General features: G+C 58.5%; 53 protein-coding genes (1 of these 53 cut by a window edge). 16 read left to right on the top strand and 37 right to left on the bottom strand.

Translation table 11 applies throughout. The annotated features are described in order from the left end of the window. The 3 genes from GRI43_RS04055 to tpiA form a co-directional block, all read right to left on the bottom strand. A protein-coding gene (locus tag GRI43_RS04055; protein WP_160729789.1) for a CTP synthase crosses the window boundary here: on the bottom strand, positions 1–1476 show its 5' portion. It extends 159 nt beyond the left edge of the window; only the first 1476 of its 1635 coding nucleotides appear in the window; its start codon is at positions 1474–1476; its stop codon lies off the left edge, out of view. Positions 1477–1565: 89 nt separating this feature from the next. After that, a complete protein-coding gene (gene secG / locus GRI43_RS04050) occupies positions 1566–1907 on the bottom strand; it encodes a preprotein translocase subunit SecG (RefSeq protein WP_160730627.1) in 342 nt (113 codons plus the stop codon). A gap of 79 nt (positions 1908–1986) precedes the next feature. Continuing rightward, positions 1987–2751: a triose-phosphate isomerase gene (gene tpiA / locus GRI43_RS04045; protein WP_160729788.1), complete on the bottom strand. Its 765-nt coding sequence runs from the start codon at positions 2749–2751 to the stop codon at positions 1987–1989. 218 nt (positions 2752–2969) lie between these two features. On the opposite strand from tpiA, the gene GRI43_RS04040 reads away from it, so the two are divergent. From GRI43_RS04040 to lexA, 9 genes are all read left to right on the top strand, one after another. Further along, complete coding sequence (locus tag GRI43_RS04040) at positions 2970–4904, top strand: peptidylprolyl isomerase (RefSeq protein WP_160729787.1); 1935 nt, start codon at positions 2970–2972, stop codon at positions 4902–4904. Between the two features lie 18 nt (positions 4905–4922). Further along, on the top strand, positions 4923–6446 hold the full coding sequence (trpE, locus tag GRI43_RS04035; RefSeq protein ID WP_160729786.1) for an anthranilate synthase component I: 1524 nt from the start codon (positions 4923–4925) through the stop codon (positions 6444–6446). Continuing rightward, positions 6443–7264 (top strand): phosphodiester glycosidase family protein, encoded by an 822-nt coding sequence (locus tag GRI43_RS04030; RefSeq protein ID WP_160729785.1) that lies wholly within the window; start codon positions 6443–6445, stop codon positions 7262–7264. The genes trpE and GRI43_RS04030 overlap by 4 nt, the downstream gene beginning before the upstream one ends. A gap of 13 nt (positions 7265–7277) precedes the next feature. Continuing rightward, positions 7278–7877, top strand: coding sequence for an anthranilate synthase component II (locus GRI43_RS04025; protein WP_160729784.1), 600 nt, complete (start codon positions 7278–7280; stop codon positions 7875–7877). Continuing rightward, entirely contained in the window at positions 7874–8866 is a 993-nt protein-coding gene (gene trpD, locus GRI43_RS04020) for an anthranilate phosphoribosyltransferase (RefSeq protein WP_160729783.1), read from the top strand. Before GRI43_RS04025 ends, trpD begins: the two co-directional genes overlap by 4 nt. Next, positions 8863–9648: an indole-3-glycerol phosphate synthase TrpC gene (gene trpC / locus GRI43_RS04015; protein ID WP_160729782.1), complete on the top strand. Its 786-nt coding sequence runs from the start codon at positions 8863–8865 to the stop codon at positions 9646–9648. Before trpD ends, trpC begins: the two co-directional genes overlap by 4 nt. A 9-nt stretch (positions 9649–9657) precedes the next feature. After that, positions 9658–10131, top strand: coding sequence for a cyclic pyranopterin monophosphate synthase MoaC (moaC, locus tag GRI43_RS04010; protein ID WP_160729781.1), 474 nt, complete (start codon positions 9658–9660; stop codon positions 10129–10131). Next, positions 10128–11312 (top strand): molybdopterin molybdotransferase MoeA, encoded by a 1185-nt coding sequence (locus GRI43_RS04005; RefSeq protein ID WP_160729780.1) that lies wholly within the window; start codon positions 10128–10130, stop codon positions 11310–11312. Before moaC ends, GRI43_RS04005 begins: the two co-directional genes overlap by 4 nt. A gap of 85 nt (positions 11313–11397) precedes the next feature. After that, complete coding sequence (gene lexA / locus GRI43_RS04000) at positions 11398–12087, top strand: transcriptional repressor LexA (RefSeq protein ID WP_160729779.1); 690 nt, start codon at positions 11398–11400, stop codon at positions 12085–12087. A gap of 30 nt (positions 12088–12117) precedes the next feature. Here lexA and GRI43_RS03995 read toward each other — a convergent pair whose 3' ends face one another. After that, positions 12118–14307, bottom strand: a complete 2190-nt coding sequence (locus GRI43_RS03995) for a ComEC/Rec2 family competence protein (protein WP_160729778.1) — start codon at positions 14305–14307, stop codon at positions 12118–12120. Positions 14308–14336: 29 nt separating this feature from the next. On the opposite strand from GRI43_RS03995, the gene gltX reads away from it, so the two are divergent. Beyond that, a complete protein-coding gene (gltX, locus tag GRI43_RS03990) occupies positions 14337–15764 on the top strand; it encodes a glutamate--tRNA ligase (RefSeq protein WP_160729777.1) in 1428 nt (475 codons plus the stop codon). A gap of 36 nt (positions 15765–15800) precedes the next feature. Then, complete coding sequence (locus GRI43_RS03985; RefSeq protein WP_202391650.1) at positions 15801–17087, top strand: citrate synthase; 1287 nt, start codon at positions 15801–15803, stop codon at positions 17085–17087. Between the two features lie 19 nt (positions 17088–17106). Here the strand turns inward: GRI43_RS03985 and GRI43_RS03980 are convergent, their stop codons facing one another. The 4 genes from GRI43_RS03980 to GRI43_RS03965 all read right to left on the bottom strand — a co-directional run bounded on the left by GRI43_RS03980 (position 17107) and on the right by GRI43_RS03965 (position 21068). Continuing rightward, positions 17107–18486 (bottom strand): sensor histidine kinase, encoded by a 1380-nt coding sequence (locus tag GRI43_RS03980; RefSeq protein WP_160729775.1) that lies wholly within the window; start codon positions 18484–18486, stop codon positions 17107–17109. A 4-nt stretch (positions 18487–18490) separates the two neighbouring features. Continuing rightward, on the bottom strand, positions 18491–19453 hold the full coding sequence (locus tag GRI43_RS03975; RefSeq protein WP_160729774.1) for a hypothetical protein: 963 nt from the start codon (positions 19451–19453) through the stop codon (positions 18491–18493). Between the two features lie 23 nt (positions 19454–19476). Next, positions 19477–20694: a hypothetical protein gene (locus tag GRI43_RS03970; RefSeq protein ID WP_160729773.1), complete on the bottom strand. Its 1218-nt coding sequence runs from the start codon at positions 20692–20694 to the stop codon at positions 19477–19479. A 71-nt stretch (positions 20695–20765) separates the two neighbouring features. Continuing rightward, positions 20766–21068 carry an Hpt domain-containing protein gene (locus tag GRI43_RS03965; RefSeq protein ID WP_160729772.1) on the bottom strand — a complete coding sequence of 101 codons (303 nt, stop codon included), beginning with the start codon at positions 21066–21068 and terminating at the stop codon, positions 20766–20768. A gap of 71 nt (positions 21069–21139) precedes the next feature. Here GRI43_RS03965 and GRI43_RS03960 point away from each other — a divergent pair, with 71 nt between their 5' ends. Next, positions 21140–23758, top strand: coding sequence for a coiled-coil domain-containing protein (locus tag GRI43_RS03960; RefSeq protein ID WP_160729771.1), 2619 nt, complete (start codon positions 21140–21142; stop codon positions 23756–23758). A gap of 5 nt (positions 23759–23763) precedes the next feature. On the opposite strand, the gene GRI43_RS03955 is transcribed toward GRI43_RS03960, so the two are convergent. The 23 genes from GRI43_RS03955 to GRI43_RS03845 all read right to left on the bottom strand — a co-directional run bounded on the left by GRI43_RS03955 (position 23764) and on the right by GRI43_RS03845 (position 45237). Continuing rightward, entirely contained in the window at positions 23764–24045 is a 282-nt protein-coding gene (locus tag GRI43_RS03955; RefSeq protein ID WP_160729770.1) for a DUF1467 family protein, read from the bottom strand. 4 nt (positions 24046–24049) lie between these two features. Further along, positions 24050–25696: a ribonuclease J gene (locus tag GRI43_RS03950; RefSeq protein WP_338090002.1), complete on the bottom strand. Its 1647-nt coding sequence runs from the start codon at positions 25694–25696 to the stop codon at positions 24050–24052. Beyond that, positions 25693–26484, bottom strand: coding sequence for a type III pantothenate kinase (locus GRI43_RS03945; RefSeq protein ID WP_160729769.1), 792 nt, complete (start codon positions 26482–26484; stop codon positions 25693–25695). The genes GRI43_RS03950 and GRI43_RS03945 overlap by 4 nt, the downstream gene beginning before the upstream one ends. Before the next feature lie 10 nt (positions 26485–26494). Next, positions 26495–27277: a biotin--[acetyl-CoA-carboxylase] ligase gene (locus tag GRI43_RS03940; RefSeq protein WP_338090001.1), complete on the bottom strand. Its 783-nt coding sequence runs from the start codon at positions 27275–27277 to the stop codon at positions 26495–26497. Continuing rightward, entirely contained in the window at positions 27231–28694 is a 1464-nt protein-coding gene (nuoN, locus tag GRI43_RS03935; RefSeq protein WP_160729768.1) for an NADH-quinone oxidoreductase subunit NuoN, read from the bottom strand. The genes GRI43_RS03940 and nuoN overlap by 47 nt, the downstream gene beginning before the upstream one ends. Next, positions 28694–30244, bottom strand: coding sequence for an NADH-quinone oxidoreductase subunit M (locus tag GRI43_RS03930; RefSeq protein WP_160729767.1), 1551 nt, complete (start codon positions 30242–30244; stop codon positions 28694–28696). The genes nuoN and GRI43_RS03930 overlap by 1 nt, the downstream gene beginning before the upstream one ends. Next, positions 30244–32238 carry an NADH-quinone oxidoreductase subunit L gene (gene nuoL / locus GRI43_RS03925; protein ID WP_160729766.1) on the bottom strand — a complete coding sequence of 665 codons (1995 nt, stop codon included), beginning with the start codon at positions 32236–32238 and terminating at the stop codon, positions 30244–30246. The genes GRI43_RS03930 and nuoL overlap by 1 nt, the downstream gene beginning before the upstream one ends. Positions 32239–32244: 6 nt before the next feature. Next, positions 32245–32565 (bottom strand): NADH-quinone oxidoreductase subunit NuoK, encoded by a 321-nt coding sequence (gene nuoK / locus GRI43_RS03920; protein ID WP_160729765.1) that lies wholly within the window; start codon positions 32563–32565, stop codon positions 32245–32247. Continuing rightward, positions 32562–33185 (bottom strand): NADH-quinone oxidoreductase subunit J, encoded by a 624-nt coding sequence (locus GRI43_RS03915; protein ID WP_160729764.1) that lies wholly within the window; start codon positions 33183–33185, stop codon positions 32562–32564. Before GRI43_RS03915 ends, nuoK begins: the two co-directional genes overlap by 4 nt. A gap of 29 nt (positions 33186–33214) precedes the next feature. After that, a complete protein-coding gene (gene nuoI / locus GRI43_RS03910) occupies positions 33215–33703 on the bottom strand; it encodes an NADH-quinone oxidoreductase subunit NuoI (RefSeq protein WP_160729763.1) in 489 nt (162 codons plus the stop codon). After that, entirely contained in the window at positions 33700–34752 is a 1053-nt protein-coding gene (gene nuoH / locus GRI43_RS03905; RefSeq protein ID WP_160729762.1) for an NADH-quinone oxidoreductase subunit NuoH, read from the bottom strand. Before nuoH ends, nuoI begins: the two co-directional genes overlap by 4 nt. Further along, the gene (locus tag GRI43_RS03900; protein ID WP_160729761.1) at positions 34749–35018 is read right to left on the bottom strand and encodes a hypothetical protein; all 270 of its coding nucleotides are present in this window, start codon (positions 35016–35018) and stop codon (positions 34749–34751) included. The genes nuoH and GRI43_RS03900 overlap by 4 nt, the downstream gene beginning before the upstream one ends. After that, complete coding sequence (nuoG, locus tag GRI43_RS03895; RefSeq protein WP_160729760.1) at positions 35015–37024, bottom strand: NADH-quinone oxidoreductase subunit NuoG; 2010 nt, start codon at positions 37022–37024, stop codon at positions 35015–35017. The genes GRI43_RS03900 and nuoG overlap by 4 nt, the downstream gene beginning before the upstream one ends. Next, positions 37024–38316 carry an NADH-quinone oxidoreductase subunit NuoF gene (gene nuoF / locus GRI43_RS03890; RefSeq protein WP_160729759.1) on the bottom strand — a complete coding sequence of 431 codons (1293 nt, stop codon included), beginning with the start codon at positions 38314–38316 and terminating at the stop codon, positions 37024–37026. Before nuoF ends, nuoG begins: the two co-directional genes overlap by 1 nt. Beyond that, positions 38306–38485, bottom strand: a complete 180-nt coding sequence (locus tag GRI43_RS03885) for a hypothetical protein (RefSeq protein ID WP_160729758.1) — start codon at positions 38483–38485, stop codon at positions 38306–38308. The genes nuoF and GRI43_RS03885 overlap by 11 nt, the downstream gene beginning before the upstream one ends. 42 nt (positions 38486–38527) lie before the next feature. Then, complete coding sequence (locus GRI43_RS03880; protein ID WP_160729757.1) at positions 38528–38725, bottom strand: hypothetical protein; 198 nt, start codon at positions 38723–38725, stop codon at positions 38528–38530. After that, a complete protein-coding gene (gene nuoE, locus GRI43_RS03875; RefSeq protein ID WP_160729756.1) occupies positions 38725–39393 on the bottom strand; it encodes an NADH-quinone oxidoreductase subunit NuoE in 669 nt (222 codons plus the stop codon). The genes GRI43_RS03880 and nuoE overlap by 1 nt, the downstream gene beginning before the upstream one ends. Before the next feature lie 54 nt (positions 39394–39447). Next, positions 39448–40659: an NADH-quinone oxidoreductase subunit D gene (locus GRI43_RS03870; RefSeq protein WP_160729755.1), complete on the bottom strand. Its 1212-nt coding sequence runs from the start codon at positions 40657–40659 to the stop codon at positions 39448–39450. Next, positions 40659–41507 (bottom strand): NADH-quinone oxidoreductase subunit C, encoded by an 849-nt coding sequence (locus GRI43_RS03865; protein ID WP_160729754.1) that lies wholly within the window; start codon positions 41505–41507, stop codon positions 40659–40661. Before GRI43_RS03865 ends, GRI43_RS03870 begins: the two co-directional genes overlap by 1 nt. A 14-nt stretch (positions 41508–41521) precedes the next feature. Continuing rightward, a complete protein-coding gene (locus GRI43_RS03860; RefSeq protein ID WP_160730624.1) occupies positions 41522–42067 on the bottom strand; it encodes a NuoB/complex I 20 kDa subunit family protein in 546 nt (181 codons plus the stop codon). Between the two features lie 8 nt (positions 42068–42075). After that, complete coding sequence (gene ndhC, locus GRI43_RS03855; RefSeq protein WP_160729753.1) at positions 42076–42450, bottom strand: NADH-quinone oxidoreductase subunit A; 375 nt, start codon at positions 42448–42450, stop codon at positions 42076–42078. Between the two features lie 103 nt (positions 42451–42553). Continuing rightward, positions 42554–43807, bottom strand: coding sequence for an SMP-30/gluconolactonase/LRE family protein (locus tag GRI43_RS03850; protein ID WP_160729752.1), 1254 nt, complete (start codon positions 43805–43807; stop codon positions 42554–42556). Then, positions 43804–45237 (bottom strand): coniferyl aldehyde dehydrogenase, encoded by a 1434-nt coding sequence (locus GRI43_RS03845; RefSeq protein WP_160729751.1) that lies wholly within the window; start codon positions 45235–45237, stop codon positions 43804–43806. Before GRI43_RS03845 ends, GRI43_RS03850 begins: the two co-directional genes overlap by 4 nt. Positions 45238–45405: 168 nt before the next feature. Between GRI43_RS03845 and GRI43_RS03840 the strand changes: the two genes are divergently transcribed. Both GRI43_RS03840 and GRI43_RS03835 read left to right on the top strand, forming a co-directional pair. After that, positions 45406–46602, top strand: coding sequence for a thiolase family protein (locus tag GRI43_RS03840; protein WP_160729750.1), 1197 nt, complete (start codon positions 45406–45408; stop codon positions 46600–46602). 121 nt (positions 46603–46723) lie between these two features. Next, positions 46724–47107 (top strand): hypothetical protein, encoded by a 384-nt coding sequence (locus GRI43_RS03835; protein ID WP_160729749.1) that lies wholly within the window; start codon positions 46724–46726, stop codon positions 47105–47107. Positions 47108–47200: 93 nt separating this feature from the next. On the opposite strand, the gene GRI43_RS03830 is transcribed toward GRI43_RS03835, so the two are convergent. After that, positions 47201–47671 (bottom strand): SH3 domain-containing protein, encoded by a 471-nt coding sequence (locus GRI43_RS03830; protein WP_160729748.1) that lies wholly within the window; start codon positions 47669–47671, stop codon positions 47201–47203. 91 nt (positions 47672–47762) lie between these two features. On the opposite strand from GRI43_RS03830, the gene GRI43_RS03825 reads away from it, so the two are divergent. Beyond that, positions 47763–48794: a 2-hydroxyacid dehydrogenase gene (locus GRI43_RS03825; protein WP_160729747.1), complete on the top strand. Its 1032-nt coding sequence runs from the start codon at positions 47763–47765 to the stop codon at positions 48792–48794. Between the two features lie 113 nt (positions 48795–48907). Beyond that, positions 48908–50230, top strand: coding sequence for an ammonium transporter (locus GRI43_RS03820; RefSeq protein WP_160729746.1), 1323 nt, complete (start codon positions 48908–48910; stop codon positions 50228–50230). A 193-nt stretch (positions 50231–50423) separates the two neighbouring features. On the opposite strand, the gene GRI43_RS03815 is transcribed toward GRI43_RS03820, so the two are convergent. From GRI43_RS03815 to GRI43_RS03795, 5 genes are all read right to left on the bottom strand, one after another. Beyond that, positions 50424–51830, bottom strand: coding sequence for an NAD(P)H-dependent flavin oxidoreductase (locus GRI43_RS03815; RefSeq protein ID WP_160729745.1), 1407 nt, complete (start codon positions 51828–51830; stop codon positions 50424–50426). A 26-nt stretch (positions 51831–51856) separates the two neighbouring features. Next, the gene (locus GRI43_RS03810) at positions 51857–52600 is read right to left on the bottom strand and encodes a class I SAM-dependent methyltransferase (protein ID WP_160729744.1); all 744 of its coding nucleotides are present in this window, start codon (positions 52598–52600) and stop codon (positions 51857–51859) included. A gap of 71 nt (positions 52601–52671) precedes the next feature. Further along, on the bottom strand, positions 52672–53799 hold the full coding sequence (prfB, locus tag GRI43_RS03805) for a peptide chain release factor 2 (protein ID WP_160729743.1): 1128 nt from the start codon (positions 53797–53799) through the stop codon (positions 52672–52674). 105 nt (positions 53800–53904) lie between these two features. Beyond that, entirely contained in the window at positions 53905–56421 is a 2517-nt protein-coding gene (locus GRI43_RS03800) for a penicillin-binding protein 1A (protein ID WP_160729742.1), read from the bottom strand. Between the two features lie 68 nt (positions 56422–56489). After that, a complete protein-coding gene (locus GRI43_RS03795; protein ID WP_160729741.1) occupies positions 56490–57359 on the bottom strand; it encodes an N-acetylmuramoyl-L-alanine amidase family protein in 870 nt (289 codons plus the stop codon). Between the last annotated feature and the right edge of the window lie 312 nt (positions 57360–57671).

Below are 57671 nucleotides of genomic sequence, written 5' to 3'. Positions count from 1 at the left end.
CATTCCCGAGAATACCAGTCCACAACCCTCAAGTGATTCGCGGTAAGCTGCGTTGACTTCGTAGCGATGCCGATGCCGCTCGGAGATGTCCGTCTTCCCGCCGTAAATAGCACTGACATGGCTGTTGGGAGAAAGTTTCGCGTCATAGGCACCCAGGCGCATGGTACCGCCCAGATCGCCATCCTCGGCGCGTTTCTCCAGCCCTTCTTTGCCCATCCATTCAGTGATGATGCCGACCACCGGTTCCTCGGTCGGGCCGAACTCGGTTGAAGATGCCTTGTCGTGTCCGGCAAGACGGGCGCCTTCGATGCATGCCATTTGCATGCCAAGGCAGATGCCAAAAAATGGCACATTGCGTTCACGTGCAAAACGCACGCTCGCAATTTTGCCTTCGCTTCCGCGTTCACCGAACCCGCCGGGCACAAGGATTCCGTGCAGCGGCTCGAGCTTTGAAGCGATCGCAGCATCATCTTCTTCGAAGACTTCTGCATCAATCCAGCGGATGTTGACCTTGACCCGGTTTGCAAGGCCGCCGTGGATCAGCGCTTCATTCAGCGATTTATACGCATCCTGCAGGCCGACATATTTGCCTACAACGCCGATTGTAACCTCGCCCTCAGGATTGAAGAACCGATCGGTCACATCATCCCAGCGCGAAAGGTCCGGGTCGGGTGCGTCGGTAATCCCGAAACCGCGGAGAACCTCTGTATCCAGGCCTTCCTGATGGTATTGCAGCGGGACGGAATAGATCGACGGCGCATCGAGGGCCGGGATCACTGCTTCCTGCCGCACGTTACAGAATTGCGCGATCTTGCGCCGCTCGCTCTCGGGTATTTCGTGTTCGCTGCGGCAAAGCAGGACGTCCGGCTTGATCCCAAGCGATGCCAGTTCACGCACAGAGTGCTGTGTCGGCTTGGTCTTCAGCTCGCCCGCTGCGGCGATATAGGGCACCAGCGTCACGTGGACGCTCAGCGTCTGGAACGGTTCAAGTTCGTTCCGCAGCTGACGGATTGCCTCCATAAACGGCAGCGATTCGATGTCCCCGACCGTTCCGCCAATTTCGCACAGGACGAAATCGAGCCCCTCTGTCTCCGAGACAGCGAATTCCTTGATCGCGTCGGTTACGTGCGGGATCACCTGTACGGTCGCGCCGAGGTAATCGCCGCGGCGCTCCTTCGCGATAATGTCCTGATAAATCCGCCCGCTGGTCACATTGTCGCTCTGCCGGGCAGACACGCCCGTGAAGCGTTCATAGTGACCAAGATCCAGGTCGGTCTCCGCACCGTCGTCGGTAACGTAGACTTCGCCGTGTTGATACGGGCTCATGGTTCCGGGATCGACGTTCAGATAGGGATCAAATTTCCTGATCCGTACACTGTAGCCGCGCGCCTGCAGCAATGCTGCAAGACTTGCTGCCATGAGACCTTTGCCGAGCGAGGAGACCACGCCGCCGGTGATAAATATGTACCGCGCCATGGGAGTTGGGCCTTAAGACTGGAATCGGAGTCGGCGCAAGCACATTGCTGCGCAGGCGCGCATCCATCCACAAGTGTTATTGAAAAAGATTAGTTATCGAGGTCCGCGAGCGGGTCGTCTGACGGGGCTTCGACCGGAGCGGCAGCCGGTGCAGCTTCGCCAGCGGCAACCGAGCGATCAACGGTGGATGTGATTTCACCCGTGCCGCTGGATTCCACCGCAATCGCTGCAAGGGCGATCGACAACACCACGAACGCAATCGCCAGCCATTTTGTCGAACGGCTGAGGAAATCGGCAGCGCCGCGCGCACTCATCATCCCGTTCGGGCTCCCGCCGACACCCAGACCGCCGCCTTCCGAGCGTTGCATCAGGATGACTATGACCATTGCAAAGGCAATCAGTGCCTGAACGACGGTGAGAAACAGAAACAGGGACATATTTGATTACTCTTGGTTGATTGCCGCAGCATGTAAGCGCCAGACAGCCCGAGGGCAAGGCGCTGCTCTATCGTTACTGGTCCTGCGCCTCGGCGGCAGCAAGGACGATGCCGAGGAAACTTTCAGCCGCCAGGCTGGCGCCGCCCACCAGAGCCCCGCCCACACCATCGACTGCAAGCAATTCCTTTGCATTGTCCGGCTTCACCGAACCGCCATACAGAATGCGAACCTGCGCTGCGTGATCTTCGCCATACAAGTCGACAAGTGTCGAGTGGATCGAACTATGCATCGCTGCAATATCATCCAGTGTGGGGGTCCTGCCCGTGCCGATCGCCCAGATCGGTTCATAGGCAACGGTAAGCTGGTCAGTAGGATTGTCGAGCACATCGGGGAGCGATTCCCGGATCTGCTTTGTGACAAACGCCTCGGCATCGCCAGCATCTCTTGTGGCTTCGCTCTCGCCGCAGCAGAGAATTACGCGCATCCCGGCCTCGACGGCAGCGGTGATTTTCGCGCGAATCAGTTCGCTGCTTTCGTTATGGTTTTCGCGGCGTTCGCTGTGACCGAGGATCACGAATTTCGCGCCTGCGTCTGCAACCATCGATGCGGAGATGTCGCCGGTATTGGCACCATCGACGCCTGGGTGGCAGTCCTGCGCCCCCACACCGATCTGTTCAACTTCGCGATGGACAGCGTGAATCAGTGTGTACGGAGGGGCCAATGCGACCTCCACTTTCATCAGTCGCTGCGACGAACGGTCGATCGCGCGCACTTCGGAAAGCATCGCACGGGTCCCGTTCATTTTCCAATTGCCAACAATATAGGGCCGCTCGGCCATGCTAAGTTCCTGAAATACTTGAATATGGGGGTAAAGGTGAATCGGTCTCGCCACTATATGGGGCTAAGCGCAAGGTTCGCTAGACGGAGTTTTCCTTTAGGTCAAAAGACTTGGCAACCTGTTGCCGCGAGGTCGCAGGGCCGATAAAGGCTTTGGCCAAACTGTTCCCAGAGCCGCATGCGAGATCGGCGGCTCTCAATCTGGATGTAGACCCAAGCATGATTTCCCTCATTCGCAAAATGTTCCAGTCCAAGCTGGGCATCTTCCTGACCCTAGCGTTTCTGGCGGTTATCGCCTTCGCCTTTGCCAGCGCGGATGTATCGACGCTTGGCGGCGGCGGGGTCGCTTCGGGCGAACAAGTGGCCGTAGTTGGCGACGATAAGATCAGCGCTTCGGATTTGTCCCGTGCGGCTTCAGCCGCTGTGGATAACGCCCGGCAGCAGAACCCGACACTGTCGATGCAATCCTTTGTCGAGCAGGACGGGTTGGAAACTGTGCTGGATCAACTGACCGAGCGGTTTGCCATCTCGGCATTTGCAGAACGGTTTGGTCTGAGGGCAGGCACCAATCTGGTGAACAGTGAAATCATCAACATCCCGGCATTTCGCGGTTCAGACGGCAATTTCGACGAAGAAACCTACCGTGCTGCGCTGGGCCAGCGCGGCATGAGCGAAGCATTCTTCCGCGATGATCTTCGCGCTGGCCTGCTTGCTCGTCAGTTGCTCGTTCCCGCCTCTTTCGGCGCAAAAACCCCGGATAAGTTTGCCGTGCGTTATGCATCGCTGCTTCGCGAGAGCCGTGAAGGTGCGATCAGCATTATCCCAGCGGCAGCATTCGCGCCGACCAATGATCCGACCGATGCGCAGCTGAAGGCTTTCTACGAAGAGACCCGCGGTGACTATATCCGTCCGGAACGCCGTGTGATCCGCTACGCAACGTTCAGCAGCGACGCCCTGGGCGACCGCGCAGAACCAACGGCACAAGAAATCGCTGCTTATTACGAAGAAAACCGCTCGGTCTATGCGCCAAGCGAGACACGTACCATGACTCAATTGATCGTCCCGACCCAGCAGGCTGCAGCCGCGATTCAGCAACGCGTAAGTGCAGGCGGTTCGCTGGAAGCCGCCGCACGTGAAGCAGGCCTTCAGACAGCCAAGATCGGACCGGTAACCCGGGCTGACCTTTCCGCGCAGGCATCGGCAGCAGTCGCCCAGGCAGTATTCACCGCGGATCGGGGCGCCATCGCTGCTCCGGCACGCAGCGGGCTCGGCTTCCATGTTGCGCGGGTCGACCAGATCGACCGCAAGGCTGGCCGTAACCTTGAACAGGCACGCCCTGAAATTCTCACGGCACTGCGGCAGGACAAACGCCGCCGTGCACTGGCCGATCTGGCCGCCGAGATCGAAGAACGCATCGATGATGGCGCTGCGCTCAGCGAAGTCGCTGACGATATGAGCTTGGAGCTGGTTTCAACGAAACCGGTGACCGGCGCGGGGATCGTCTATGGCAGCACTGCACAAGAACGTATCCCTGACGTGCTGGCCCCTGCCCTGCAGACGGCGTTTCAAATGGATGAGAGCGAACCACAATTGGCCGAGATCGTACCCGGCCAGACATATCTGGTTTTTGAAGTTTCCGACATCACGGATTCGGCTGCGGCCCCTCTCGCTGAAATCAAGCAAGGCGTGATAGGCGCATGGAAACTGTCCGAAGGCACGAAAAAAGCGAAAGCTGCCGCTGACCGCATTCTCAAGCGGGTTGAAGGCGGCGATACTCTTGCCGCTGCGGCGCAGGCAGAAGAGACAACCCTGCCCCGGCCCGATGCGGTAAAACTGACCCGCGCTCAGCTGGCCCAGATGGGCGGCCAGGTGCCTGCACCTCTCGCGCTGTTCTTCAGCATGGCGGAAGGCACCACGAAACGCCTTGAAGCCCCGCGGGACGGCGGCTGGTTCGTCATTCGCCTTAACGACATCGAAGCTGGCACGATCGCAACCGACGATCCGCTGTTCGAGCAGACGAAGCGCGAATTGAGCATCCAGAGCGGGCGCGAATACGGCGCTCAGCTGCGTACGGCGATCAGCAAGGAAATGGGCATCGACAAGAACGAAGCGGCGATCGAGGCTCTGCGCAAGCAGCTCAGCGGCGATCTCTGATCTGTTCATGACCTTTCGATGAGCAGCGCCGGCAAAGCAGATCTTGAGAACAGCGATTCCGCGCGAGCTCAGCTCAGCGCGGGGAAGCCGGCGCTCGTTTGGCGCAAGATCATCGCCGATACCGAAACGCCGGTCGGCGCTGCGGTCAAGCTGATCGAACCGGGGCGCGGGGATTTCCTGCTGGAATCCGTAGAAGGCGGCGAAATTCGCGGGCGTTACAGCCTGCTGGGACTCGACCCTGATCTGATTTTCAAGGCGTCGGGCGCGTCGGCATCGATCAACCGCATCTGGAAGCATGACCGCGATGCTTTTGCAGATGCACGCGATGATAGCGTCGCAGCCTTGCGCGCTCTGGTCGAAGAATGCCGCATCGATGTGCCCGATGCCCTGCCACCCGCCCTCGCCTGCTTGGTCGGTTATTTTGGATATGAAACCATCGGCCTGGTGGAAAAATTGCCACGCGCACCGGACAACGATCTGGGCCTGCCGGACATGCTGTTCGTACGCCCGACCGCAATTTTGGTGTTCGATGGCCTGACTGAAGAGCTGTTCGCAATCGCGCCGCTATGGGCGGACGGTTCAGACATTGAGCGCGCGCTGGAACGCGCTGCGGACCGTATCGACGATATCCTGAGCAGGCTGAATTTACCCGCCAGGGAAACCGTTTCTGCCGTCGATCTCCCTGAAATGGAGCTGACCCCGACAATGGCCAGCGGCGAATATGCCCGGATGGTCCTGCGTGCAAAAGAGTACATCGAAGCGGGTGATATTTTCCAGGTTGTGCTGGCGCAGCGCTTTACCTGCCCCTTCCCGCTTCCGCCATTGGCGCTTTACCGTGCGCTGCGCCGGGTCAATCCATCACCGTTCCTCTATTTCCTGGATCTTCCGGGGTTTGCGGTTGTCGGCTCCAGCCCTGAAATTCTCGTCCGCGTCCGCGATGGCCAGGTTACGATCCGCCCGATTGCAGGAACCCGGCCTCGCGGTGAAAACCCGGAGGCTGACCGGGAAGCCGAAAAGAGCCTGCTTGCCGATGCAAAGGAGCGGGCCGAACATCTGATGCTGCTCGATCTGGGTCGAAACGATGTCGGCCGCGTCGCATCTCAGGGCAGTGTGGAGGTCACCGACAGCTTCACGGTGGAGCGGTACAGCCACGTCATGCATATCGTAAGCAATGTGGTCGGCAATCTGGCCCCGGAACATGACGCGATCGATGCCATGTTTGCCGGGTTCCCGGCTGGAACAGTCAGCGGCGCGCCCAAGATCCGCGCTTGCGAGATTATCGCGGAACTGGAGCCGGAAACCCGCGGCGCGTATGCCGGCGGTGTCGGATATTTCGCGCCTGATGGGTCGGTGGATAGCTGTATCGTCCTGCGTACCGCTGTCGTGAAAGACGGCGTGATGAACGTTCAGGCCGGCGCAGGGATCGTCGCCGATAGCGACCCGGCTTATGAGCAGCGCGAATGCGAGGCAAAAGCCGGTGCACTGATCGCCGCCGCACGCGAGGCTGCTCGCGTGGCAGAGGAAGCGGGGTTCGGGCAATGAGAGCGCTTCTTGTCCTTGCATCTGCCGTACTGCTCTCTGCTTGCGAGCAGGACCCAGAGGGCACCCCTGTGATGCGGACAGAAATCGGCAGCGGTGTCGCAGATGAAAGCGTGCAGACAACCGGCACCACTGCAAGTTCGTCGGACTGTGAACGCACGACATTTGAAGGTGCTTCATTCACCCATTGCATCGCAGACCCTTCCAAACACCGTATTACCGTGGATCTTGGTCCTGACGGCGGCGATCCGTATCGCAGCCTCCCCAATCTTGCCGCTGGACGCCCGGCGGATGCCGCCCTTGTCGCTTTTGCCGTGAATGGCGGAATGTTTGACAAGGTAGGCAAGCCAATCGGTTATTACGTCGAAGGCGGAGACAGGCTGAAGGAATTGAACCGTGCCGATGGCCCCGGAAATTTCCACCTCAAGCCCAATGGCGTCTTCTTCGGCACCGCTGGTAAATGGGAAGTCCGCACGGCCAACGATTTCTATTCAAATGTAGGTGACCGGCCCGCCTTCGGCACACAATCCGGACCGATGCTGGTTGTGGCTGGAAAATTGCACCCTGAGATTGCAGAGGATGGCCCATCCAAGGCCGTTCGGAACGGTGTCGGAGTGGATACTGAAGGCCGTGCGCACTTCGTCATCTCCGATGGAGCGGTGTCTTTCGGTATTCTTGCACGATATTTCCGGGACGAGATCAAGACGCCCAATGCCCTGTTCCTTGACGGGAACGTTTCCCAATTATGGGACCCGGCAAGCAAGCGGCTGGACAATGGCGCAGCCATCGGCCCCTTGATTATCGTTGAGCACCGCGAATAGCGGCAGACAGATCATGATCCTAGTCATAGACAATTACGACAGCTTCACTTTCAACCTCGTCCATTACCTTATGGAACTTGGCGCGGACGTCGAAGTGAAGCGCAACGACGCACTCTCCGCGAGCGAGGCAATCGCGACCGGTGCTGAAGGTTTCCTGATTTCACCAGGTCCCTGCACACCATCCGAGGCCGGGATTAGCCTGGACCTTGTTGCCGCGTGCGCCGAGGCGAGTAAACCTCTGCTGGGCGTGTGTCTGGGCCATCAGTCGATCGGGCAACATTTCGGCGGCTCTGTTGTGCGCGGCGGACTGATGCACGGAAAGACTTCACCGGTTAGCCATGACGGTACCGGTGTGTTCGAAGGGTTGCCTTCACCCTATACTGCCACCCGCTATCACTCTCTGATTGTCGAGGATATCCCAGACAGCCTTGTGGTCAACGCCACCAGCGAAACGCCTGGGCTCGACGGTGTTTGTGCGATGGGTTTCCGCCACCGGACGCTACCCATTCACGGGGTGCAGTTTCACCCGGAAAGCATCGCGACCGAGCACGGTCACGCCCTGCTTGCCAATTTCATGCGTATTTGCGGCCTGATGCCGAAGGACCTTTCATGAAGCACCTGCCGCTCGCCGTACCGCATATGAACGAAGCAGAAGCCGAAGAAGTGTTCGGCTGGATCCTCGACGGCGAAGCGAGCGACGAGGAAATCGCCCGTTTCCTGCTTGCCATGACCGAACGCAGTGAAACGGCGGACGAGATTGCCGGCGCCGCGCGGGCGCTGCGCGCCCGCTACATTCCTGTGTCCGGTCCGGACAACGCGATCGACGTATGCGGCACAGGCGGCGATGGCCACCACACGCTTAACGTATCGACCGCAGTCGGGCTGGTCGTCGCAGCATGCGGCGTACCCGTAGCACGGCATGGCAACCGCGCGATTTCATCGCTTTCCGGCGTCGCCGACACTCTGGAAGTCCTCGGGCTGGATATGGCCGCAGCGGGGCGCACTGCGGAAAAGACACTGGCCGAAATCGGCATCTGTTTCCTGTTTGCCCCCAACCATCACCCGGCGATGGTGCGTATCCAGCCAATTCGCAAACAATTGGGCCGCCGTACCATCTTCAACCTGATGGGTCCGCTGTCCAACCCTGTGGGCGTGAAGCGCCAGCTGATCGGTATCGCGCGCCCGGGCTATGTGTCGATCTATGGCGAAGCCGCCGCAAGACTGGGAACCGAGCGCACTTTCATCGTCTCGGGCGATGAGGGGCTGGATGAATTGAGCCTCGCCGGCGGGAACGAACTGGCCGATGTAACCGGTAACGAGTTTGCCATGAAGCGCGTCGATGCGGCATTGGCGGGTTTGGACCACGCGCCGCTCGAGGCGATCCGCGGCGGTGATCCGGCACACAATGCCAAGGCGCTGGCCGCGCTGCTGGATGGCGACCACAGCGCCTATCGTGAAACGGTCCAGTTCAATGCCGCTGCCGCACTGGTGGTGGCGGGCCGGACAGAAGACTGGTCAGAAGGCGCCGCCATGGCCGCAGAAGCGCTCGACAGCGGCGGCGCAAAAACACTGCTGGCGCGCTGGATCGAGATGGCGAAGTGAACAAACTCGAAGAAATATGCGCGGTAAAGCGCGGCGAAGTTGCTGAACGCAAGGCTGCGATATCTTTGACGGAGCTTGAACAGTGCGCCACAGAACAAACAAGGCCGCGAGGTTTTCGCGCCGCCTTGGAAGCAAGGTCTGCGGCCGGATTTGGACTGATCGCCGAGATCAAAAAGGCATCCCCTTCAAAAGGCCTGATCCGCGAAGACTTCCGCCCTGCCGAACATGCAAAGCAGTATGAACTTGGCGGCGCGGCATGTCTTTCGGTGCTGACGGACGCGCCCTATTTCCAAGGTCACGAGGATTATCTTGTCGCGGCCCGCTCAGCGTGTTCCTTGCCCGCACTGCGCAAGGATTTCATGGTCGACACTTGGCAAGTCGCGGAATCGCGCGCCCTTGGCGCGGACGCGATCCTGATCATCGTTGCTGCGCTGGAAGATGGCCAGATGGCTGAAATCGAGCACGCCGCGATTGAGCATGGTATGGATGTCCTGGTCGAGGTGCATGACGAAGCAGAAATGGAACGCGCCGCCAATCTGAAATCGCGTTTGATCGGTGTAAACAACCGCGACCTGAAGCGTTTCGTTACAGATCTGGCCGTCACAGAACGCTTGGTCCCGTTCGCTCCTGAAGGCTCGCTTCTGGTGGGGGAAAGCGGCATTTCCAGCCATGAAGATTGTCAGCGCCTCGCAAAATCGGGGGTACGCTGTTTCCTCGTCGGTGAAAGCCTGATGCGTCAGGAAGATGTCACCGCCGCCACCCTCACGTTGCTGGAAGGATAAGGAACGGCAATGAGCAAGCTCACCCATCTCGACGAAAGCGGTAGCGCGCATATGGTTGATGTGGGGGGTAAAGCCGAAACCAGGCGCGCCGCCGTCGCAGAAGGCAGAATTACCATGTCTCCGATGGCTCTCGAAGCGGTAAGGAATGGAAACGCACCGAAAGGCGATGTTCTGGCAACCGCGCGTATCGCTGGCATTATGGCCGCCAAGAAGACCAGCGACCTCATACCGCTGTGCCACCCGCTGCCGATCAGTTCGGTCGATATCGACTTCCGGTTTCTCGATGACGCAATCTTCGCTCGCACCGAAGTCCGGCTGACCGGGAAAACCGGTGTCGAAATGGAAGCGCTGACCGCCACCTCAGCAGCTCTGCTGACGATCTACGATATGGCTAAAGCCCTGGACAAGACGATGGTCATCGGCGGGGTCAGATTGCTTGAGAAATCCGGCGGAAAATCGGGCGATTGGAAGGCACAGGAATGAGCGACTTGCTGCCACTACATGTGGCGCAACGACGCCTTCTGGACCTCATCCACCCTACCGCGGCAGAAACCGTGCCACTGGCGCAGGCGCATCGCAATTATCTTGCCGCGCCTCTGGTCGCCAATAGGACGCAGCCCGCAGTCCGGCTGTCCGCGATGGACGGTTTTGCAGTCTGCGGTGACGGCCCGTGGACAGTAATCGGTGAAAGCCGCTGCGGTTCACCGTTTCAGGGGCCGATCGCTGCGGGGCAGGCAGCGAGAATATCGACCGGCGCGCATACCCCGTCCGGCACAGATGCGATTGTCCTCGTTGAAGACGCCAAGCTTGATGCAGAGACACTGAGCACCGCGCGAGCCGTGGATACTGGATGTTTCCGCGATGCAGGGTCGGATTTTCGATCAGGCGAGAAGCTATTGGATGCAGGCTCCCGCTTCGATGCGCCGCATATGGCTCTCGCGGCCATGGCCGGAGTGGCCCATGTCACGGTCCGAAAACCGCCGCTTGTGGCGATAATCGAATGCGGTGATGAACTGACAGCAGAGATCGGCGATTGCGCCCCTCACCTCATTCCTGCGACAAACGGCCTCATGCTTGAAATGCTGGCAACTGGCGAACATTGCCGCATTACCAGAGGTGAACCTGTGGCCGACAAGCTCTCAGCGCTGGCCGATGCACTGGAGGCTGCCAGCGAACATGATCTGGTGGTGTTTAGCGGGGGCGCCTCCGTTGGCGATCATGACCTGGTCCGGCCAGCTCTTGATGCCGTTGGCGGAAAGATCGACTTCTGGCGGATCGCGATGAAGCCGGGCAAGCCGCTGATGGTTGCCAGTCGGGGCACACAAATCATCCTGGGGTTGCCGGGCAATCCTGCGTCCAGTTTTGTGACCGGGTTCTTGTTTATGCTGCCCGCAATCCGAAAAATGCTCGGCGCAGACGCATGCATTCCGAAACCGCTGATGGTCCCATGCGCGATGCCGCTTTCTGCGACAGTTGGCCGCCGCACATTCACACGCGGTGTGATGCAAGACGGCATGGCACATCCGCTTTCAAATCAGGACAGCGGCGCCTTGGCCGCACTCGCCAACTCAGACATCCTGATTGAAAGGCCGGAGCATTCCCCGGCGCTCAAAGCGGGAACGGATGTTCCGGTCTACTTCATCAAAAATGGCGGAATTGCTTGACCAGAGCAAGAAGGTTGCCTAATTGTTCCGCATTCGTTCGCATTTGTGCGAGCGGATCGACAAGGGCGACAGAGGAGCATGCGCCATGCTGACGGCTAAGCAGCACGAATTGATTTTGTTCATCCAGAAACGTCTGGAAGAATCGGGAATTTCCCCCTCTTTCGAAGAGATGAAGGAAGCGCTCGACCTAAAGAGCAAATCCGGTGTCCACCGCCTTATCTCCGCATTGGAAGAGCGCGGATTTATTCGGCGGCTGCCAAATCGAGCGCGCGCCCTCGAAGTTCTCAAGAACCCTGAAGATGCGGTGCCGGGCATCGCCGCAGCCGCGCCAGCAAATGATGTCGTATCACGGACAAGGTCGGCTCCTGCGCCGCAACCCGCACCGGCGAACGATGTGATCGAGCTTCCTCTCCATGGTCGCATTGCGGCGGGCGCACCGATCGAAGCGCTGGAGGGGCAGAGCAGCCTGCCTGTTCCAGCAGCACTGCTTGGCCCAGGCGATCATTATGCTCTCGAAGTTTCGGGTGATTCCATGATCGAAGCAGGCATTTTCGATGGCGACTTCGCACTGGTCAAACGCACCGACACTGCGCGGGATGGCGAGATCGTCGTGGCACTGGTGGATAATGAGGAAGCTACTCTGAAATATCTGCACCGCGATGGCGGAATGGTCCGGCTTGACCCGGCAAACCCGTCGCATTCGCCGCAGGTTTACCAGCCTGGTCAGGTTCAGGTTCAGGGCAAACTTGCCGGCTTGCTTCGCCGGTATCACTGAGTTTTCATTCAACCGGCATGAGGGAGCGGGTCAGTCCCGCTCCCCTCGCCACCAGCCATGGTCGCCCTGCGCATCGGCCACGCTGTTATAGGTCCCATTGGTTAGATTGATTGCCAGACCTCCCGTTCGATCAAGCATCCGTCTGTCGGCCTTGAGCCATTTGGGTTTGCATGATCGCGGCAGGTATCTGTCGGCTATTACAATGTCCGACCGGTCGCATGCTGCGGCAAGTGCTCGCTCCTCGATACGGATGTTGCTGCGAGCCATCAGGACTTGCCACGTCCGCCCCTCTCTTGTGACGGGCAGGACGCAGAAGTCCGGGCTGCAATTTGCATCAGGCCACTTACCGAGAGGTACCGGCTCGCCGTCCATCCCCGCCAGCTCCAGCAAGTTGTCTCTGGCATAATCGCTTCTGCTCTCGCGCAGAACGAGCAAGCGGTCGCCCTCGCCTGCAACCCCCACATGCCGGCCATCACCGGAGACGAGCAGATCGGGGACTGGGCTTGCGAGAAACAGCATTGCCGCCAGAACCACTGGGACGAAACCAAGCAACCGGACGCGCCCGCGCCACAGCGCCAGCCAAATCCCGCCAGACACAAACAACGCAAAGATGCCTCCGTCCATTTCGGGCATCAGCTTGACAGCACCTGGCTGCGACGCAGTGAAATGCGCAATACCGATCAGAATCTCCAGAGACTTGCCTGCAGCCCACCATGCCGGCGCGCCCAGCCCGAAAATATCGAGAAAGAGCGCCAGCCCGATCAGCGGCATGGAGAAGAAAGTCGTTAGCGGTATGCCCACAACATTCGCAAATGCACCGTAGACCCCGGCCCTGTGAAAATGAAAAAGCACGATCGGCATCAGCGCGATTTCAATCACCATTCCGGTAACCAGCAACATCACCGCTCGCCGCCCGCTTCTGGAAAACCACGATTCCTCTCGCGGAGCCAGATAGGCCTGTACCGGGGCGGAATTGTGCAATGCGACGATGGCCAGCACCGCTGCGAAACTCATCTGAAAGCTTGGTCCAACCAGAGACTCAGGCCAAAGGAAAAGCACGAACAGCGCTGCTGCCGCGACCATTCGCAGCGACAAGGGTTCACGGCCAAGAGCAAGCGCCGCGAGCACGAGTATTGCCCCGACGCAGCTTCTGACTGTCGGGACCTCCGCACCTGTAAGCAAAGTATATCCGACACCCGCTAGCGCAGCAAAACCTGCTGCCACGAGCGGAAGCCGCGCGCGAAGTGCGAGCCACGGCCATAGCGCTAATAGTTTGATAGCAATCAGATAGGCAGCAGCGATCACGGCGCTGACGTGCAGGCCGCTGATTGATAACAGGTGGGTCAGCCCGGCATCGCGCATCGCCTCTTCATCCGCATCGCTGATCGAGCCGCGGTCCCCGCTGGCCAGTGCCGAAGCGATTGCGCCGGCCGATCCGTCCAATTGGCTCCGTACATGGCTGGCAAGTTGGCGCTGCGTGCTGGCCAAGGCATCTGTCTCATTCGCAGGCTCGACCACCGCAATGTCGCCGAGAACCGATCCGGTCGCTGCAAGCCCTGCAAACCATGCGGTGCGCGAAAAATTGTACGCTCCGGGAAGCATCGGAGGCGCAGGAGGCATCAGTCGCGCCCGCAGCCTCACCACAGAGCCTTCCAGCAAGTCAGCCTGATCTGCACTTTGCGGCACGTTTACTCGGATTTTCAGAGCATCTCCTGATGCCGGATCGCGCGTGGCAAGCACCAGTCTGACCCGGTCCCGCGCGGGCTGTTCGTCGCGCTCCAATATCCTTCCGGTCAAAACCGTAACTTGGGGGCGCTCGATGGCGTCAGCCCCCACGATCTCCGACCGCGCCCAAACCACGCTCAATCCCAGTGTGATCATCAGCAGGATCGCTATGGCAGATTGCCTCAAAACCGGATGGCGTTCGTGCCTCCAACCCCAGCAGATTGCGGCAATGGCTGCGCCTGAGCATAGGATCAGCACAGCGCCCCATTCCCAAAAATTTTCCAACTGGAACCACAGCGCGATACCGATAGCGAAACAGACGGTTAGCCACGGGCCTTTCTCAAAGCCCGCGCGATTGAGAAATTGTTCCAAAACAGCTGCAATGCTGGACAATTGCGGCAAGCTAAGCCATTGGCGCTGCACTGCAGCATTGGCATCGTCCGGCGGCTCATTTGACTCATCATCAAAGGGTACTTGAACTTCGCTGGCAGCCATGCGGACTATTTGAAAGGAAACAGTCGGTTATGGCAAGCAATAGCGCGGCCAAAGACAACACGGTGGTGACCCGTTTCGCACCATCGCCCACAGGTTTCCTGCACATTGGCGGCGCGCGAACCGCATTGTTCAACTGGCTCTTCTCACGCCACCACGGCGGCAAGGCACTGCTGCGTATCGAGGATACCGATCACAAGCGTTCCACACAGGAAGCAATCGACGCTATCCTGGATGGTCTGAACTGGCTCGGCCTGGATTATGACGAGGAACCGGTTTTCCAGTCATCGCGTGCTGACCGGCATGCTGAAGTCGCAAACAAGCTGCTCGAAAACGGCCATGCCTATCGATGCTATGCGACTACGGAAGAGCTTGAGCAAATGCGCGCAGAACAGCGCGCAGCCAAGCAGCCCCTGCGCTATGACGGCCGCTGGCGTGACCGAGACCCGTCCGAAGCACCGCAGGATGCACCTTTCACGGTACGTCTGAAAACCCCGACCGAGGGTGAAACCGCTATCGAGGACCTGGTCCAGGGCCGGGTCACTGTACGCAACGAGGAAGTTGACGATTACATCATCCTGCGCGCTGATGGCACGCCCACTTACATGCTGGCAGCGGTGGTCGATGATCACGACATGGGCTGCACGCACATCATTCGCGGCGATGATCACCTGAACAATGCGTTTCGCCAATTGCCGATTTATCGCGCAATGGATGCGATTGAAGGTGGATGGAGCGATCCCACCTATGCCCACATCCCACTGATCCACGGCAGCGACGGCGCTAAACTGTCGAAGCGCCACGGCGCGCTGGGGGTCGAGGCATACCGCGACGAGATGGGCATCCTTCCTGAGGCTTTGTTCAACTATCTGCTGCGCCTTGGCTGGGGTCATGGTGACAAGGAAGAAATCACCCGCGAAGAGGCTATTGAACTTTTCACCCTGGACGGAGTGGGGAAAAGCCCCTCGCGTTTCGATCTCAAGAAACTTGAAAACCTGAACGGGCACTACATTCGCGAAGCGGACGACACCCGGCTCGCCGAACTGGTCGCTGACGAGATTGGCAATGAGGCAGACGCCGCTCTGCTCGCTCAGGCCATGCCGGTGCTCAAAACCCGCGCAAAGAATATCAATGATCTGGTTGAGGGATCGGCATTTCTTTTCGCCAAACGGCCATTGGAAATGACTGAAAAGGCGGGGAAGCTGCTGACGGACGACGCAAGATTGTTGCTCGGGAAGCTGTCCTCGCGCCTCAAGTCGGAAAACAACTGGACAATCGAGGCTCTCGAAGCCACTACGAAAGCACTTGCAGAGGAGCTCGAACTGGGCCTCGGCAAATTGGCGCAGCCTATGAGAGCGGCGCTTACCGGAACGACCACGTCACCCGGGATTTTCGATGTGCTGGTCCTGTTGGGACGAGATGAATCGCTCGCGCGGATAGACGCGCAAGCCGCGTCGTGAAGGCGCACACGGAAACCCGGTTTAAGGAGAATAATGTTGGCGGATAAACAGGCAAAACTGGATTTCGGCGGTCAAACCTACGACTTCCCGGTATTAGAGGGCAGCACTGGCCCGGACGTAATCGACATCAGGAAACTGTACGGCCAGACAGGCGCGTTCACTTTCGATCCCGGTTACAAGTCGACGGCTAGCTGTGAAAGCGCCCTGACCTATATCGATGGTAACGAAGGCGTGCTGCTGCACCGCGGTTATCCCATTGGCCAGCTGGCTGAACATTCCAGCTTCATGGAAACTGCCTATCTGCTGCTGAATGGCGAACTGCCGTCGGGCGATGAGCTGGATGATTTCACCTACACGATCACCCGTCACACGATGCTGCACGATCAACTACGCCAGTTCTATCAGGGTTTCCGCCGTGATGCGCACCCGATGGCAATCATGTGCGGCGTGGTTGGCGCGCTCTCGGCTTTCTATCATGACAGCACGGACATTTCCGACCCTGAGCACCGGAAGATTTCCAGCCACCGTTTGATCGCAAAGATGCCGACAATCGCGGCGTGGGCCTACAAATATTCGATCGGGCAGCCTTTCCTGCAGCCTGACAATTCGCTCAGCTACACCGGCAATTTCCTGCGCATGACTTTCGGCGTTCCTGCTGAGGAATACGAAGTTATTCCTGCTGTCGAGAAGGCGATGGACCGGATCTTCATCCTCCATGCCGATCACGAGCAAAACGCTTCGACCTCCACCGTCCGTCTCGCAGGTTCTTCCGGCGCCAACCCGTTTGCCTGCACCGCGGCCGGCATTGCCTGCCTTTGGGGCCCGGCACATGGTGGTGCGAACGAGGCAGCGCTCAATATGCTCCGCGAAATTGGGACTCCCGACCGCATCCCGCATTATATCGAGCGTGCCAAGGACAAGAACGATCCGTTCCGTCTGATGGGCTTCGGTCACCGTGTTTACAAAAACTATGATCCGCGTGCGACAGTGATGCAGAAGACCGTTCGTGAGGTCTTCGACGCACTCAAGGTCAACGATCCGGTCTTTGAAACGGCTCTTGCCCTCGAAGAAATGGCGCTCAACGACGATTACTTCAGAGAGAAGAAGCTCTTCCCGAACGTAGACTTCTACTCCGGCGTCATCCTGTCGGCGATCGGCTTCCCGACGACCATGTTCACCGCACTGTTCGCGCTTGCACGTACAGTCGGCTGGGTCGCCCAGTGGAACGAAATGATCTCCGATCCAGGCCAGGTTATTGGTCGCCCTCGTCAGCTGTACACCGGCCCGACCGAGCGCGACTACGTGCCTGTAGGCAACCGGTAATCAGAACAGAATGGAAGTGTCAGCCTGCTTCGGCAGGCGGCACATCCAGTATGAAGCGCGCCCCTTTGTCGGGCGCGCTTTTTACTGTCAGGTCCCCGCCCATTGCGCGGGCAATCTTGCGCGAAATGTACAGACCGAGGCCAGAACCGCCGTCTCCGCTGCGGCCAAGCCGTTCGAATTTCTTGAACACGACAGCTTGCTGTTCCTCCGACAGGCCCTTCCCTTCGTCGGAAACGCTGGCCTGCGCGCCAAACTTGGTCAGCCTTGCTGAAATCTCGACTTCCGAACCCTCAGGGGCATAGCGGATAGCGTTGCCCACCAGATTGAGCAGAATCTGCAGCGCGCGGCGGAACTCAGCTGTCGCAGGAACCGAGATTTCCGGACCCGGCGCTTTCAGCGAAATCGACCGTTCTTTTGCCCGCACCCCGAGGATACCCGCAGCGCGGCGCGCCACATCGGCTAGATCAATCTGATCCGGCGCGGTGGTAAAGTCTTCTGACTCGACAACTTCCAGATCGGCGAGATCCTCTATCAACGACATCAGGTGCTGCCCTGCGGTCGCAATATCGGCGGCATATCCGCTGTATTCTTCCGACAGCGGCCCCGCCATTTTAGAGCGGATCGTTTCTGCATTGGCGATAATGCGAGCGATCGGCTGACGCAGAACCGGTGAAAGATCTCGCCCGATCGAATGCATAGTATCCGGCTTTGGCTCCGCGAGCGGCTTTCGCCGGTCGACGAGCGGACGATCCGCAACCAGATACAGGTCGAAACCGCTACTGCCCGGCTCGGGCCGCCCGAGTGGAACAAGACTTGCCGTCCAGATACGGTCGGACCCTTCGACAGTGCACTGCGCACCGTCCAGCAGGCGCCAATGCATAGGCTGCTCATGCGTATTCGACGGGAATTCCACGAAATCGGTCCATGGGGTACCGCGCGAATGACGCATCCTAGCGGTCAGATCAGCAAGATCACGTGCTTCACTTTCGACGGTCAGAATGTTCTGTTTTGAATCGAGCCGAGCGTTTAGTTCGGCCACTGACTCGTCGACCGCCTGTCTGCGGGCCGCACTGGCCGCCTCGCTCTGTTCGGGCACCGGACTGGTCTGCCAGTTTGCTACACCGATATAGCAGCCGTCTCCGTCCTTGCGTGCAGGGGTGACTTCAACCCAGGCAGTGACAACGTCTTCACCATCGAACGCGCTAATTGAACGTGCGAGCTTAAGGTTGGATTGGCGGACTTTCAGAACCAGTTCGCGCAGTTCGGGAATCGCCAGGTCGCCCGGAATTTCTCCGCCGCAATTCTGCTGGAGCGATGCCAGAGGCTCCTGAGCCTCGACCAACCTGTCCGCCTCATCTGTGCGCGCGCGGGCGATGAAATTTCCGGAAAGTTTGTTCATCGGATCAAGCGGCCCCAAAGCCGTCTGACGATGCAAGCAACTGCGCTGCGCGGTCCACGCGAAGCATGTCGAAACCATCCGGGAGCGATATTTCCGGATGGATATGCACAAACTGCTCTTCGACTTCGCTCGGCTTTAATCCGGTTGCTCGTAGTGCGAGAGCGAGCCGTCCGAGCTGACGATCCGAGGTGGACATTGCCACGAGGTCGCGGCTTTGAGCGGTCGATAGCGCGACTGCGGTCAAGAAAATTGCGACCCCCGCATGGCTGATCGATAGCGCAGCCCGGCTCCCGCTGCCCATCCCTGACACCAGACGCGCGAGCAATCCGGCCCGTCCGTCGCCTTCATTATATGCACTTCTGAGCTGCTCTTCCACTTGGTCTGCGGTTTCTTCATTCTCACCGTTATCCAGCGCGCGCCAATGTTGGATCGCTGCATGGAACAGGTCGCCCGGCAATTCATTCAGCGGCAATTCCATGCGCCGCTGATGCTGGATAAAACGAGACTGCGCAGCGAGCACCGACATTGCCGTGCTCGATGTATTCGCGTCATCGGAAGACACCAATGCCTGCAACAGCGGTGAGAGCACCAGATCGATTGCGTTTCGCGATTCTAACCGTGCAGCCAACTGGCGTTCAACTGTCAGCGCATGCAGGTGAAACAGAAACTCGTTCTTGGAAAGGAGCGCTTCAACCAACGGATCGCGCCGCTGCTCGATATAGGCATCAAGGGCTTCTGTATTGACCGCTTTCGCCTGTGCGGAAAGCAATTGAGAAGCGATGCTGGCGGCCATGCCGCGAACCTGCGCAACGATCTCGTCACTGAAGAGCGAATTTGCCGAGCTCAGGACAAGATGCCCAAGAATAGGCGCAGTTGTACCGAGCACGGCATCGCCATGGGCGAGCTCTTCACGAAGTACGTTTTCTACCGGAATTCCGGCTTCGTGGTTTGCGGTGGTATCGCTCATCCCGCTGCCTTAGCCCAGTATGGTTAAACCTGCGTTATCCTCGACGGCAAAGATCGCACCAATGCAAAAAGCATGAGAATTGCTGCAACCACCTGAGAAATAAGGGTAATATTCCCAAAAGCTGCCGCCGCGCACAGGATCGCCAGCAGTAGCCCCCTGTCTTGGAAAAAATCCCGCAGATTCGGACCCGAAAAATCATGGGTCTTCGCCGCCAGAACACGCAGCAAGCCGAGCAGCATGAACACCGCAAAAAATGCCGCAATCTTCTTGGATGGGGGAACTGTCGCAAGCGCCAACATGATGATCAACGCATCCACCACCACCAACAGGCCTGGGGCCGACAACCGATTGAGCCGTTTCGCTTCAAGCCCGTCGCTGACTATCGACGACAATGTGCCGGCGAAACGGCCCGAGAACCAGGTTATGGCGGCTATTCCGAGACCGGCGACGGGGTATCCAGCCCAACCGGCGGCCGCTGCGCCTATCAGGGACGCAATGGAGATTGCCGCCCCCGCACGAATAGCCTTTTGCGGGCGGGTATGCCGCTTGAGCACTGACAAGGCGGTGCGGTCTGCGATCGAACTGGTAAGTGCAGCGAACGATGCCGGATTGACAGCTTTCGCAAGCCAGCGTTTTTCGAACTTGGCCGCCGAACCTGAGGAGTTGACCAGCGCCCAGCTATCATCGGCGAGCATCTCGGCAGAAACTTCTGCTGTGATTGATCCCGATTGCAAGGCAAGCCTGAGCAAAGTCGAAACCGGATCGATATCGCGCGGCATATCTGCCAACCGCTCAACGAGGGCTCCTGCCGCGATCATCACACCGGCCCAGGCGCGGTCACGGTCCAACCGTTCGAAACCCAACGGCACGCCACGGTCGGCGGGCAAGGTCAGTACTTTGCGCCCTTCCCCTAAAACTTCATGAGCCACGGACTGGTCGAAAACCACTCCGTCACCAATCACCAACAGCTTGTCGTCTGACTTGACCATCCCGGACAGTGGCCGCGCATCGCGGATGATCTGAAACTGAGCTCCGCGACTTTCCGCGAATGACTGCAAGTCCATCAATTCAGGCGAAATGCTGTCCGACAGGCACGCAATCCGCTCGCAGCCGAATGCGAGCGCAAATTCCATCTGTCGCTGCAATACGCTGCGGCCGCCAATGCGCATGAATGCACGCCGGCCCTCGTCCTCTGCGCCAAGCAATTCCAGCGATGAAAGCAATGCAACGCGCACCAGCAACCTCTCAATATCAAGAGGGCAGGTTTAGAGCGTTAAGGGTCAACAACCAAGCGTGAAGCCTGGTCCACGGGTTATGTGGTGCGAAAATTGCCGAGGAAGGTTTCGATCTTGCGAATCACCGTGGGTTCGCCCGGCGCGGAGTCAATTGCCTCCTCGGCTAACAAGATAAGCTCATCCGCGTGAAAGCCGGCTGCAACACCCTTGAGCCGAAGAGCCGCAATGTTCCAGTTCGCGTCGCATCGTGATCGTTTCAGCAAGTCAACCTGCCGCTCGACACTGTCTGCGAATGCACCGCGCAATTCAGCCATCAGCGCCGGATCTTCCCCCGCTGCTGCTGCTAAAGTCGCGTCAAGACTGCCGTTTTCATACAACATAAGTAGATTAACTAATCGCGTCAGGGTTAAGATGGGGTTTCACTCCTGTGGAAAAGTGGTAGATTCCAAGAATGACCGGGGGAAACCATATCCGGGCCATTGGCCCCGAAGAGCCGCAAGATGCGCAGTCGGACACTGTCTCGATGGAGACGGAAGACAGCCTCGTGCTTGAAGAAGAATATTATGAAGAGTGGCAGGATCCCGATGCTGCTGGCCCGCGATTTGGATGGTTGGTGCCCACCCTCGCGGTCTTGGCGATCGCAGGCTGGACCGGTTTTTACGGTTGGGCAAACCAGTCTGACATTCTGGTAGGCGGAACGCCGCAGCAATGGACCGGGTGGATCACCGCATGGGCCATTCCGGTATTGCTGGTAGTGTCCCTGTGGATGCTCGCGATCCGCAACAGCCGCCACGAGGCTGCTCGCTTTGGCGCGGTTGCGCGCACCCTGTCAGACGAGTCCGCCTTGCTGGAAGAGCGTCTGAAGACGGTTAACCGGGAACTCAGCCTCGCACGCGAATTTCTTTCGTCGCAGTCACGGGAATTGGAATCGCTCGGCCGTGTATCGAGCGAACGCCTGTCGACCAATGCAGAACATCTCCAGTCGCTGATCATTGAGAACAGCGGCCAGATCGATACGATCGCAAGCGTGAGCGATATCGCTCTCGAAAACATGAGTAAATTGCGTGACGAACTGCCCGTCATTGCCAATTCGGCGAAGGATGTTTCGAACCAGATCGGAACTGCAGGCCGCACTGCCCACGGACAAATCGCCGAACTGGTGATCGGTTTCGAACGTCTCAATGATTTCGGCAAAGCAAGCGAAACGCAGGTTGGCTCCATTCAAGAGAAGATCAACAGTGCCCTAGCTGGGTTCGAAGCGCAAACCGATCAATTGGAAACCATCGCGAACGAACGCTTCGGTGCGCTGCGCGAAAAGAGTGACGAGTTTCGCGGTGAACTGGATAGCCGCGAGGTGGAAGCCATCGCCGCGATCCGCCGCCGCGCAGATGCGCTGGCCGAGGAATTCAAGGCCACTCGCGAGAGCCTGGAACAGGAGGAAGAAGAGGCCCTACGATCTCTCCGCCTGCGTCTCAATTCAATGCGCGATGAAGCTGCAACCGTCGGAAATTCGGTTCAGGAAACCGAGACAAAGGCGCTCGACCTTTGGCAGAACCGCGTTGAAACGCTGAAAAAGCAACTGCTCGATGCGATCGACGAAATTCAGGGCATCGATCAACGTGCGCTGGAATCCGCCAATGCGAAACTGGCGGCCCTGACAAGCGAAGCAGAGGCAATCGACGCCAATATCGCGCACCGCGATTCCGTGCTGACGGAGAAGATCAATTCCCGCCGCGAGACGATGGAAGCCGATGAAGCGAAAGCCATCGAGGCGCTCGGCAAACAGCTCGCCGCGCTTGACCACGAACTTGCCGAGCGGCGCGAAAAACAACTGGCCGATGCCGATACGCTGGCAGAGCGCAGCGAAGGCATTGCCGCTCGCATTGACAGCCTCCGTACCGCAATGCGCGAGGTTGCGGAGATCAGCGACGATACACAGACCCGTGTCGCGCAGAATGCCGATGCGTTGGCGAGCAATCTCGAACGCAGCCGCTCTACTCTCGGCGGAGTAGATGAAGCGGTTGCTGCCCTCACCGATAGCAGCGTGCGCCTGCTGGAACTTATCCAGGCGAGTACGCAGCATAGTCAGCAAGACCTGCCGAACGCTATCGCGGAGGCCGAAGCTCGGCTTGAGCAGGCAAAGCAAGGCGCTGTCGAGCTTGGTTCAATCGTGGATGCTGCCGGCGGAAAGAGCGAAGAACTTTCGAACTACGTCATTGCAGCTCAGGAAACCGGCCGCGATACTATCGCTGAAATAGATACGTTGCGGGCAAAATTGATCGAAACCACTGCCGAAACCACCCGCATCGTCGGCGATTTGCGAAGCAGCCTGTCGGGAGTCAATGAAGAGAGCGACCTGCTGTCGCGCAATGCACAGACCCAGTTGCGGTCCGCGATCAGCGCGCTCGAAGAAGCAGCCCGGACCACTCCGCAGATTATCGAGACCGAGGCGCGCAAGAGCGCAGAAAACGTTGCCAGCTTTGTCGCCGCTGAAACCAGTGAAGCCATGGGCCGCACGATCGGCACCGCTGCTCGCGGATCGCTCAAGCAGCTTGAGGAAGCGGCAAGCAATGCAAGCAATGCAGGGCGCGATGTCGCCCGCCAGCTTCGCGATCAGCTGGCGAAGATCGATGAATTGGCCGGTAATCTGGAAACCCGTGTCGCCCGCGCCCGTGAGCAGGCCGAAGAGCAAGTCGGTAACGATTTCGCTCGCCGAGTTGCGCTAATCACCGAAAGCCTCAATTCAAACGCAATCGATATATCAAAGGCAGTCACAACCGATGTCAGCGACACGGCCTGGGCGTCATATTTGCGCGGTGACCGCGGTATCTTCACCCGGCGTGCGGTCAGGCTGCTCGACAACACGGAAGCGCGCGACATCGCCCAGATTTACGACGATGACGCTGATTTCCGCGAGAACGTCAGCCGGTACATCCATGATTTCGAAGCCATGCTGCGGACCATGCTGTCGACCCGCGATGGTAACGCACTTGGCGTTACCTTGCTCAGTTCCGACATGGGTAAACTGTATGTCGCGCTAGCACAGGCAATCGAACGGCTGCGCGACTGAGCGTGTCAGGAGGGCGTGCTGAGCAGGTCCTCAAACAGGTTTAGGAAGTCCGCGCCGATCCAGCCATAGACGTAGTTGAGCACGAACAGTGCGGTCAGCACTGCAGCTATGGCTGTCGCTACGATCACGTGCCTGCCCGGCCGGAAATTGGCTGGCGCGCTGTCGGCCTGACCGGGTATTTTCGGTATGCCGGCTTCATCATGCGTTTTCACGCCGAATGGGAGCATGACGAACGCTGTCATCACCCAGAATAGCGCATAGATTGCGATGATAGATGTAATCTGCATCGAACTATTCCCCGGTCAGCAAGACTTTGACTTGCGGCTTTTTCCCGCTCCAGCGCTGGGCGGCACGCCTGACTGCGAGGCGGGCGGCTTCCGAAATTTCTTTAGGATCACGGCGCGCGCTGCCTTTCAGCCGCTTCAGTCCGGCAGCGATGTCGGCTTTCGCCTCGACCACAAAGTCGGCGTAGTCTTCATCAAGCGGCAGGCCTGCGCTGTCGATTACCGCCCTGCCCTTGCTGTCGAGCGCGACCATCACGATCCCGTTATAGGCAATCCTGCGGCGCATAACGATCGAATCGCCATCGGCGGGAACAATGATGTCACCATCAAGGACGAGCCGTCCTGAAATGACTTCGGCGATCTTGCCCGGGTCACCCGGAGCCAACCTAACGATGTCGCCGTTTTTCTGAAAGACGTTGTGAGGGATCCCGCATGAAGCGCCCAAACGCGCCTGCTCTTTCATATGCCGGATTTCGCCGTGTACCGGCACCAGAATTTCAGGCCGAAGCCAGCTATACATCGCCTCAAGCTCAGGTCTGCCAGGATGCCCGGATACGTGGATTTCGCTCTGCCGGTCTGTAACCATCACTATACCGCGATCGGCAAGCCGGTTCTGAATTTTACCGATGGAAATTTCATTGCCAGGAATTTGTCGGCTGGAGAACAGAACAACATCGTCTTTGACCAGTTCGAGCGGATGGTTCGATTCCGCTATTCGTGACAGCGCAGCCCGCGGTTCTCCCTGCCCGCCAGTGGCGATGATCATAACCTCACCGCGCGGCAGGCCCATAGCCGTGTCAAAATCCACCGGGTCCGGGAAATCGAGCAAATAGCCATTGTCCTGCGACACATCGATGATCCGGTCGAGCGAACGCCCTGCGACACAAACTTGCCTCCCGCATGCTTTTGCGACCTCGCCAAGGGTGTGCAGCCGCGCGACGTTGGAGGCGAAGGTTGTTACCAGAACACGCCTGCCCTTGTGCTTGCCAACCTCTTCCAGCAGGCCGCGATAGACCGCGCCTTCGGAGCCGCTCGGATTCGGGTTGAAGACATTGGTCGAATCGCAGACGAGCGCCAGCACGCCTTCGTCACCTACTTCGGTGAGTTCTTCTTCGGTCGTGGGATCACCGATTATCGGCTCTTCGTCCAGCTTCCAGTCGCCAGTGTGGAAAATACGGCCATAGGGCGTGTCGATCAGAAGCGCGTGCCCCTCAGCAATGGAATGTGCGAGAGGGACGTATCCGATATCGAAAGGTCCGAGAGCAAAGCTGTCCGCCCCCTCGATAATGTTCAGTTCCACTGTGTCCAGCAAGCCGGCTTCTTCAAGTTTGCGCCGGACCAATTCGGCAGTGAACGGTGTTGCGTAAAGCGGAACGCCCAGATCGGCCGCGAAATAGGGCACCGCACCAATGTGATCTTCATGCGCGTGGGTAAGCACGATGCCGACCAGATCGTCTGCCCGTTCCTCGATAAATTCGAGATCGGCAAAGACCAGATCGACACCGGGATATTCATTGCCCGAGAATGTCATGCCCAGATCGACCATCAGCCACTTGCCATCACAGCCATAGAGGTTGACGTTCATGCCAATCTCGCCCGACCCGCCAAGGGCAAGGAAAAGAAGCTCTTTTTCCGGAGTGAAATCCTTCTTCACGCAGCACCCTGCTTGTCTGCCGCGCGCTGGGCCAGAATAGCCAATCCCTGAATCGTCAAATCATTGTCCACTATGTCAAAAATCTCGGTGTTATCATTGAACAGGATCGCGAGCCCGCCGGTCGCAACGACCTTTACCGGGCGGCCAAACTCGGCCCGCATCTTTTCGATCAGGCCCTCCATCATGGCAACATAGCCCCAGAACACTCCGATCAGCATCTGGTCTTCTGTATTGCGGCCAATCACGCTTTTTGTTTCAGGGGCGCGGATTGCGATGCGCGGAAGCTTCGCAGTTTTGCCAACCAGCGCGTCGAGCGACAGGTTGATCCCCGGGGCAATGATACCGCCTTTGTAAGTGCCGTTGAAATCGACCGCCTCGAACTTTGTTGCGGTGCCGAAATCGACAACGATCAGATCGCCCGGATATTTGGCGTGGGCGGCAACACAGTTGAGCGCACGATCGGCCCCCAGGGAGTTTGGCTGGTCAACATCGATTTCAAATCCCCACTCGGCATCGCCCTGACCCGCGATTAGCGGCGTGATCCCAAAATACTTTTGAGACAATACCGTGAGATTATGGTCGGCGCGCGGAACCACCGACGCAAAGATGATATGGGTGATGTCTTCGCGGCTGTAGCCTTCCACCTGCATCAACTGCAGCAGCCAGACAGCGTATTCATCCCCCGTCCGCCGTGGATCGGTCGCAATTCGCCAGCGTGTCTTGATCTCGGCCCCGTCGAACAGGGCGAAAACGACATTCGTGTTTCCGACATCGGCAACCAGCAGCATTTTGTATCCTTCAACCTAGCATCACGTCGCCGGCGTGGATGGCACGTATCGTGCCATCCGCCAAGCGAAGCAAAAGTGAACCATCTTCTGCAAGACCATCAAACGTGCCACCGATGGCACGCGCCCCGTCATCTCGAACGGTAAGGGCCGTGCCGATCGTGTGGGCCGCAATCTGCCAACGCTTGAGAGCCGGATCGAGCCCGAAAGACCGCCAACGCTCCAATTCGATTGCAAACTGATGCTGCAACAGCTCAGCAAACCTGTTGCGGTCAGGCGCCGGACCGAGTTTTGCCAGAGAGATCGTTTCCCTCCCCTCAATCGGCGGCGCCGCGGCAAGGTTCACTCCAATCCCGACAATTACCGACTGGCCTTGCCTCTCGAGCAAAATGCCCGCCAGCTTCGCGCGGCCGATCAGCAGATCATTGGGCCATTTCAGCGAAAGCGCAGCCGGATCAGGCACGAGGTTCGCGCAAACCTCGTACAGCGCCAGACCGGCCAGCAGCGCTAGCGTCGGGGCAGGCGGATCGGAGCTGGCCAAATGGACCACGGTCGAGCCCATGAAATTCCCTGCGCCGTCGAACCATTCGCGGCCATGCCGTCCGCGGCCCGACACCTGCCTGTCTGCAACAAGCCACGCCCCTTCCGGAACATGGGTGCCGCTGACGAGGCGGTCGGCCAGATCAGTGTTCGTCGAGCCGGTTTCAGCCAGATACTCGATCAAACTGGCAGCCCCGCAATTGCGATCATCAGATGATGAAAAATAGCGCGGACGCGGCTCGATCAGCAAATTCACCGAGCTTCAAGGTCGCAAGATATCCAAGCGGAGAGATGAACAGGACGCAAAGGCCCAGAACGACCCAGCGGGCGCTGCTCTTCTCAGCCACAACGACATCGGCAGGTTTATCGAAGAACATCACCTTGATGAACTTGATGTAATAGAACGCACCGATAACGCTGGCCGCGATGCCGATTGCTGCGAGCAGGATCATGTCCGCTTCAACAGCCGCCTGGAATACCACGAATTTGCCCCAGAAACCGAGCAGAGGCGGAATGCCGGCCAGGCTAAACATGAGAGCGAGCAAGCACCAAGCGAGCGCCGGGCGGGTGACCGAAAGGCCGGAAATGTCGGCGAATGTTTCCAGCTGATTGCCATCGTTGTCGCGAAGCATGAGAAGCGCGACAAAACTGCCCAGCGACATGGCAACATAGATCGCCAGATAAACGAGCATCGCCGATGCGCTCTGCTCCGTACCGGCAGCAAGGCCGATCAGGATGAAGCCGACATTGTTGATCGAACTATACGCAAGCAGACGCTTCAGATTTTCCTGTCCGATTGCACCAAGCGCACCGACAATGATTGATGCGAGCGCTGCGAAGATCACGATCTGCTGCCAGATTTCAATCTGTCCACCAAACGGGTCGAGCGCCATGCGCATCGTCATGGCAATCGCGGCCACCTTTGGCGCGGTGGAAAAGAAAGCGGTGACGGGCGTTGGCGCGCCTTCGTAAACGTCGGGCGTCCACATGTGGAACGGGACCGCCGAAATCTTGAAGGCCAGACCTGCCAGCAGGAATACGATACCGAACATGGAACCTGCCGAGACCCCGCCCTCCAGCGCGGTCCGGATGCCAATATAGCTGGTTGAACCAGTGAACCCGTAAATCAGGCTCATACCGTAGAGCAGGATACCGCTGGCCAGCGCGCCGAGAACAAAATATTTCAGGCCCGCCTCTGCCGAACGCATGTCGCTGCGGATGAAGCTGGCGAGGACGTAGGATGACAGGCTGCTCAGTTCGAGACCGATATAAAGCGTCATCAGGTCCGATGCGGAAACCATCATTCCCATGCCAACCGCGCCGAACAGCATCAGGATCGGATATTCCGCCCTGTATTCCGCGGTCTGTTCGAAGAATTTGGGTGTCACGATCAAACAACCGATCGTCGCCAGGTAAATCAGGATCTTCGCGAAGCTGCCGAACGCATCCATGCGGTACAGACCGCCCCACGCATCAGCGCCCAGCTCGAACGCAGAATTGGTCAGGAGATTACCGGTGAAGGCGGCGGCCCCGAACAGTGCGGCAACCGCCAGAATGGTGATCAGGCGGGTGGTCTTTTGACCGACAAAGGCAGCCACCAGCAGCAGGATCAACCCGCTAACGGTCAGGCCGACTTCTGGCGCCGTGAAATAGAAGGAGTTAGCGAATTCCATTAGTGCGCCCCTTCGGCATTATGCTCTGTTTCAGGCATTTCGTTGGCGATCCCTTCGCGTGGTTCGCCTGCAACAAGTTTCGCATCACCTTGCGGCGCGGCGCGGGAAATGCGCGCATCGAGCGCAGCAATGTCCGCCCGCATCGGTGCGAGGAAACTTTCAGGGTAGATACCCATCCACAGCACTGCCGCAGCGATTGGACCGAGCATCAACCATTCACGAACCGACAAATCCTTCATCGCAGCCGCATCAGCGTTCTTCTGCTCGCCGAACGCAACCCGCCGATAAAGGTACAGCATATAGCCTGCGCCCAGAATGATGCCGGTGGTCAGAACAAAGGTTGCTGTGCTCGATACCTCATAGACACCGGCAAGGCTCAGGAACTCAGCGACAAAACCGCTGGTCCCGGGAAGGCCGATGCTGGCCATTGTGAACAGCAGGAAGAACAGCGCATATTTCGGCATGTTGATCGCCAGCCCGCCGTAACGGTCGATCTCACGCGTGTGCAGCTGGTCGTAGATAATCCCGACGCACAGGAACAGCGCGCCTGATACCAGACCGTGGCTGAGCATCATGATCATCGCGCCTTCAAGGCCCTGCACGTTGAATGCGAACAGACCCGCAGTCACGATCGCCATGTGGGCGACCGAGCTGTAGGCAATGAGTTTCTTCATATCGTGCTGGACAAGGGCAATCAGGCTGGTGACCACCACTGCGACCATCGACAGGCCCAAGATCAGCCACACAAATTGCGCGCTTGCCTCAGGGAACATCGGCAGGCTGAAGCGGATGAAACCATAACCACCCATTTTTAGCAGCACGCCGGCAAGGATGACGGAGCCAGCCGTCGGCGCCTGCACGTGTGCGTCCGGAAGCCAGGTATGGACCGGCCACATCGGCATTTTCACTGCAAAGCTGGCGAAGAACGCGAGCCACAGCCACGTTTGTGCAGCGGGCGGGAAGTCGTAATTCATCAGGGTGGGAATGTCCGTGGTTCCCGCCTGGTTCACCATCCACAGCATCGCGATCAGCATCAAAACCGACCCGAGCAGCGTGTAGAGGAAGAACTTGTAGCTGGCGTAAATCCGGTTGTCCCCACCCCAGATACCGATGATCAGATACATCGGGATCAGGCCGGCTTCGAAGAAGATGTAGAACAGGAACATATCCTGCGCGGCAAACACGCCGATCATCAGCAGTTCCATAAGCAGGAACGCAGCCATGTATTCGCCAACACGCTTCTGGATCGCTTCCCAGCTTGCGAGAATGCAGATCGGCATGAGGAAGACAGACAGCACGATCAGCATCAATGCGATGCCGTCGATACCGAGGGCGTAACTGAAGCCCGCGAACAATTCGGCACGCTCGATAAACTGCCACTGCGCACCGCCGATGTCGTATCCAAGCCAAAGCACAATCCCGAGGCCGAGATTGATTAGCGTTGCACCAAGCGCCGTCCAACGGGCGCTCACCGCATCCAGAAACAGACAGGCAATCGCCGCCACCAGCGGCACTGCGAGCATTACGGTGAGGATCGGAAAGCCGTCCATTACATCAGGACCCATGTGATCGCGGCAATCAGGCCAAGCAGCATGATCAGCGCGTAGCTATAGAGATAACCGGACTGCAGCTTCTTCGCAGCGGCAGACCCTTTGACGACAACCCAGGCTGCGCCGTTCGGTCCGAACCGGTCGATGATGCCCTGGTCGCCAATGACCCAGAACTTGCGGCCGAGCCAGAAGGCAGGCCGGATAAACAGGAAGTTATACAGCTCGTCGAAGTACCACTTGTTGTAGACAAACTGGTGAACGAGCCGGAACTGCTCCACGAACTTGCCCGGGAGCGAGGTGTCCTTGATGTAGGCGAGCCAGGCTCCGAACAGGCCAAGGACCATGACGAAGAACGCAGCGTATTTCACCTGCCAAGGCACCGCGTGCATGGCGTGGATCAAAGGCTCGTTATAGAAGATCGAACCGTTCCAGAATGCAGCGCTGTCGAGGAAGCTTTCGGCAAACATCTGACCGGCCGCAATGGCGCCGATCGAAAGTACACCCAGCGGAATCAGCATAGTCAGCGGGCTTTCGTGCGGATGATAACCGCCGGTGGTGTCCTCGCCTGCTTCTTCTGGTGTCTTGTGCACTGTGTGCTGGATATGCTCGCTCTCGATCCAGCGCGGCTTGCCCCAGAACGTCAGGAACATCAGACGCCAGCTGTAGAAACTGGTCAGCAGTGCAGCGAACACGCCCATCCAGAACGCAAAGGTCGCAACGCCTGTGCCGCGGGCATAGGCAACTTCGATGATCGCATCTTTTGACCAGAAACCGGCGAAACCGGCATGAAGATCGTAGATACCGACACCGGTGATCGCCAGCGTGCCGAACATCATCGCCCAGAATGTGAGCGGGATCTTCTTACGCAGGCCGCCGTAATACCGCATGTCCTGTTCATGGTGCATCGCGTGGATGACCGAACCAGCGCCAAGGAACAGCAGCGCCTTGAAGAAAGCGTGCGTGAACAGGTGGAACATTGATGCGCCATAGGCACCGACACCGGCGGCGAAGAACATGTAACCGAGCTGCGAACAGGTCGAATACGCGATCACCCGTTTGATATCCCATTGGGTCGTGCCGATTGTCGCTGCAAAGATACAGGTTGCAGCGCCAATGAAGGTAACGATCATCAGGGCTGTCGGAGCCGTTTCAAACATCGGCGACAGCCGGCAAACCATGAAGACACCGGCGGTGACCATGGTGGCCGCGTGGATCAGCGCAGAAACAGGAGTCGGACCTTCCATTGCATCGGGAAGCCAGGTGTGTAGGCCGAGCTGCGCAGACTTGCCCATCGCGCCGATGAACAGCAGGATACACAGGATATCCATGGTCATCAGGCGGTAGCCCATGAAAGTGATACTCGCGCCGCTCATCGCGGGCGCAGCTTCGAGAATTTCAGGAATTGAGGTCGTTCCAAACACCAGGAACGTACCGAAAATACCCAGCATGAAACCAAGATCACCAACACGGTTGACCACGAAGGCCTTGATCGCCGCCGCATTGGCGCTCGGTTTGCGGAACCAGAAACCGATCAGCAGATAGGACGCGAGACCGACCCCTTCCCAACCGAAGAACATCTGCACCAGATTGTCGGCCGTCACCAGCATGAGCATGGCGAAGGTGAACAGGCTGAGATAGGCGAAGAAGCGCGGCTGATCCGGATCTTCATCCATGTAGCCCCAGCTATACAGGTGCACGAGCGCGGAAACCGTGGTGATCACGACCAGCATGACCGCGGTCAGCGTATCGACCCGCAATTCCCAGTCGAACGTGAGATCGCCGGACTGCACCCACTGGAGTACCGGGACCACATCGGCGGTCATGCTCCCGTTAAAGAACGCCAGGAAGATCGGCCAGCTAAGCGCGCACGAAATGAACAGTGCGCCTGTGGTGATTGTCTTGACCACGGTGTTGCCGAGCGCGCGATTGCCAAGCCCGCCGATAATTGCGGCGAGCAGCGGCAAGAAGACGATTGGGATAATCCAATTGTGCACGAGTGCTTATCCCTTCATCCGGTTGACGTCGTCGACGGCAATCGTGCCGCGACCACGGAAGTAAATCACGAGAATGGCGAGCCCGATGGCCGCCTCGCCGGCAGCAACGGTCAGCACAAACATCGCGAAAACCTGGCCGACGAGGTCGTTCAGGAACGCGCTGAATGCGACCAGCTGTATGTTCACCGACAGCAGGATCAGTTCGATCGCCATAAGAATGACGATGATGTTCTTGCGGTTGAGGAAGATGCCCAGCACGCCGAGCACGAACAGGATCGCGCCGACTACGAGATAATGCTCGATCCCGATTCCAGTGATACCGGTCATAGCTCGACCCCCTTGCCGATCTCCGGACGCGTCATGATTGTTGCGTCCTCAGGCCGGCGCATGTTTTGCTTTGTAATATTCTGGTGTCCGCGTGCGCCATCCGGGCGTTCGCGATAGGTCAGAACGATTGCCCCGATCATCGCCACCAGCAGGATGATACCCGCCGCTTCGAACAGGAAGATGTAATCGCTGTAGAGCAGCACACCGATGTTGGCCGTGTTGCTTTCACCGGCCAAGCCTGCAGACGTTCCATCCGCGACCCCCAGCTGCAATGATCCGGCACGGTAGGCACCAATGCCCAGAACCAGCTCGGCCAGCAGCACCAGAGCGATGGCAAGGCCCAGCGGGAAGTTCTTGATGAAGCCGCCCCGCAATTCCGCGAAATCGATGTCCAGCATCATGACCACGAACAGGAACAGCACCGCGACCGCGCCGACATAGACAATGACCAGCAGCATCGCGATGAATTCCGCGCCAACCAGCACCATCAGGCCGGCAGCGTTGAAGAATGCAAGGATCAGCCAGAGGACTGAGTGGACCGGATTGCGCGAAGTTATCGTGAATACGCCGCTGGCGATCACGAAAAACGCGAATAGGTAAAAGGCGAAGGTTTGTATCATAGCCCCAGTTTCTCGGTTAGCCGCGGCGGTTAGCGATACGGCGCATCGGCTTCAAGGTTTGCGGCAATTGCCCGCTCCCACTTGTCCCCGTTCGCCAGCAATTTCGCTTTGTCGTACAGCAGTTCCTCGCGTGTTTCGGTTGCGTATTCGAAGTTTGGACCTTCGACCACAGCATCCACCGGGCACGCTTCCTGGCAGAAACCGCAATAGATGCATTTGGTCATGTCGATATCGTAGCGTGTCGTGCGGCGGCTGCCGTCTTCACGCGGTTCGCTCTCGATAGTGATCGCCTGCGCCGGGCACACCGCCTCGCACAGCTTGCACGCAATGCAGCGCTCTTCCCCGTTGGGATAGCGGCGCAGCGCATGCTCACCGCGGAAACGCGGGCTCAGCGGGTTTTTCTCGAACGGATAGTTGATCGTCACCTTGGGTTTGAAGAAATACTTCAAGGTCAGCATATGCGCCTTGACGAATTCCCACAGGGTGAATGATTTGATCAGATGGGCGACGGAACTCATGCCGCGTACCTCGTAAGCATCAGATAGCCTGAAATCAGGAAAATAAACAGCAGGCTCAGCGGCAGGAAGACTTTCCAGCCAAGCCGCATCAGCTGGTCATAACGGTAGCGCGGGACGGTCGCCATCACCCAGCTGAACATGAAGAAGAAGAAGAATGTCTTCAGCAGGAACCAGACGATGCCCGGAATGTCGAACCATGGGATCAGATCGATATTCAGAGGCGGCAACCAGCCACCAAAGAACAGGATCGTGCTGAGCGAGCACATCAGAAGGATGTTGGCGTATTCGCCGAGCCAGAACAGCGCGAACGACATCGAGCTGTATTCGGTCTGGTAACCTGCCACCAGTTCCGATTCCGCCTCGGTGAGGTCGAACGGAACGCGCTGCGTTTCCGCCAGCGAACTGATGAAGAACATGATCCACATCGGGAACAGCAGGATGTTGAACACATAAGCGTTGACGATGCCGAACCCGTGACCGCGCTGCGCCTCGACAATGCCGCTCAGATTGAATGTGCCGGCGTAGAGCACCACGCACACCAGGATGAAACCGATTGAAACTTCGTAGGAAATCATCTGCGCGGCGGCACGCATGGCGGAAAAGAACGGGTATTTGGAATTGGATGCCCAACCCGACATGACCACGCCATAAACCGACAGCGAACTGATCGCGAGGATGTAGAGCAATCCGACATTGATATCGGCCAGCACGACACCTGCATCGAACGGGATCACCGCCCATGCAACCAGCGCCACGGTGAAGGTGATGATCGGCGCAAGCAGGAAAATCCCCTTGTTCGCCGCACTCGGGACAATGGTTTCCTGGAGGAATACCTTGAGGCCGTCAGCAAATGACTGAAGCAGGCCGAACGGACCGACCACGTTCGGACCGCGCCGAAGGTTGATCGCCGCCCACACCTTGCGGTCGACATAGATGATCATCGCCACGGCCAGCATCAGCGGCAAAGCGATCAGCAGAACACCGGAAATGGTCGCGGTTCCCCACGCCCATTCGTAGCTCATGCCGAGAGATTGGAAGAATTCGGTCATTCTGCCGTCGCTTTCATCTTGTCATGTATCTTGATGAGAACATGGATCATTGCGCCGTTTGCAACGAGGTAGATTGCCTCAACGAACGCACCATACAATGCAACCGACTTTTGAAACGCGGCCACGCTCTCCATGCCCGGAGTACCGTACATGCCAAGGCCAACCATCCCGAACCATTGATTGGCCAGATTCCAAACAAAAACCACCGCAGCAGCACCATAAATAATATATGGCATTCGGCGAAGCAGATCGGGCAAGCCTGTCATTCTGCCGCCTCCTTCAATTCATCCCCGTGCAGCAGTTCAGCCGAACATTGCTGCATCACCGCGCTGGCGCGAGCAATCGGGTTAGTGAGGTAGAAATCCTTGATCGGATAGGCAGAAATTTCGCCCTCTGCCTTGGCCTTGCTGTCCGCTTTAGGCAGCGCGCCGTAATCGGCGAGGCCTTCTTCACCCAGCGCAGGCACAGCCTTGATCATCGCGGACTGAAGCTGCACGAAGCTGTCGAACCCGACATCCACACCCAGCGCATCGGCAAGCGCGCGCAGGATCGTCCAGTCTTCGCGTGCGTCACCCGGCGCAAAAACGGCCTTCTCGGCGAACTGCACACGGCCCTCTGTATTCACATAGGTACCGTCTTTTTCAGCGTAGGATGCCGCCGGCAGAATGATGTCCGCCGCGTGTGCGCCCTTGTCGCCGTGATGGCCGATATAGACCTTCAGGCTATCTGCGAACGGCTCGAAATCCATTTCGTCAGCGCCCAGAGACAACACGACCTTCGGCTTCGCCTTGGCGATATCCGCCATGCCGCCCTTCTGCGCGTAGCCGAGCATCAGCCCGCCCATGCGCGCAGCGGAGAAGTGCATCACGTTGAAGCCGTTCCAGCCATCGCGAGCGAGCTTGAATTTGTCTGCAAAGGCAAGTCCGGTACCAAGCGCGCCCTTGGCCAGTGCCGCGCCGCCCATGATGATCGCGGGGCGTTCTGCACCCTTGAATGCATCAGCTGCCGCCTTGGGCAGTTTGGAGAGAACCGAGAGGTCTTCGCCCAGAAATTCTGCCGGGAAGGTTGTTTCCCAGTGCGGCCCGACGATGAATATCTTGGCGCCGTTCTTAACTGCCTTGCGCAGCCGGACGTTGACCAGCGGCGCTTCCCAGCGAATGTTGCTTCCAACAATCAGGATCGCATCGGCGGTCTCGATACCAGCGAAGGTGGAATTGAAATTGACCGCAGCAAGGCTGGATACATCGTAATCCATCCCCGTCTGGCGGCCTTCGAGCAATTTGCTGCCCATCGCGCCGAGCAGCGCCTTGGCAGCGAACATCGTTTCGCAATCGACCATGTCGCCCGCAACCGCGGCAATCGACTTGCCCGGCTTGGCCTTGGCGATAGCCTGGAACGCTTCTTCCCAGCTTGCTACGGTCAGCTTGCCCCGCTTGCGCATGAACACCTTGTCGAGGCGTCGCTTGGTCAGGCCGTCGACCATGTAGCGGCCCTTATCGCTCAACCATTCCTCGTTCACGTCATCATTGATGCGCGGCAACGCACGCATGACTTCGCGCCCGCGGCTGTCGAGGCGAATATTCGCACCGACCGCATCGGAAACGTCGATGCTGAGGGTTTTCTTCAGTTCCCAGGGGCGTGCCTCGAACGCATAGGGGCGCGAGGTGAGCGCGCCGACCGGGCACAAATCGATCACGTTAGCGCTCAGCTCATGCTGCGCAGCCTGTTCGAGATAGGTCGTGATCTGCATGTCTTCGCCGCGATACAGCGCACCGATTTCGTCCACGCCGGCGATCTCTTCCGAGAAACGCACGCAGCGTGTGCAGTGGATGCAGCGGGTCATCACCGTCTTGATCAGCGGACCCATGTATTTTTCAGTCACGGCGCGCTTGTTCGCATTGTAACGCGAACCGCCGCGGCCATAGGCGACTGACTGGTCCTGCAGATCGCACTCGCCGCCCTGATCGCAAATCGGGCAATCGAGCGGGTGATTGATCAGCAGAAATTCCATCACGCCTTCGCGCGCGGTCTTCACCATTTCGCTGTCGGTGCGGATTTCCTGACCTTCGGTCGCGGGGAGCGCACAGCTTGCCTGCGGCTTGGGTGGACCGGGCTTAACCTCGACCAGACACATGCGGCAATTGCCCGCAATGCTCAGGCGTTCATGGTAGCAGAAACGCGGAATTTCCTTACCCGCAAGCTCGCAAGCCTGAAGGACGGTTGCGCCTTCTGGTACTTCGAGTTCCTGTCCGTCTACGGTGACTTTAGGCATTATTCGGCCGCCTCCGCAAATTGGGCATTGTGTTCATGAATTCGTCGCTCCAGCTCGGGGCGGAAATGCTTGATCAGGCCCTGGATCGGCCACGCTGCGGCATCGCCGAGCGCGCAGATGGTGTGGCCTTCAACCTGCTTGGTAACCTGCTGCAGCATATCGATTTCCTCGATTGCCGCGTCGCCGGTGCGCAGACGCTCCATCATGCGCCACATCCAGCCTGTGCCTTCGCGGCACGGCGTGCATTGGCCGCAGCTTTCGTGCTTGTAGAAATAGCTGAGGCGCGAAATCGCCCGGACGATGTCGGTCGACTTGTCCATCACGATGACCGCAGCCGTGCCGAGGCCCGACCCGACAGCTTTCAGGCCATCGAAATCCATCGGCGCATCGATGATGTCCTTTGCCGGAACCAGCGGAACCGAAGAACCGCCCGGGATAACCGCCAGCAGATTGTCCCATCCGCCGCGAATGCCGCCGCAATGCTTTTCGATCAGTTCGCGGAAAGGAATGCTCATTTCCTCTTCGACGACGCATGGCTTTTCAACGTGGCCGCTGATCTGGAACAGCTTGGTCCCGTGATTGCCCTCATTGCCAAAGCCAGCGAACCACGAACCGCCGCGGCGCAGGATTGTGGGCACAACCGCGATGCTTTCGACGTTGTTTACCGTGGTCGGGCAGCCATAAAGGCCCGCACCGGCCGGGAATGGCGGTTTGAGGCGCGGCTGGCCTTTCTTCCCTTCGAGGCTTTCGATCATCGCGGTTTCTTCACCGCAAATGTAAGCGCCAGCGCCGCGGTGCATGAACACATCGAAGTCATAGCCCGACTTGCTGGCATTCTTGCCGATCAATCCGGCGGCATAAGCTTCGTCGATCGCCTTCTGCAGCGTTTCCGCCTCGCGGATATACTCGCCGCGGATGTAGATGTAGGCGGCCCGTGCACGCATCGCGAAACCGGCAACCAGTGCGCCTTCGATCAGCTTGTGTGGATCATGACGGATGATTTCGCGGTCCTTGCACGAACCGGGCTCGGACTCGTCGGCATTGATGACTAGGAAACTGGGACGGCCATCTTTGCTTTCCTTGGGCATGAACGACCATTTGAGGCCGGTGGGGAAGCCTGCACCACCCCGCCCGCGAAGACCCGAAGCCTTGATTTCCTCGATAATCGCGTCCTGACCCTTGCCGATCAGGTCCTTGGTATTGTCCCAGTCGCCGCGCTTCTGCGCAGCTTTCAGGCCCCAGTCCTGAAAACCGTAAACGTTGGTAAAGATGCGATCCTTGTCAGCGAGCATTGCCGTCGCCTTTCTTCAGCATTTTCAATTGGCGCAGCGAAAGGAGCTGGAAAACCAGACCTGCCGCCATCAGCGCAACACCCACTTGTTTGTCACCTGCAGCGGCAAGATATGCGCCGAGGAGGAAGCCAAGCAGGCCAGCAGCCGCAAAAAGGAGTACGCTGCCCATCAGCAAAATACCCCGTTACGAGTGCAAGAATTCACGGTGCGCTCAATCACCTTCGTCTTCTCCAACCGGTGTCGATGCGAGCGCAGCCACGCCGCCAATTAGCAGTGCAAAGCCGGCAATCATCATCCCGTCACCAAGGCCGTCCGGTCCGAAATACATCGTAAGGCCGCCGGCAATGACCGACAGACTGCCAAGCGACATGGCGATGCGCGATAATTTGCGGGTCCGTACGAACTCCATCACCATTCCTTCCGGTAATCATGATTGGCGTCGACCATATCCTTGAGAGTGGTCGGGCCGCCGCTCGGCTCGGAGGTATGACGCCCCGGCTCCTGCGTGCCTTCCTTCGGCTCCTTACCGGCGGCCAGCGCGTCGAGAACGGCATCGAGCCGTTCAACCGTCAGGTCTTCGTAATTGCCGTCGTTGATCTGAACCATTGGCGCTGTGGCGCAATTGCCCATGCATTCGACCTCGGTCAGCGTCCACAGGCCGTCTTCCGAAACTTCGCCTTTGGCCATGCCGCGCTTCTTGCAAGCGGCGATAATATCATCGCTACCGCGCAGCATGCAGGGGGTGGTTCCGCAGACTTGCACGTGGAATTTACCCACGGGAACAAGGTTGTACATGAAATAGAAGGTCGCAACCTCGACCACACGGATTACCGGCATATCGAGATAATCGGCGATGTATTCCATCACCGGCAGCGGCAACCAGCCCTGCGTATCGGTTTCCGCGCCGACCTGGCGCTGCGCCAGATCTAGCAGCGGCATAACCGCAGATTTCTGCCGGCCAGGTGGATATTTGGCGATATGGTAGTCCGCCTTCGCCTTGTTCTCTTCCGTCCAAGCGAAAGAGCCCCAGCGCGCGCGGAGTTCGGGCGTATCGTGTGCGAGATGACGATTAGCCATTAGACTGCTCTCTGCATGAATTGGTCAGACCGAGGAAAACTGGAGACACCGCAATCACCGGTCGCACTCCCCGAACACCACGTCGATCGCGCCGAGAATGGCGGTCGCGTCCGGCAGCATGTGGCCTTTCGACATGAAATCCATCGCCTGAAGGTGGCTGAACGCTGTCGGACGAATCTTGCAGCGATACGGTTTGTTCGATCCGTCGCTGACCAGATAGACGCCGAATTCGCCCTTGGGGCTCTCGGTCGCCACGTAGACTTCGCCCGCAGGGACATGGAAGCCCTCTGTGTACAGCTTGAAGTGGTGGATGAGCGCTTCCATCGACTGCTTCATTTCGCCGCGCTTGGGCGGGGAAACCTTGCGGTCGTCCGAGCAGATTGGCCCTTCGGGCATTTCCGCAAGGCACTGCTTGATGATCTTGGCGCTCTCGTAGACTTCTTTCACGCGAACGACGAAGCGATCATAGCAATCCGAATTCGTCCCAACCGGGATTTCGAAATCCATTCGGTCATAAACATCGTATGGCTGCGACTTGCGCAAATCCCAGGGGATACCGGCAGCACGGATCATCGGGCCCGAGAAGCCCCAGGCTAGCGCGTCTTCCTTGCCGACATGCGCGATGTCAACGTTACGCTGTTTGAAGATGCGATTGTCGAGCACCAGGCTCATCGCGTCGCCGAACAGTTCCGGCAGGCGGCCATCGACCCAGTCACCAATGTCGGTGAGCAGTTTCAGCGGCACATCCTGGTGCACACCGCCCGGACGGAACCATGCCGCGTGCATGCGCGCGCCAGAAGCCCGTTCGAAAAAGTTCATGCAATCTTCGCGAAGCTCGAACACCCACAGGTTCGGCGTCATCGCACCAACATCCATCACATGCGCACCAATGTTAAGCATGTGGTTGCAGATACGGGTCAGCTCGGCGAACAGAACGCGCAGATACTGGGCGCGCTCGGGCACTTCGACATTCAACATCTTCTCGATCGCGAGAACGTAGGAATGTTCCTGGCAAAGCGGCGAGCAGTAATCGAGACGGTCGAAATACGGCAGCGCCTGCAGGTAGGTTTTGTGCTCGATCAGTTTCTCGGTGCCGCGGTGCAGCAATCCGACATGGGGATCGATCCGTTCGATGATTTCCCCATCGAGCTCCATGACCATCCGCAAAACGCCGTGCGCCGCAGGGTGCTGCGGGCCGAAATTGATGGTGTAATTGGAGATGACCTCATCACCGGTAGTCGGCGATTCTTCGAGTTGGACGCCCATTACTTGGCCCCTCCCTTCGGCTTGGTAGCAGCCTTGGTGTCGGTCGTTTTACCCTTGCGGGCTTTCTTGGCGGGGCGATCCTCTGTCGGTTCAGGAGGGTTCGCAGCCTTGCCGCCCTTTTCCTTGTCTGGCGCGCCATCGCTGACTTTTTCAGCCGCCTTGGCATCCGCTTTGGCCCCAGCACCTGTCTGCTTGGGGCTCTCAGTTGTCTTGGGCTCGTCTACCGGCGGGGTATCCGCTTTCTCGTCACCTGGAAGAACGTAATCTGCGCCCTCCCAAGGACTCATGAAATCGAACTGACGCAGATCCTGTGCCAGTTTCACCGGTTCGTAGACAACGCGCTTTTCGTCTTCGGAATAACGCAGTTCGGTATAGCCGGTGAGCGGGAAATCCTTGCGAAAGGGGTGCCCTTCAAAACCGTAATCGGTCAGGATCCGGCGGAGATCGGTGTTTCCGTCGAACAGCACGCCGTACATGTCGAACACTTCACGTTCGAGCCAGCCAGCATTCGGCCACAGCGTCGTTACTGTCGGCACAGGCGTATCTTCAGAAGCGCTGACCTTGACCATCACGCGGTGGTTTTTGGTCACGCTAAGCAGCATGTAGACGACTTCGAAACGCTCTTCGCGGCCAGGAAAATCGACACCAGCGATCTCCATAAGCTGCTGATAAGCGTGGTCATCGCGCAGTAGACGCAGGACATCTTCGATGCTGTCACGCTTGACAGTGAAGGAGATTTCGCCGTGCGTTTCGCGCGCATCAAGCAGCATCGAACCCATCGCCGCAGCGAGGGTTTCCTGAACACCGTCATTCGCGGCGAATTTGGGGGCGGAGTGAAGTACAGCCATGTCGGTTACCGCCCTTAACGCTCGATCGTGCCGCTACGGCGGATCTTCCGCTGCAACTGCATCACGCCATAGAGCAAAGCTTCTGCCGTCGGTGGACAACCGGGAATATAGATATCCACCGGTACGATACGGTCACACCCGCGAACCACGCTGTAGCTGTAATGGTAATAACCACCGCCATTTGCGCAGCTGCCCATCGAAATGACATATTTCGGATTGGACATCTGGTCATAGACCTTGCGCAGAGCCGGAGCCATCTTGTTACACAGAGTGCCGGCAACGATCATAACGTCGGACTGGCGCGGTGACGCGCGCGGGGCGACGCCGAACCGCTCCATATCATAACGCGGCATATTAACGTGGATCATCTCGACTGCGCAGCAAGCGAGACCAAAGGTCATCCACCAGAGCGAACCGGTACGCGCCCATTCAAACAGGTCTTCGGTGCTCGTGACCAGGAATCCCTTGTCATTAACCTCGGTCTGAAGCGCGTTGAAATAATCCGCGTTTGGCTGGCGAACCTCGCCGCCTTGTGCCGTTGGCATGTGAGCTGCGGTCATGGCGTTATCTACTCCCATTCCAGAGCTCCTACTTTCCACGCGTATGCAAAACCAATGATCAGTTCGAGCAGGAAGGTCATCATGGTGATCCAGCCGGCCCAACCGGTGAATTCGAGGCTGACTGCCCACGGGAAGAGGAATGCCGCCTCCAGGTCGAAGATGATGAACAGGATCGCGACAAGATAGAAGCGAACATCAAACTGGCTGCGAGGGTCTTCGAATGCGGGGAAGCCGCACTCATACTCGCTCAGCTTTTCAGCATCGGGATTGTGTGAGCCCGTCAGACGCGAAACGCCCATCGGCAAAAAGACGAACAGAGCCGACAATCCCGCTGCAATGAACAGGAAAATCAGGATCGGAAGATATTGTAATGGGTCGAACACGCATGAATCCTAGGGTTCAAATTCGTGCCCGCCTCTAGGCCTCTCAGAGCGCAGGTGCAAGGGTCAGCCGCTTGCAAATTTGGCGAGAAAGCTTGCGTTTCGATCAAAGGGGCAGGCGGCGCACCTGCGTGGGAATTGGCGAGAGCCCGTCTTTCAGCGTTCCGCCGGCCTCGAATTTGTCCCATTGCCCCGTGGAAACGTAGTAAAGAGCGCCCCCGTAAATTGACCCACCGAGCGGCTCTGACCACTCCGAATGGTTCTGCTCCAGCACCTTCAAAGCGGTCGCGTAATTGCCATTTGGCGAAAGAGAGATTTCCACAATCCGCATCGGCATCATCCCGTTCTGGATTGCGATCAGGCTGTTACCGACACGCCAGATTCCGTCGATTCCATCGAGGATCATCGGCCGGGCCGATCCTAGACGAGAGACCGAACCTGTCTGCAAGTCTACAATAGCTATGCCGTATCTGTAGTCGCTGACGTAAATCCTGCGCCCATCAGCAGAGATTGCGAGACCTTGCGGGGAGCGAAAGGTGCCGGGTGCAACAAATTCTGAAATCCGGCCACCCGCGAGCATGTAGATGCCGCCGCCAACCGGATCGCTAGCATACACCGTACCGTCAGCGGCCACTGTCACATCGGAAAGATTCACGCCGTCTGGCGCTGCGATCTGGATCGGATTGTCCGGTTCACCCTGCCGGAAACCGTAAATGCCGCGAAATGGCTCATCCCCCTGCGGCATCATGCCCAGGTCACCCGACGCAACCCAGAACATTCCACGCGGAACATCAAAGGCCATACCGCTAAGATTGCCGGCATCGGATGGAGACACAGTATTCCAGACACCAGGAGCAGACTGACTTGCCAGAGTTCGTGACACTACCGATGACACAATCAGGCCCCCGGTCAGCGGATCCACCGCCACACCTTCAACCAGTAACACGTCATCTGGCACGGATGCCGTCGCAACACTCTTTTCTATCCGCACGGCGTTTTGCGCAAGTAATCTGCTCAACCTGTCAGCTGTGGCGGTCTCACCCGCTAAATCGAGGATCCTGCCGCGTGCATCTTCGCCAAAAGAGTATCCGCGCACGGCCAGCCATAACGCCTCTCGCACTGTCCCTGCCGCATTCTCTGCACCGAAATATGCCTGCAGCAGCCGCAAATGGACGGATGCGCTGTCAGGATATGCCAGCGCCAGTTCAGCCAGTTCGGCCTCACCGGAAACCGCTCCTGTGCCGGCTGAAACCGCACGCCAAACCGGGGCCGCCCTATCGACCGGAATGACGGGCTGAACCGGTCGCTGATAGGTACAGGCTGCCGCCGCGAGTGCGAGCAGCAACGCCGAAACCCTCATTTCTTCAACTGGGTCGAAATCGCCTTCTTTGTCGCCTTGCCGTAAGGCGGCTTGAACCCGGCGATTCCGGCTACGTCAATCTTGGGCTGGCTGTAGACTGAACGCGCGTGGCTGAATTCCTTGAAGCCCTCAGGTCCGTGGTACGATCCAATTCCCGATGGCCCCACCCCGCCAAACGGCAGGTCGTCCATCGCGACATGGAAGATAACATCGTTGACGGTGACGCCGCCAGAAATTGTCTGCTTGAGAACCTGCTCACGTTCTGCCTTGTCGGTGCCGAAATAATAGAGACCCAGCGGACGATCATGGTCGTTCACGTAATCAATGGCCTCTCCAACATTCTTATAGGTTTTCACCGGCAGCACCGGCCCGAAGATTTCTTCCTGCATGGCCTGCATATCATCATTGACGTTGCGAAGGATCGTCAGAGGCATCTTGCGACTGTTGGTGTTGGAAAAATCTTCCTCGCCTGGATTAACCTCGATCACCTCGGCACCCTTTTCGCGTGCGTCGGCCACCATGCCTTGCAAGCGATCGAAATGACGGTCGGTCACGACAGAGGCGTAATCGTCATTGTCCAGCAAGGTCGGATACTGGTTGTGCACCCCAAGCTGAACGGCGGCGACGGCTGCCTCTTCCTTGTCCTCGGGGACGATCATGTAATCGGGCGCGAGGCAAATCTGCCCTGCATTCATCATCTTGCCCATTGCGATGCGTTCGCCCGCCTTCTCCAGATCGGCGCTATGGCCAAGCACGACTGGCGACTTGCCGCCCAGTTCCAGCGTTACCGGCACCAGATTGCGTGCCGCAGCCTCCATCACCTTGCGGCCCGTAGCGGTCGATCCGGTGAACACCAGATGGTCGAACTGAAGCGACGAGAACGCCTGCGCCACTTCCGGGCTGCCGGTAATTACGGCGACTTCGTCCTGGGCGAAGTATTTCTCAACCAATTCAGCCATCATGTCAGACGTTTTCTCAGTAAACTCAGATGGCTTGATCATCGCCCGATTGCCGGCTGCAAGAACCTGCATCAGCGGATTGAAAGACAGCTGTACGGGGAAATTCCACGGACTGAGAATGCCGATCACGCCCTTTGGCTCAAACCGCAATTCCGCCTTCGCTCCCAGCAACCCGAGCGGGAATGTCGGCTTGCGCTTTTCAGGCTTGGCCCATTTGTCGAGATGCTTGAGGCAATATTTGCCGAAATTCACGCTGCCGACGATATCGGTCATCATCGACTGGTCACGGCTGCGATTGCCGAAATCCTCGTTCATCGCCTGACACAGATCTTCACCATGATCGACGAGCAGAGCAATCGCGCGCTTGATACGGTCCTTGCGTTTATCGAGCCCCTCCGGGCGTGCCGCAGTAAAAGCATCACGCTGAGCTTTGAGGATTGCTTCCAGTTCGTCTTTGCGATCACCGGCCATATTATCACTCTCCATTGGTATCTATTTGCCACTGATTGTTCACCAGCTTGGCAGGAATGACAAGCAAAGTGTTTGCCGGTTCGGCGGTGAGAGCGCCAAGCCGATTGATTTGGCGGCACCCCCGCACTAACTCGGCGGCAAATAGACACCTCAATGAAAGGCAAATTCATGGCCCATTTTTCCGCAAACGACCCGATAGTGATCCTATCTTACGCCCGCACCCCGATGGGTAGCATGCAGGGCGCACTGGCCGATGTTTCCGCCACCGAACTTGGCGCGACTGCGGTCAAGGCTGCGGTCGAACGTGCAGGTGTATCGGGCGAAGAGATCGACCGCGTTTACATGGGCTGCGTGCTTCCTGCGGGTCTGGGCCAGGCACCTGCCCGCCAGGCTGCGATAAAGGCCGGGCTTCCGAAGTCTGCGCAAGCATCCACTGTAAACAAGGTGTGCGGATCCGGCATGCAGACGGTAATCATGGGCGCCGAAGCCCTTGCATCCGGCTCCGTCAAAACCGTTATCGCTGGCGGTATGGAGAGCATGACCAATGCGCCATACCTGTTGAAAAAACACCGCTCTGGCGCGCGACTTGGCCATGACACTGCGTATGACCATATGTTCCTCGACGGGCTCGAAGATGCCTACGAAGAGGGCCGCGCAATGGGCACCTTTGCTCAGGATACCGCCAACGAATATCAGCTGACCCGCGAAGAAATGGATGCGTATTCGATTGAGTCCCTCAAGCGCGCAAACACCGCGATTGAAACGGGCGCCTTCGCCGATGAAGTGGTCCCGGTTACTTTCTCGACCCGCAAAGGCGAAGTGACGGTCGATACCGACGAAGCGCCTGGCCGCGGCCGACCGGACAAGATCCCTACTCTGCGCCCAGCCTTCGCTAAAGACGGCACGATTACGGCGGCAACGTCCAGCTCGATCTCTGATGGTGCAGCAGCCGTTGTTCTCACCCGTGAAAGCATCGCGTCTGAAACGGGCAAGAAACCCGTCGCCAGGATCATAGCAACTGCTGCGCATGCTCAGGAACCTTCGGAATTCACAGTTGCCCCGATCGGCGCGATCGAAAAGGTGCTGCAGCACGCCGGCTGGAGCGCCGACGATGTAGACCTGTGGGAAGTGAACGAGGCGTTTGCTTGTGTCGCCATGTTCGCCATGCGTGACATCGGCATCCCGCACGAGAAGATCAACGTCAACGGTGGCGGAACCGCGCTGGGACACCCGATTGGCGCTAGCGGGACGCGGATTATCGTGACTTTGCTCAATGCCTTGAAACAGCAAGGCAAGAAACGCGGCGTGGCCAGTCTTTGTATCGGCGGCGGCGAAGCGACGGCGGTCGCGGTCGAGATGCTCTGACCAATCTGCCTGCCAAAGGATGTCGCGGTCGAGATGCTCTGACCAATCTGCCTGCCAAAGGATTCGGCAAGCTGGCGATTCAGTGATAACTCTTCGGGATTCCAATCGAAGGAGGGGATTTATGAAGAAACTTATCGCAATCGCTGGCTGCGCCATTCTGGCAGCTTGTTCGCAAGGCGAGGCACCTGCAGAACAGGAAACTGTCGTCGCGACAGAAGAAGCGGCCGCTGAAGAGAGCATGGCCGGGTCCTATGATGTGACCGCGTCTGACGGCTCTGTCAGCACGACGACCATCGATGCAGATGGCAATTACACGACGACCAGTGCCGACGGCACCGAGGTTGAGCGCGGAACCATGGTCCAGACCAATGGGCAAACGTGCTTCAATTCAGCAGAAGAAGGATCGGCGCCTGATTGCTGGACCGATGGTGAGCCCGCAGCCGATGGCAGCTGGGTCGCAACTTCAGATGCTGGTGAAACCGTCACCGTGATGAAACGCCCGTAATCGGCATCTTTCCAGCACACTCAGCTGTGCAGGGATGAATAATGAAAAGGGCGGTCTTCGGGCCGCCCTTTTTGCATGCGATTTGAAGAAACCTTACGGTGCGCCTGCACCCCAGAGCCGCTCCTGCCTGACCCAGCCTGTATGGCCTTTCACATCGAGCTCGCACCAGCCTGCTTCACAATCGCCCAGAATCCCCACGACGCCAGCCTCCAGGTTCCATTTCAGCTGGCTCTCTTCGGCAGGTTCCACCCGCATCGCGGTGGTACCTTCACCAACCACCAGCGCGCCTCTTTGCGGGCTGAGCAGTGTGGATGTCACCCAGCCCTGCGTGCCATCCATATCCTGGATCAGGCGCCAGCCTTCCGAAACCCGGACAACCTTGATCGGCAACCCCTTGCGGCGATAGACCCAGTCGATCTGGTAATCACGGCTGGGGCCGACGCGCATGTTCAGTTCTTCTGTCTTGATCGTCGCCCAGTAAGGCACGTCACGGTCTTGTGCGCGCAGCGGCGAACCGCAAAATGCAGCGAACAGCACAAGTGACAGGAGAATCCGGCTAAGCATCTGGTCTTGTTAGAGCCTTTGGCGGCACATCATCAAGCCATCATCTCTTGTCGCTTGACGATTTACCCGCTTGCGTCCTAGCGCTCACACCATGCCTCATAACAGTGACATTACCAGCAAGGACTCAGTCGGCCGCAGGATTGAGGGGAAACCTCGCGTGGTCGTTACCCGGCACCTGATGCCTTCGGTGGAAACGCGGTTGGACGAATTGTTCGACACCCGCCTCAACACCGATGACACCCCGTTCACGCGTGAACAGCTGGCGGCGGCAATGCAGGACTGCGATGTTCTGGTACCGACAGTCACCGACAAGATTAACGCAGACCTTATAGCGCAGGCTGGTGACAAGCTCGGACTGATTGCCAGCTTCGGCGCCGGTACCGACCATATCGATCTGAAAGCGGCGCGTGACCGCGGGATCATGGTAACCAATACCCCAGGCGTTTTCACAGATGACACCGCAGATCTCGCCATGGCGGGCATCATCGGTGTCCCGCGCCGCATTCGCGAAGGGGTTGAACTGGTGCGCAGCGGACAATGGACCGGATGGGCGCCGTCGCGCTTGCTCGGCCGTAAGCTATCGGGAAAAACCCTCGGCATAATCGGCATGGGGCGGATCGGGCAGGCTGTTGCCCACCGGGCAAAAGCCTTCGGATTGCAGATCGCCTATCACAACCGTAAACCGCTCCCCGCTGCGATAGAAAGCATGTTGGGCGCGAAATATGTCGAAGATGTAGACGATCTGATCGCAATGTCGGATATCGTCACCCTACACTGCCCGGCGACTGAGGCAACGATCGGCTTTTTCGATGAGCGGCGCTTCGCCTTGATGAAGCCGGGCGCATGTATCATCAACACCGCGCGCGGTGATCTGGTCGATCAGGAAGCGATGATTGCTGCCCTCGAAAGCGGTCATCTCGCCGGCGCCGGGCTTGATGTTTATGTGGATGAACCGAATGTCGATCCGCGCCTGATCCAGCACGCAAATGTCATGACCTTGCCGCATATTGGCAGCGCCACGGCAGAAGGCCGGGAGGCTTCTGGCGAAAAAGTCATCGCCAACATCCGCTTCTGGACAGACGGTCACCGGCCGCCAGATCAGGTGCTCGACGCGCTGGTTTGATCCATCAAAGCAATTCTTGTGAACAATCGTTGCGTCGCAGGGTTGTTTTTCAGTCGGAAAAAATCATAAGCAGCCCTCTGGTCCGGCACCGCCGGAACGAGAGGGGACCACCGATGCCGAATTTCCGCAGCTTCAAGGCGGCGTTCTACGCGCCTTTGTTGACGCTTGCCGCCCTGCCCTTGCCCGCCTCCGCACAGGATGCAGGGCAGATTGCTGTAAGCGACAGCGGTGATACCGCATGGATCCTCACATCGGCCGCACTGGTACTGATGATGTCGCTGCCCGGTCTCGGCCTGTTTTATGGCGGTTTGGTCCGCACCAAGAACTTCCTGTCTGTTCTGATCCAGTGCGGCGCGGTCGCTGCGGTCGCGTCTGTCTTGTGGGTGGTGATCGGATACAGCCTCGCCTTCGGGCAGGTTTCCAATGGCTGGCTGGGCAATGGAATGTACTGGATGCTCGGCAATCTCGGCAACGTGCGCGAGGGGCTGACCATACCGGAAAGCACCTTCGCGCTGTTCCAGATGACGTTCGCCGTGATCACGCCTGCGCTGATGGTCGGCGCATGGGTGGACCGTGCGCGTTTCGGCTGGGTGCTGGCATTCTGCGCATTGTGGGGCTTGGTTGTTTATGCGCCGGTCGCCCACTGGATGTGGGGCGGCGGCATCCTTTCATCGGCATTCGGCGCACTCGATTTTGCTGGCGGCATTGTCGTCCACACGACGGCCGGCGTCTCGGCACTGGTCATCGCGTTGTTGCTCGGCAAGCGTGACGGGTTTCCGCAGAAACTGATGCTGCCCCATGCCCCGGCGCTGACCATGGCGGGCGCGGCATTGCTGTGGGTCGGCTGGTTCGGCTTCAACGGCGGTTCGGCGCTGACGGCCACCGACGACGCATCATCTGCAATCATCAACACCCATGTGGCAGCCAGCGTTGCCGCGCTCACCTGGTTGCTGGTGGAAAAATTCACAGTCGGCAAGGCGACCAGCGTCGGCTGGGCAACCGGCGCGATTGCCGGACTGGCTACCATTACCCCCGCCGCAGGCTTCGTATCGCCTGGCGCTGCGATCCTGTTTGGTATCGCGGCAGCAGTAGTCTGCTACGGCGCAATCCAGCTGGTGAAGCAGAAGCTGCACATTGACGATTCGCTCGACGTCTTCGCCGTGCACGGCGTTGGCGGAATCATCGGCTCGATCATGCTTGGTGTATTCCTCAGCAGCGATCTTGGCGGCACCGGTTATGCAGAGGGTATGACCATGGGTAGCCAGCTGATCGCACAGATTGTCGCAGTCGGCGGGGTTGCACTGTTCAGCGCGGTTGTCAGCGCAATTCTGGCCCTGATGGTTTCCGTGGCAATCCCGATGCGGGTAAGCGCCGATGAGGAACGCGAAGGTCTGGACATCACCAGCCATGGCGAACGCGCCTGGGAAATGGATTGAGCCGCGTCTGGACGCTCTCGTTCCGCGCTATTCCGGGCCGGGCCGTACCGGCCTCGCCGATCTAAGACGCGCACTTGAATTCAGGCTGCCCGGTATCGCTTGGTTCATTCAGCAACCGACCAGAGAATTAGAAAGCCCTGACAGAACATGATATTCTGCCAGGGCCAGTTATTCATTCAGTTATCGGGGCGCGCTAGTCGCCCGTGAGGATCCGGTCGACCAGCTGTTTCACGGTCGGCGTGAAATTGTTCGAATAGAACGGATCCTGCTTAAAGCGGTATGCTGCGTGACCGGCAAATGCCAGGTTCTCGTCTACCGGCTCCCCATGCGCGATGTTCTGCAGATTTTTCTGGATGCAGAAACTGCGCGGATCGGCGAGCCGCCCGGTCGTGTAATCGTCGTGGTCTTTCCAAGACGAGAACGCACAATGCGACAGACAGCCCATGCAATCGGTCTGATCCTTGCGGATTACATCGCGTTTTTCCGGGGTCACGAAAACGAGCGTGTCATCGGGCGTCTTGAGGGCTTCTGTATGCCCTTCGCCCATCCAAACGCGGGCCTGTTCCTGATCGGACGGTGCAACCCAAAGCTTCGCACCTTTGCCGCCGAAACCGAGCTGTACGCTTTGATCGGCAGTTTGATCTTTCGAGAAAGCGATTTGCCGTTCGCTGCGGTGCATCAGGTCGAACAGGAAGGGGTTTTTCACTGCGGACGAATAAAATCCGGTTGGCGAAAATTTATGCAAGAACACATCGCCCGGCTCGATTGTCCGCAGCATGTCTTTCCATTCCTGCGGGATCGGGCTTTCTTCCGTCAGCAAGGGCCGCGTACCGAATTGGAACGCGATCTTGCCCAGTTCTGGATTGTCGATCCAGTGCTCCCATTCGCGCAGCGCCCAAACGCCGCCCGCCATCACGATTGCGCAGTCTTCGGAAACGCCTTCCTTGCGCATCGTCTCACGCAATGCCTTCACCCGTGGATACGGGTCCTGCGGCTCGCGCGGGTCTTCCGCGTTCGAAAGTCCGTTGTGACCGCCGGCCAGCCACGGATCTTCATAAACTACCGCAGCCATCAGGTCGGGCACCTTGTTATAGCTGCGCTTCCACAATGCGCGGAATGCGCGTGCTGAACTGATGATTGGCAGATAGCTCACGTTATAGCGTGCCGCGATCTCGGCCAGCTTGTAAGGCATCCCTGCGCCGCAGGTGACACCGGTTACAAGGCCCTTGGTATTCTCGAGGATACCTTCGAGCACCGCCTGCGCGCCGCCCATTTCCCACAGGACGTTGATGTTGATCGCACCCTGCCCGTTGGAAATGTCGTAGGCCTTGCGCACCTGCTCAGTGCCGCCATCGATACCGTATTGGATCAGTTGTTCATGGCGTTCCCGGCGCGTTTTCTGCGGGTAGACCTGCGGGATCACATCACCGTTTTCATCTGTGCTGTCTGCATTGACCGCGCTGACAGTACCGATACCGCCTGCAGCAGCCCAAGCACCGGAGCTCGCGTGATTGGTCGCAGAAACGCCCTTGCCGCCTTCGATCACGGGCCAGACTTCGCGTCCGCCATACACAATCGGGCTCAAACCCTTAAAAGCCATCGTAAATCATTTCCTTGAATTGCGACCTATTTCGCCGCGTTTCCCGCGCCCGCTGTATCCCCACGGCACGGCTTTATGTCTTCAGGTTCTGGCCTCGTAGCCGCTGCTTTGAACTGTGCATAGTACCCTGCCAGTTCCGGCGCATCCTTGAATGCCACCAGTTCAAACCCGACCCGCTTGAATTCACATGACAGCAAAAGCGGATTGATTCCGTGCTGATCAGTTGGCCGGTCTACATCGACCACTATCACTTGCCCGCCTTCATTCAAGGCGGGCCACAGACGGTAAAGGAACGCGTAGGGTTCCTGAACCTCGTGATACATATGGACCAGAAATATCCGGTCGAAACTGTTTTCCGGCAGACGGGGATCGTCCCCCGCACCAAGCTTTATCGAAACGTTGTCGAGCCGTTCTTTCTCGACCCTGTTCCCAAGCCTTTCCAGTGCATCCTCGTCGATGTCCTGCGCAAGAACACGCCCTTCACTGCCGACACGTTCGGCCAGGCGCACGGTGTAATACCCCTCGCCCGCACCGATATCAGCGACAGTCATCCCCGGCTCGATTTCGGCCAGGTCCATGACTCTCTGCGCTTCCCCCGCTGCATCGCGGGCAGTTTCAGTCGAAAACTGGTTCGCCCCCAGATCGGACACGGGCCGGTCAGGCAGCGGAAATTGCCTCGCAGTTTCAGGCCGGTCCGGTTGCGCCTGCTTGCACGCGCCAAGCGCTGCGATTGCAGACATCAGCGGCAGGATGAGATAGGCAGACTTCATCCGCGAATTCTTAGGCACGTCGGCCCGCTGGTGCAAATCCCTGCGGCAGATACAAGGCCACTGGGCAGACCCTATTCGACATCTTCAACATCGACGGTTTCACCGGTCACACGCTGGGCCAGCGCGGCAGAGATGAATTCGTCGATTGCGCCGTCTAGAACATTGTCCGGCGCAGTTGAGGTCACGCCCGTGCGAAGGTCCTTCACCATCTGATAGGGCTGCAGCACGTAGCTGCGGATCTGGTGGCCCCATCCGATATCCGTTTTGGATTCGTATTCGGTACCTGCTGCCGCTTCGCGCTCAGCCATCTCGCGTTCGAACAAGCGCGCTTTCAACATGTTCATCGCTGTTGCGCGGTTCTTGTGCTGGCTGCGGTCATTCTGGCTGGCGACCACAATCCCGGTTGGCTGGTGCGTGATACGAACCGCGGAATCGGTCGTGTTCACGTGCTGGCCGCCCGCGCCGGACGCACGGTAAGTATCGATCTTCAGGTCGCTTTCGTTGATTTCGACCTCGAAATCATCGTCGATCACCGGGTACACCCATACCGAACTGAAGCTGGTGTGGCGCCTGGCAGAGCTGTCGTACGGGCTGATGCGGACGAGACGGTGAACACCGCTTTCAGTCTTGGCATAGCCGTAGGCATTTTCGCCTTTGACCAGCAGCGTGGCCGATTTGATCCCGGCTTGCTCGCCAGCATGATAATCGACCAGTTCGACCTTGTAGCCTTTGCGTTCCGCCCAGCGCGAATACATGCGCTGGAGCATTTCGGCCCAATCCTGGCTTTCTGTGCCGCCCGCGCCAGCGTGAATTTCGATGTAGGTATCGTTGGCATCAGCCTCGCCCGCGAGCAGTGCCTGAACCTTGTCGGCATCGGCGCGGTCCGCCAGTTTTTCCAGACTGGCTAGCCCGTCATTGACGATTTCCTCGTCTCCTTCGGCTTCACCCATCTCGATGAATTCCACAGCATCGGACATCTCTGAAGATATCTGCCGCACGGTGTCTACCGCGCTTTGCAGCTGCTTTTGCTCGCGCATGATCGTTTGCGCTTCCTTGGGACGGTCCCACAGGGCCGGGTCCTCAACCCGCGCACTGAGTTCGTCGAGACGCCGCAAAGCGCGCTCCCAATCAAGCGATTGGCGCACAAGCTGAAGCGCAGCTTCGATCCGGTCGATATGAGCCTGCCCTTCGGCACGCATAATTTTTTCTCCGCAAAGTCGCGGCCCGCTTAGCGGACGGACATGGATTGTAAAGTTCAGCGGTGCGCGCGCCCGGGGCAAGCCGCCGCGCGATGCCGCCGCTGATTAGTAGATTCCGCCTTGTTCTTCGGCGAAGTTTTCCGGCACTTCTTCGCGATTGGCAGTGTTTTGCGAACTGCTCGCGGCCTGACTTCCCTGCCGAATTAGGGCCAGAATTTCCTTCCGCTTGCTTTCAATTTCGTCGCGCCGCGTGATCCGCGGTGGTTCTGTATCGGGCTTGAAAGCCTCCCATATCACGCTGGCCTTGGGTTCTTTGCCCGGCCATGCGTCGAACACACGTTTGCCTGAAATGCGGTCGACCCTCACCATCCGTACTCCCGGCGGGGCAACGAACGGATCTCCACTCAGCCTGTCCTTTGTCTCGCCGAAAAATTGCCGGATGATCGGCGCGGCGACTGTGCCGCCCTGCGCATACCCCCCGAGATTACGCGGGGTATCGTATCCGACGTATACGCCGGCGACCACTTCTGGCGTGCCGCCAACGAACCAAACGTCCTTTGGCCCCGTCGTGGTTCCGGTCTTGCCGAACATTGGTACGCCAAGATCCCTGAGGACCGTTCCGGTGCCGCGCTGGACGACGCCCTCGAGCATATGGACAGTCTGATAGGCGGTGCGCGCATCAAGCGCCTGCTTGCCGGTCGGCTTCAGGCGGGGCATTGGCTGCCCGTCCCACTTGGCCATGTTGCAGCCCGTACAATCGCGTTTGTCAGCGCGATAAATCACCTTCCCGCGCCGGTCCTGAACATAGTCGATCAGTGTCGGTTCGTTCAGGCGGCCGTGGTTGGCCAGCGCGGAATAGGCATTGACCATCTTCATGACCGTGGTCTCACCCGCACCAAGGGCGAACGCCGGATATGGCTGATAATCGCCAATCTCGAGATTCTTGATCGTCTTAACAACATTGGGCATGCCCGCTTCCATAGCGATATGGACGGTCATCAGGTTCCGCGACTGTTCAAGCCCCCAACGCATCGTATGGACGCCGCCGCCACCACCGCCGGAATTGCGGAAACATTTTTCACCCAGCTGAGAGCCCTGATAATAACAGAAAGTCTGGTCAGGCACCTCGCTGGCCGGTGTCATCCCGTTGTCCAGCCCTGTTGCGTAAACGAATGGCTTGATGGTGGAGCCTGGCTGCCGGTTGGCCTGTGTCGCTCGGTTGAACGAACCAAGTCTGCTGTCGAAACCGCCTTGCATGGCTAGCACCCGCCCGCTTTGCGGGTCCTGGGCAACAAAACCGCCCGACACCCCGGGCAAGCTGCGCACCAGATAACCGGCACCGGATTTCTGGGCAGCAACGACATCGCCAGCCTTCAATGCATTGGGCAGGTTGCTCAGCGGGGCTTCTTCGCCGTCTGAAAAACCGATGGTCGCATTGCTTCCGCTGCGTTGGGTGACAACGCCGATGCGCCAGCCTTCGTAATTGATGCCGAGGAAGGAGCTTGCAAGCTGGCTGCTCCAGCTGCCTTCATCCATGTCGATGGTTGCAATGGGCCCGCCCCATCCGCGGTTGCCGTGATATCGCATCATGCCGCGGCGAAGCGCATCGCGGGCTGCAATCTGCATTTCCGGATCGAGCGATGTTCGCACCCAAAGGCCGCCCGCATAGACGCTGTTCTTGCTCTCTTCGGCGGTCTCGCCAAATTCCTCGATCAGCTTGCGGCGCACCTCTTCAAGGAAATAACCGGCATCGACGGATTGGCTGCTGGACTGCTGCATGACCAAGCCGAGTGGCAGCGCCTTCGCGGCGTTGGCTTCGCTCTCGGTAATGAAGTCATTCGCAGCCATCTGCGTCAGGACGAAATTGCGACGTTCCATCGCCCGGCCGAAGTTTTTCTGCCGGCTGTAGGTTTCCGGCGCCTTGGGCAAGATCGCCAGATAGGCCATCTCGTGCAGTTCCAGATCGCCCACATCCTTGTCGAAATACGCCCGTGATGCTGCCTGCACGCCGAAGCTGCGCCGCCCAAGCGGGATCTCGTTCAGATACAGCTCAAGGATCTGCTCCTTGGTTAGAACGCCCTCAATCCTGCGGGCCAGCATCAATTCCTTGATCTTGCGAGTCACCGAATATTCGTTGGTGAGGAGGATATTCTTCGCAACCTGCTGGGTAATGGTCGACCCGCCTACCGCACGCTCTCCCGAACCCAGCTTGCTGACATAATCGAACACAGCACCGATCAAACCGCCCGCATCGATCCCGCCATGGCTGAAGAATGTCTTGTCTTCTGCCGCCAGATACGCCTCGATCAATGTCTCGGGGAAATCGGCATATTGCAGCTGCACACGTCGTTCACGTGCATAGGAGTGTACGATCTCGCCCTCGACACCGCGGACAACGGTAGGAAGCGGCGGTTCGTAATCCAGAAGCGTATTCGCGTCAGGCAATGTCCGCGCGATCAACGCCCACACTATGATCCATAGGACCAGCAAACTGCCCAGCCCGATGGCACTCCAGCGGAACCAGCGGCGCTCGCGCCAATTGCTCTTGAACCAATTCAGCACCCCGCTCGCTTCGCGGCGGATACGGTAGCTGATGGATTCGAATTTAGATGTGTCGACCATAATTGGCTTCAGCCTTTAGCACGGCATTTCTGTCTCGCACCAGAATGTATCTCGCAGATGACCGGTGATTACGTTGCCGACTGCCGGGCGAAGTAAATCCTGATCGCTCGGGCCATGGTTTCGGCAAAGCCTTTCTTGCCCTCTTCCGACGTCAAACGGTCCGCATCGTCAGGATCGGTGATGAACCCCGATTCGTAAAGCACCGCAGGAACATCAGGGGCACGCAAAACTGCCAGCGCGGCAGCTCGTCTGCGTTGCGGGTGAAATTGGAGAATGCCGATCCCTTCGCGCACGATCAGGCCCGCAAATTCGGCCGAATTTTGCTGAACGCGCCGCTGGGCAAGTTCCACCAGAATATCGCTGATTTCCTGACTCTGCCCCTCGATGCGGACACCGTTCAATCTGTCGGCGCTGTTCTCCCGTTCTGCAAATCGCGCAGCGGCTTCACTCGAGGCTTCTTCCGACAGGGTGTAAATGCTCGCGCCGCGCACACCAGAAACCTCGCCAGAGGAATCGGCATGGATCGAGATAAAGAGATCCGCATTCAGGCGGCGAGCGATTTCAGGCCTTTCTTCCAGCACCAGAAACGTGTCGTCGCTGCGCGTTAGAGCCACACGGATGCCGCCTTCTTCAATCAACTGGTCGCGCAGCGCTTCTGCGAGGCCGAGCACAACGTCCTTTTCGCGGTAGCCGGCACCGCTGGCACCAGGGTCTTTGCCCCCGTGGCCGGCGTCGATCACAACCAAGGGGCGCGACATGTCCTGAGGCCCGAGGACTTCGGGCAAATCCAGTTCGGCCCCGGAGTCAGGCAGCAACAAACGCACCACATAGTCGCGTCCGAGGTGCGGCACAGGTAATGTCAGGCCGAATACGTACAGCCCGCCGACCAGCAGAACCGGGGCAAGAAAAATTAACCATATTTGCATACGCAGTGACATTGCGCGCCATCGTTACGGTGTTGCGGGCAAGTTGCGCAATATGGTTGCGACAAGAAACCCACGGTGCTAGCACGAACGCGTTGGCAAGGGTTCGCCTTGTTCACGCCGATTGAAGTCCGATTGCGGATGAAATCAGCGTTTTGGACATGATAATTGCCGATTACCGCCGGGGCCCCGCTTCGGCATTACTACAGGTTGATGCAGACATGAGAAGCCTCTCCCCGACCCACACGTTGCTGCCGCAAGGCCGCGCCGTGATTTGGGCGGACCGGGCGGCGCACACAATGCGCGATCTCTGCTCCGCAGACACAT

The sequence above is a fragment of the Pontixanthobacter luteolus genome (genome assembly GCF_009828095.1).
Classification (GTDB): Bacteria; Pseudomonadota; Alphaproteobacteria; order Sphingomonadales; family Sphingomonadaceae; genus Pontixanthobacter; species Pontixanthobacter luteolus.
Note: the sequence above shows the minus strand (reverse complement) of the source record. Positions and strands in the feature narration are given on the sequence as shown.

Bases quoted from the DNA above. Each gene is read 5' to 3' on its own strand.
- GRI43_RS03800 (WP_160729742.1), bottom strand. From the start codon at position 56,421: ATGGTCGACACATCTAAATTCGAATCCATCAGCTACCGTATCCGCCGC.
- GRI43_RS04030 (WP_160729785.1), top strand. From the start codon at position 6,443: ATGAGAGCGCTTCTTGTCCTTGCATCTGCCGTACTGCTCTCTGCTTGC.
- nuoI (WP_160729763.1), bottom strand. From the start codon at position 33,703: ATGAGTTCCGTCGCCCATCTGATCAAATCATTCACCCTGTGGGAATTC.
- GRI43_RS04025 (WP_160729784.1), top strand. From the start codon at position 7,278: ATGATCCTAGTCATAGACAATTACGACAGCTTCACTTTCAACCTCGTC.
- GRI43_RS03795 (WP_160729741.1), bottom strand. From the start codon at position 57,359: ATGTCACTGCGTATGCAAATATGGTTAATTTTTCTTGCCCCGGTTCTG.
- GRI43_RS03835 (WP_160729749.1), top strand. From the start codon at position 46,724: ATGAAGAAACTTATCGCAATCGCTGGCTGCGCCATTCTGGCAGCTTGT.
- GRI43_RS03885 (WP_160729758.1), bottom strand. From the start codon at position 38,485: ATGGGCAGCGTACTCCTTTTTGCGGCTGCTGGCCTGCTTGGCTTCCTC.
- trpD (WP_160729783.1), top strand. From the start codon at position 7,874: ATGAAGCACCTGCCGCTCGCCGTACCGCATATGAACGAAGCAGAAGCC.
- GRI43_RS03980 (WP_160729775.1), bottom strand. From the start codon at position 18,486: ATGAACAAACTTTCCGGAAATTTCATCGCCCGCGCGCGCACAGATGAG.
- GRI43_RS03955 (WP_160729770.1), bottom strand. From the start codon at position 24,045: ATGCAGATTACATCTATCATCGCAATCTATGCGCTATTCTGGGTGATG.
- GRI43_RS03810 (WP_160729744.1), bottom strand. From the start codon at position 52,600: ATGAAGTCTGCCTATCTCATCCTGCCGCTGATGTCTGCAATCGCAGCG.
- GRI43_RS03840 (WP_160729750.1), top strand. From the start codon at position 45,406: ATGGCCCATTTTTCCGCAAACGACCCGATAGTGATCCTATCTTACGCC.
- GRI43_RS03815 (WP_160729745.1), bottom strand. From the start codon at position 51,830: ATGGCTTTTAAGGGTTTGAGCCCGATTGTGTATGGCGGACGCGAAGTC.
- GRI43_RS03825 (WP_160729747.1), top strand. From the start codon at position 47,763: ATGCCTCATAACAGTGACATTACCAGCAAGGACTCAGTCGGCCGCAGG.
- GRI43_RS04005 (WP_160729780.1), top strand. From the start codon at position 10,128: ATGAGCGACTTGCTGCCACTACATGTGGCGCAACGACGCCTTCTGGAC.
- GRI43_RS03830 (WP_160729748.1), bottom strand. From the start codon at position 47,671: ATGCTTAGCCGGATTCTCCTGTCACTTGTGCTGTTCGCTGCATTTTGC.
- GRI43_RS04040 (WP_160729787.1), top strand. From the start codon at position 2,970: ATGATTTCCCTCATTCGCAAAATGTTCCAGTCCAAGCTGGGCATCTTC.
- GRI43_RS03965 (WP_160729772.1), bottom strand. From the start codon at position 21,068: ATGTTGTATGAAAACGGCAGTCTTGACGCGACTTTAGCAGCAGCAGCG.
- nuoF (WP_160729759.1), bottom strand. From the start codon at position 38,316: ATGCTCGCTGACAAGGATCGCATCTTTACCAACGTTTACGGTTTTCAG.
- GRI43_RS03880 (WP_160729757.1), bottom strand. From the start codon at position 38,725: ATGGAGTTCGTACGGACCCGCAAATTATCGCGCATCGCCATGTCGCTT.
- GRI43_RS03865 (WP_160729754.1), bottom strand. From the start codon at position 41,507: ATGGCTGTACTTCACTCCGCCCCCAAATTCGCCGCGAATGACGGTGTT.
- nuoN (WP_160729768.1), bottom strand. From the start codon at position 28,694: ATGGAATTCGCTAACTCCTTCTATTTCACGGCGCCAGAAGTCGGCCTG.
- lexA (WP_160729779.1), top strand. From the start codon at position 11,398: ATGCTGACGGCTAAGCAGCACGAATTGATTTTGTTCATCCAGAAACGT.
- GRI43_RS03850 (WP_160729752.1), bottom strand. From the start codon at position 43,807: ATGAGGGTTTCGGCGTTGCTGCTCGCACTCGCGGCGGCAGCCTGTACC.
- GRI43_RS03900 (WP_160729761.1), bottom strand. From the start codon at position 35,018: ATGACAGGCTTGCCCGATCTGCTTCGCCGAATGCCATATATTATTTAT.
- GRI43_RS03995 (WP_160729778.1), bottom strand. From the start codon at position 14,307: ATGGCTGCCAGCGAAGTTCAAGTACCCTTTGATGATGAGTCAAATGAG.
- GRI43_RS03945 (WP_160729769.1), bottom strand. From the start codon at position 26,484: ATGCTGCTGGTTGCCGATGTCGGAAACACGAATGTCGTTTTCGCCCTG.
- GRI43_RS03975 (WP_160729774.1), bottom strand. From the start codon at position 19,453: ATGAGCGATACCACCGCAAACCACGAAGCCGGAATTCCGGTAGAAAAC.
- gltX (WP_160729777.1), top strand. From the start codon at position 14,337: ATGGCAAGCAATAGCGCGGCCAAAGACAACACGGTGGTGACCCGTTTC.
- nuoK (WP_160729765.1), bottom strand. From the start codon at position 32,565: ATGACCGGTATCACTGGAATCGGGATCGAGCATTATCTCGTAGTCGGC.
- GRI43_RS03960 (WP_160729771.1), top strand. From the start codon at position 21,140: ATGACCGGGGGAAACCATATCCGGGCCATTGGCCCCGAAGAGCCGCAA.
- GRI43_RS03860 (WP_160730624.1), bottom strand. From the start codon at position 42,067: ATGACCGCAGCTCACATGCCAACGGCACAAGGCGGCGAGGTTCGCCAG.
- prfB (WP_160729743.1), bottom strand. From the start codon at position 53,799: ATGCGTGCCGAAGGGCAGGCTCATATCGACCGGATCGAAGCTGCGCTT.
- GRI43_RS03915 (WP_160729764.1), bottom strand. From the start codon at position 33,185: ATGATACAAACCTTCGCCTTTTACCTATTCGCGTTTTTCGTGATCGCC.
- moaC (WP_160729781.1), top strand. From the start codon at position 9,658: ATGAGCAAGCTCACCCATCTCGACGAAAGCGGTAGCGCGCATATGGTT.
- nuoG (WP_160729760.1), bottom strand. From the start codon at position 37,024: ATGCCTAAAGTCACCGTAGACGGACAGGAACTCGAAGTACCAGAAGGC.
- GRI43_RS03845 (WP_160729751.1), bottom strand. From the start codon at position 45,237: ATGGCCGGTGATCGCAAAGACGAACTGGAAGCAATCCTCAAAGCTCAG.
- GRI43_RS03820 (WP_160729746.1), top strand. From the start codon at position 48,908: ATGCCGAATTTCCGCAGCTTCAAGGCGGCGTTCTACGCGCCTTTGTTG.
- GRI43_RS03870 (WP_160729755.1), bottom strand. From the start codon at position 40,659: ATGGGCGTCCAACTCGAAGAATCGCCGACTACCGGTGATGAGGTCATC.
- trpE (WP_160729786.1), top strand. From the start codon at position 4,923: ATGAGCAGCGCCGGCAAAGCAGATCTTGAGAACAGCGATTCCGCGCGA.
- GRI43_RS03930 (WP_160729767.1), bottom strand. From the start codon at position 30,244: ATGGACGGCTTTCCGATCCTCACCGTAATGCTCGCAGTGCCGCTGGTG.
- tpiA (WP_160729788.1), bottom strand. From the start codon at position 2,751: ATGGCCGAGCGGCCCTATATTGTTGGCAATTGGAAAATGAACGGGACC.
- nuoH (WP_160729762.1), bottom strand. From the start codon at position 34,752: ATGACCGAATTCTTCCAATCTCTCGGCATGAGCTACGAATGGGCGTGG.
- nuoE (WP_160729756.1), bottom strand. From the start codon at position 39,393: ATGGCTAATCGTCATCTCGCACACGATACGCCCGAACTCCGCGCGCGC.